This is a genomic window from Aeromonas bivalvium, assembly GCF_046078285.1.
GTDB lineage: Bacteria > Pseudomonadota > Gammaproteobacteria > Enterobacterales > Aeromonadaceae > Aeromonas > Aeromonas bivalvium.
Window position 1 is genome coordinate 1 of record NZ_JBGXBV010000013.1, and the last position, 54,840, is coordinate 54,840.

Annotated in this window: 56 protein-coding genes, 1 tRNA gene and 1 rRNA gene (1 of these 58 only partly in view); 36 read left to right on the forward strand and 22 right to left on the reverse strand. The window is 62.9% G+C overall.

What is annotated here, in order from left to right; translation table 11 throughout:
- From rrf to tcdA, 3 genes are all read left to right on the forward strand, one after another.
- Positions 1–111: ribosomal RNA gene (rrf, locus tag ACEUCR_RS19215) — 5S ribosomal RNA — on the forward strand; the annotation flags it as partial.
- Between the two features lie 95 nt (positions 112–206).
- Positions 207–283 (forward strand) — tRNA-Asp (locus tag ACEUCR_RS19220).
- Between the two features lie 168 nt (positions 284–451).
- Entirely contained in the window at positions 452–1,276 is an 825-nt protein-coding gene (tcdA, locus tag ACEUCR_RS19225; RefSeq protein ID WP_408791897.1) for a tRNA cyclic N6-threonylcarbamoyladenosine(37) synthase TcdA, read from the forward strand.
- A gap of 31 nt (positions 1,277–1,307) precedes the next feature.
- On the opposite strand, the gene ACEUCR_RS19230 is transcribed toward tcdA, so the two are convergent.
- Together ACEUCR_RS19230 and ACEUCR_RS19235 are read right to left on the reverse strand one after the other, a co-directional pair.
- Complete coding sequence (locus tag ACEUCR_RS19230) at positions 1,308–1,745, reverse strand: SufE family protein (protein ID WP_041997601.1); 438 nt, start codon at positions 1,743–1,745, stop codon at positions 1,308–1,310.
- Between the two features lie 13 nt (positions 1,746–1,758).
- A complete protein-coding gene (locus ACEUCR_RS19235; protein ID WP_408791899.1) occupies positions 1,759–2,979 on the reverse strand; it encodes a SufS family cysteine desulfurase in 1,221 nt (406 codons plus the stop codon).
- A gap of 152 nt (positions 2,980–3,131) precedes the next feature.
- On the opposite strand from ACEUCR_RS19235, the gene rep reads away from it, so the two are divergent.
- Positions 3,132–5,144, forward strand: a complete 2,013-nt coding sequence (rep, locus tag ACEUCR_RS19240) for a DNA helicase Rep (RefSeq protein ID WP_408791901.1) — start codon at positions 3,132–3,134, stop codon at positions 5,142–5,144.
- 28 nt (positions 5,145–5,172) lie between these two features.
- On the opposite strand, the gene ACEUCR_RS19245 is transcribed toward rep, so the two are convergent.
- From ACEUCR_RS19245 to ACEUCR_RS19265, 5 genes are all read right to left on the reverse strand, one after another.
- Entirely contained in the window at positions 5,173–7,458 is a 2,286-nt protein-coding gene (locus ACEUCR_RS19245) for a putative bifunctional diguanylate cyclase/phosphodiesterase (RefSeq protein ID WP_408791903.1), read from the reverse strand.
- An 85-nt stretch (positions 7,459–7,543) separates the two neighbouring features.
- Positions 7,544–7,996: a c-type cytochrome gene (locus ACEUCR_RS19250; RefSeq protein ID WP_041997593.1), complete on the reverse strand. Its 453-nt coding sequence runs from the start codon at positions 7,994–7,996 to the stop codon at positions 7,544–7,546.
- 181 nt (positions 7,997–8,177) lie between these two features.
- Complete coding sequence (tdh, locus tag ACEUCR_RS19255) at positions 8,178–9,203, reverse strand: L-threonine 3-dehydrogenase (RefSeq protein ID WP_041997591.1); 1,026 nt, start codon at positions 9,201–9,203, stop codon at positions 8,178–8,180.
- Positions 9,204–9,284: 81 nt separating this feature from the next.
- Entirely contained in the window at positions 9,285–10,478 is a 1,194-nt protein-coding gene (locus ACEUCR_RS19260; protein WP_408791905.1) for a glycine C-acetyltransferase, read from the reverse strand.
- Positions 10,479–10,715: 237 nt separating this feature from the next.
- A complete protein-coding gene (locus tag ACEUCR_RS19265; RefSeq protein ID WP_111874941.1) occupies positions 10,716–11,360 on the reverse strand; it encodes a TetR/AcrR family transcriptional regulator in 645 nt (214 codons plus the stop codon).
- A 148-nt stretch (positions 11,361–11,508) separates the two neighbouring features.
- On the opposite strand from ACEUCR_RS19265, the gene rfaD reads away from it, so the two are divergent.
- Together rfaD and ACEUCR_RS19275 are read left to right on the forward strand one after the other, a co-directional pair.
- Positions 11,509–12,465 (forward strand): ADP-glyceromanno-heptose 6-epimerase, encoded by a 957-nt coding sequence (gene rfaD, locus ACEUCR_RS19270; protein ID WP_408791907.1) that lies wholly within the window; start codon positions 11,509–11,511, stop codon positions 12,463–12,465.
- Between the two features lie 69 nt (positions 12,466–12,534).
- Positions 12,535–13,641: a glycosyltransferase family 4 protein gene (locus tag ACEUCR_RS19275; RefSeq protein WP_408791908.1), complete on the forward strand. Its 1,107-nt coding sequence runs from the start codon at positions 12,535–12,537 to the stop codon at positions 13,639–13,641.
- A 65-nt stretch (positions 13,642–13,706) separates the two neighbouring features.
- On the opposite strand, the gene ACEUCR_RS19280 is transcribed toward ACEUCR_RS19275, so the two are convergent.
- Both ACEUCR_RS19280 and ACEUCR_RS19285 read right to left on the reverse strand, forming a co-directional pair.
- Positions 13,707–15,710 carry an LTA synthase family protein gene (locus tag ACEUCR_RS19280; protein ID WP_408791910.1) on the reverse strand — a complete coding sequence of 668 codons (2,004 nt, stop codon included), beginning with the start codon at positions 15,708–15,710 and terminating at the stop codon, positions 13,707–13,709.
- Between the two features lie 381 nt (positions 15,711–16,091).
- Positions 16,092–16,955: a YicC/YloC family endoribonuclease gene (locus ACEUCR_RS19285; RefSeq protein ID WP_408791912.1), complete on the reverse strand. Its 864-nt coding sequence runs from the start codon at positions 16,953–16,955 to the stop codon at positions 16,092–16,094.
- 147 nt (positions 16,956–17,102) lie between these two features.
- Between ACEUCR_RS19285 and rph the strand changes: the two genes are divergently transcribed.
- Together rph and pyrE are read left to right on the forward strand one after the other, a co-directional pair.
- Complete coding sequence (gene rph, locus ACEUCR_RS19290; RefSeq protein WP_041997563.1) at positions 17,103–17,819, forward strand: ribonuclease PH; 717 nt, start codon at positions 17,103–17,105, stop codon at positions 17,817–17,819.
- An 83-nt stretch (positions 17,820–17,902) separates the two neighbouring features.
- Positions 17,903–18,556, forward strand: coding sequence for an orotate phosphoribosyltransferase (pyrE, locus tag ACEUCR_RS19295; RefSeq protein WP_201968174.1), 654 nt, complete (start codon positions 17,903–17,905; stop codon positions 18,554–18,556).
- 56 nt (positions 18,557–18,612) lie between these two features.
- Here the strand turns inward: pyrE and mscS are convergent, their stop codons facing one another.
- From mscS to coaBC, 4 genes are all read right to left on the reverse strand, one after another.
- Entirely contained in the window at positions 18,613–19,449 is an 837-nt protein-coding gene (gene mscS, locus ACEUCR_RS19300) for a small-conductance mechanosensitive channel MscS (RefSeq protein WP_041997558.1), read from the reverse strand.
- Between the two features lie 141 nt (positions 19,450–19,590).
- Positions 19,591–20,187, reverse strand: coding sequence for a nucleoid occlusion factor SlmA (slmA, locus tag ACEUCR_RS19305; RefSeq protein ID WP_041997555.1), 597 nt, complete (start codon positions 20,185–20,187; stop codon positions 19,591–19,593).
- Positions 20,188–20,260: 73 nt separating this feature from the next.
- The gene (gene dut, locus ACEUCR_RS19310) at positions 20,261–20,719 is read right to left on the reverse strand and encodes a dUTP diphosphatase (RefSeq protein WP_041997552.1); all 459 of its coding nucleotides are present in this window, start codon (positions 20,717–20,719) and stop codon (positions 20,261–20,263) included.
- A gap of 371 nt (positions 20,720–21,090) precedes the next feature.
- Positions 21,091–22,293: a bifunctional phosphopantothenoylcysteine decarboxylase/phosphopantothenate--cysteine ligase CoaBC gene (gene coaBC, locus ACEUCR_RS19315; RefSeq protein WP_408791914.1), complete on the reverse strand. Its 1,203-nt coding sequence runs from the start codon at positions 22,291–22,293 to the stop codon at positions 21,091–21,093.
- Positions 22,294–22,436: 143 nt separating this feature from the next.
- On the opposite strand from coaBC, the gene radC reads away from it, so the two are divergent.
- The 6 genes from radC to ACEUCR_RS19345 all read left to right on the forward strand — a co-directional run bounded on the left by radC (position 22,437) and on the right by ACEUCR_RS19345 (position 26,086).
- Positions 22,437–23,111, forward strand: a complete 675-nt coding sequence (radC, locus tag ACEUCR_RS19320; protein ID WP_041997546.1) for a RadC family protein — start codon at positions 22,437–22,439, stop codon at positions 23,109–23,111.
- Positions 23,112–23,247: 136 nt separating this feature from the next.
- Positions 23,248–23,484 (forward strand): 50S ribosomal protein L28, encoded by a 237-nt coding sequence (gene rpmB / locus ACEUCR_RS19325; RefSeq protein ID WP_005307492.1) that lies wholly within the window; start codon positions 23,248–23,250, stop codon positions 23,482–23,484.
- Positions 23,485–23,495: 11 nt separating this feature from the next.
- A complete protein-coding gene (rpmG, locus tag ACEUCR_RS19330) occupies positions 23,496–23,663 on the forward strand; it encodes a 50S ribosomal protein L33 (protein ID WP_005323752.1) in 168 nt (55 codons plus the stop codon).
- Between the two features lie 90 nt (positions 23,664–23,753).
- On the forward strand, positions 23,754–24,209 hold the full coding sequence (locus tag ACEUCR_RS19335) for a hypothetical protein (protein WP_408791915.1): 456 nt from the start codon (positions 23,754–23,756) through the stop codon (positions 24,207–24,209).
- A gap of 16 nt (positions 24,210–24,225) precedes the next feature.
- Positions 24,226–25,038: a bifunctional DNA-formamidopyrimidine glycosylase/DNA-(apurinic or apyrimidinic site) lyase gene (mutM, locus tag ACEUCR_RS19340; RefSeq protein ID WP_392445608.1), complete on the forward strand. Its 813-nt coding sequence runs from the start codon at positions 24,226–24,228 to the stop codon at positions 25,036–25,038.
- A 172-nt stretch (positions 25,039–25,210) separates the two neighbouring features.
- On the forward strand, positions 25,211–26,086 hold the full coding sequence (locus ACEUCR_RS19345; RefSeq protein ID WP_408791946.1) for a VirK/YbjX family protein: 876 nt from the start codon (positions 25,211–25,213) through the stop codon (positions 26,084–26,086).
- Positions 26,087–26,124: 38 nt separating this feature from the next.
- Here ACEUCR_RS19345 and coaD read toward each other — a convergent pair whose 3' ends face one another.
- Positions 26,125–26,610, reverse strand: coding sequence for a pantetheine-phosphate adenylyltransferase (gene coaD / locus ACEUCR_RS19350; protein ID WP_041997535.1), 486 nt, complete (start codon positions 26,608–26,610; stop codon positions 26,125–26,127).
- Between the two features lie 134 nt (positions 26,611–26,744).
- On the opposite strand from coaD, the gene ACEUCR_RS19355 reads away from it, so the two are divergent.
- Positions 26,745–27,785 (forward strand): glycosyltransferase family 9 protein, encoded by a 1,041-nt coding sequence (locus ACEUCR_RS19355; protein ID WP_408791917.1) that lies wholly within the window; start codon positions 26,745–26,747, stop codon positions 27,783–27,785.
- A 58-nt stretch (positions 27,786–27,843) separates the two neighbouring features.
- Here ACEUCR_RS19355 and ACEUCR_RS19360 read toward each other — a convergent pair whose 3' ends face one another.
- A complete protein-coding gene (locus ACEUCR_RS19360; RefSeq protein ID WP_111874932.1) occupies positions 27,844–28,641 on the reverse strand; it encodes a glycosyltransferase family 2 protein in 798 nt (265 codons plus the stop codon).
- A gap of 307 nt (positions 28,642–28,948) precedes the next feature.
- Here ACEUCR_RS19360 and ACEUCR_RS19365 point away from each other — a divergent pair, with 307 nt between their 5' ends.
- The 8 genes from ACEUCR_RS19365 to ACEUCR_RS19400 all read left to right on the forward strand — a co-directional run bounded on the left by ACEUCR_RS19365 (position 28,949) and on the right by ACEUCR_RS19400 (position 36,783).
- On the forward strand, positions 28,949–30,034 hold the full coding sequence (locus ACEUCR_RS19365; protein WP_041997526.1) for a glycosyltransferase: 1,086 nt from the start codon (positions 28,949–28,951) through the stop codon (positions 30,032–30,034).
- Between the two features lie 27 nt (positions 30,035–30,061).
- On the forward strand, positions 30,062–31,378 hold the full coding sequence (locus ACEUCR_RS19370; RefSeq protein ID WP_408791919.1) for an O-antigen ligase family protein: 1,317 nt from the start codon (positions 30,062–30,064) through the stop codon (positions 31,376–31,378).
- A complete protein-coding gene (locus tag ACEUCR_RS19375; RefSeq protein ID WP_408791921.1) occupies positions 31,375–32,520 on the forward strand; it encodes a glycosyltransferase in 1,146 nt (381 codons plus the stop codon). The genes ACEUCR_RS19370 and ACEUCR_RS19375 overlap by 4 nt, the downstream gene beginning before the upstream one ends.
- Positions 32,521–32,523: 3 nt before the next feature.
- Positions 32,524–33,810, forward strand: coding sequence for a PIG-L deacetylase family protein (locus ACEUCR_RS19380; protein ID WP_408791923.1), 1,287 nt, complete (start codon positions 32,524–32,526; stop codon positions 33,808–33,810).
- Entirely contained in the window at positions 33,807–34,841 is a 1,035-nt protein-coding gene (waaF, locus tag ACEUCR_RS19385) for a lipopolysaccharide heptosyltransferase II (protein WP_408791925.1), read from the forward strand. Before ACEUCR_RS19380 ends, waaF begins: the two co-directional genes overlap by 4 nt.
- Entirely contained in the window at positions 34,841–36,100 is a 1,260-nt protein-coding gene (waaA, locus tag ACEUCR_RS19390; protein WP_408791927.1) for a lipid IV(A) 3-deoxy-D-manno-octulosonic acid transferase, read from the forward strand. The genes waaF and waaA overlap by 1 nt, the downstream gene beginning before the upstream one ends.
- A 94-nt stretch (positions 36,101–36,194) precedes the next feature.
- A complete protein-coding gene (locus tag ACEUCR_RS19395) occupies positions 36,195–36,317 on the forward strand; it encodes a hypothetical protein (protein WP_258955580.1) in 123 nt (40 codons plus the stop codon).
- A 127-nt stretch (positions 36,318–36,444) separates the two neighbouring features.
- Positions 36,445–36,783, forward strand: a complete 339-nt coding sequence (locus tag ACEUCR_RS19400) for a DUF2799 domain-containing protein (protein WP_041997518.1) — start codon at positions 36,445–36,447, stop codon at positions 36,781–36,783.
- Between the two features lie 48 nt (positions 36,784–36,831).
- Here the strand turns inward: ACEUCR_RS19400 and ACEUCR_RS19405 are convergent, their stop codons facing one another.
- Positions 36,832–36,996, reverse strand: a complete 165-nt coding sequence (locus ACEUCR_RS19405) for a hypothetical protein (RefSeq protein ID WP_084205403.1) — start codon at positions 36,994–36,996, stop codon at positions 36,832–36,834.
- 72 nt (positions 36,997–37,068) lie between these two features.
- On the reverse strand, positions 37,069–37,500 hold the full coding sequence (locus ACEUCR_RS19410; protein ID WP_111874926.1) for a flagellar basal body-associated FliL family protein: 432 nt from the start codon (positions 37,498–37,500) through the stop codon (positions 37,069–37,071).
- Positions 37,501–37,645: 145 nt separating this feature from the next.
- Here ACEUCR_RS19410 and ACEUCR_RS19415 point away from each other — a divergent pair, with 145 nt between their 5' ends.
- Together ACEUCR_RS19415 and ubiA are read left to right on the forward strand one after the other, a co-directional pair.
- A complete protein-coding gene (locus ACEUCR_RS19415; protein ID WP_111874925.1) occupies positions 37,646–38,188 on the forward strand; it encodes a chorismate--pyruvate lyase family protein in 543 nt (180 codons plus the stop codon).
- A 79-nt stretch (positions 38,189–38,267) separates the two neighbouring features.
- Complete coding sequence (ubiA, locus tag ACEUCR_RS19420; protein ID WP_041997511.1) at positions 38,268–39,131, forward strand: 4-hydroxybenzoate octaprenyltransferase; 864 nt, start codon at positions 38,268–38,270, stop codon at positions 39,129–39,131.
- A gap of 185 nt (positions 39,132–39,316) precedes the next feature.
- On the opposite strand, the gene plsB is transcribed toward ubiA, so the two are convergent.
- Entirely contained in the window at positions 39,317–41,746 is a 2,430-nt protein-coding gene (gene plsB / locus ACEUCR_RS19425; protein ID WP_111874923.1) for a glycerol-3-phosphate 1-O-acyltransferase PlsB, read from the reverse strand.
- Between the two features lie 203 nt (positions 41,747–41,949).
- Here plsB and lexA point away from each other — a divergent pair, with 203 nt between their 5' ends.
- The 5 genes from lexA (at position 41,950) to ACEUCR_RS19450 (ending at position 46,931) form a co-directional block, all read left to right on the forward strand.
- Positions 41,950–42,579 (forward strand): transcriptional repressor LexA, encoded by a 630-nt coding sequence (lexA, locus tag ACEUCR_RS19430; protein WP_041997504.1) that lies wholly within the window; start codon positions 41,950–41,952, stop codon positions 42,577–42,579.
- A gap of 169 nt (positions 42,580–42,748) precedes the next feature.
- Positions 42,749–43,888: a cytochrome c oxidase subunit II gene (coxB, locus tag ACEUCR_RS19435; RefSeq protein ID WP_408791929.1), complete on the forward strand. Its 1,140-nt coding sequence runs from the start codon at positions 42,749–42,751 to the stop codon at positions 43,886–43,888.
- 11 nt (positions 43,889–43,899) lie between these two features.
- Positions 43,900–45,483 (forward strand): cytochrome c oxidase subunit I, encoded by a 1,584-nt coding sequence (gene ctaD / locus ACEUCR_RS19440; RefSeq protein WP_392445586.1) that lies wholly within the window; start codon positions 43,900–43,902, stop codon positions 45,481–45,483.
- A gap of 1 nt (position 45,484) precedes the next feature.
- A complete protein-coding gene (locus ACEUCR_RS19445) occupies positions 45,485–46,021 on the forward strand; it encodes a cytochrome c oxidase assembly protein (RefSeq protein ID WP_041997497.1) in 537 nt (178 codons plus the stop codon).
- Entirely contained in the window at positions 46,014–46,931 is a 918-nt protein-coding gene (locus ACEUCR_RS19450) for a cytochrome c oxidase subunit 3 (protein ID WP_244463719.1), read from the forward strand. Before ACEUCR_RS19445 ends, ACEUCR_RS19450 begins: the two co-directional genes overlap by 8 nt.
- Before the next feature lie 7 nt (positions 46,932–46,938).
- Here ACEUCR_RS19450 and ACEUCR_RS19455 read toward each other — a convergent pair whose 3' ends face one another.
- The gene (locus ACEUCR_RS19455; RefSeq protein WP_041997493.1) at positions 46,939–47,145 is read right to left on the reverse strand and encodes a DUF2909 family protein; all 207 of its coding nucleotides are present in this window, start codon (positions 47,143–47,145) and stop codon (positions 46,939–46,941) included.
- Between the two features lie 87 nt (positions 47,146–47,232).
- On the opposite strand from ACEUCR_RS19455, the gene ACEUCR_RS19460 reads away from it, so the two are divergent.
- From ACEUCR_RS19460 to ACEUCR_RS19485, 6 genes are all read left to right on the forward strand, one after another.
- Positions 47,233–47,901, forward strand: a complete 669-nt coding sequence (locus ACEUCR_RS19460; RefSeq protein ID WP_408776093.1) for an SURF1 family protein — start codon at positions 47,233–47,235, stop codon at positions 47,899–47,901.
- Positions 47,898–48,368 (forward strand): hypothetical protein, encoded by a 471-nt coding sequence (locus ACEUCR_RS19465; RefSeq protein WP_408791931.1) that lies wholly within the window; start codon positions 47,898–47,900, stop codon positions 48,366–48,368. Before ACEUCR_RS19460 ends, ACEUCR_RS19465 begins: the two co-directional genes overlap by 4 nt.
- Before the next feature lie 41 nt (positions 48,369–48,409).
- A complete protein-coding gene (locus ACEUCR_RS19470; protein ID WP_408791933.1) occupies positions 48,410–49,393 on the forward strand; it encodes a COX15/CtaA family protein in 984 nt (327 codons plus the stop codon).
- Position 49,394: 1 nt separating this feature from the next.
- On the forward strand, positions 49,395–50,291 hold the full coding sequence (gene cyoE / locus ACEUCR_RS19475) for a heme o synthase (RefSeq protein ID WP_408791935.1): 897 nt from the start codon (positions 49,395–49,397) through the stop codon (positions 50,289–50,291).
- Entirely contained in the window at positions 50,284–50,910 is a 627-nt protein-coding gene (locus ACEUCR_RS19480; protein ID WP_392445576.1) for an SCO family protein, read from the forward strand. Before cyoE ends, ACEUCR_RS19480 begins: the two co-directional genes overlap by 8 nt.
- Before the next feature lie 73 nt (positions 50,911–50,983).
- Entirely contained in the window at positions 50,984–52,273 is a 1,290-nt protein-coding gene (locus ACEUCR_RS19485) for an MATE family efflux transporter (protein ID WP_408791948.1), read from the forward strand.
- Positions 52,274–52,342: 69 nt separating this feature from the next.
- Here ACEUCR_RS19485 and trmL read toward each other — a convergent pair whose 3' ends face one another.
- From trmL to ACEUCR_RS19500, 3 genes are all read right to left on the reverse strand, one after another.
- Positions 52,343–52,807 (reverse strand): tRNA (uridine(34)/cytosine(34)/5-carboxymethylaminomethyluridine(34)-2'-O)-methyltransferase TrmL, encoded by a 465-nt coding sequence (trmL, locus tag ACEUCR_RS19490; protein ID WP_111874915.1) that lies wholly within the window; start codon positions 52,805–52,807, stop codon positions 52,343–52,345.
- 67 nt (positions 52,808–52,874) lie between these two features.
- The gene (locus ACEUCR_RS19495) at positions 52,875–54,227 is read right to left on the reverse strand and encodes an ATP-binding protein (protein ID WP_408791938.1); all 1,353 of its coding nucleotides are present in this window, start codon (positions 54,225–54,227) and stop codon (positions 52,875–52,877) included.
- Positions 54,224–54,840, reverse strand: partial view of a response regulator gene (locus ACEUCR_RS19500; RefSeq protein WP_111874913.1) — the 3' portion only. 76 nt of this gene lie beyond the right edge of the window; the window shows 617 of its 693 coding nt (coding positions 77–693); its start codon lies off the right edge, out of view; the stop codon is at positions 54,224–54,226. Before ACEUCR_RS19500 ends, ACEUCR_RS19495 begins: the two co-directional genes overlap by 4 nt.

The window sequence follows — 54,840 nt, forward strand, 5'->3', positions numbered from 1 at the left end:
GCGGCCATAGCGCCGTGGAACCACCTGATCCCATGCCGAACTCAGAAGTGAAACGCGGTAGCGCCGATGGTAGTGTGGCATTCGCCATGCGAGAGTAGGACACTGCCAGGCACCCAATTAAACAGCGCCGTGCACATCACGACGTTGGCCGAGAGGATGACACCTCAGATAAGCGGCACAAGATTTAGCGCAAGCTAACCGAATGCGGAGCGGTAGTTCAGTCGGTTAGAATACCGGCCTGTCACGCCGGGGGTCGCGGGTTCGAGTCCCGTCCGCTCCGCCACTACTTAAGAAGCCCAGTCGAAAGACTGGGCTTTTTTTCGTCTCTGCGATCTCTCTATCTCATCTCAGTTGGCCCGATTTAGTTGCTACATCCCGTTTCATGTTTATCTGAAATTCGCCGCCGCCCATGGTTGTCGCTATAATGGCCGCCCTCAAGCAAGGTGGTGGTATGAAAGCAGAATATCTACAGCGATTCGGGGGCATTGCCCGTCTTTATGGTCAGAGCGCCCTGCGTTCCTTCAGTCAGGCCAAGGTCTGTGTGGTGGGGATCGGCGGCGTCGGCTCCTGGGCGGCAGAGGCGCTGGCCCGTGCCGGCATCAACCAGATCACCCTGATCGACATGGATGATATCTGTATCACCAACACCAACCGCCAGATCCACGCCATGCAAGGGACAGTCGGTCGTCTCAAGACGGAAGTGATGGCCGAGCGCATCCGCGCCATCAACCCCGACTGCGAGGTGATCGAGGTGGATGACTTCGTCACTGTCGACAATCTGGCCGAGCATATCAGGCGGGAGTTTGATTATGTGGTGGATGCCATCGACTCGGTCAAGGCCAAGGTGGCGCTGATTGCCTTCTGCAAGCGCAACAAGATCCCGGTGATCGTCGCGGGCGGCGCCGGCGGGCAGATGGATCCGACCCAAATCACTGTGGCGGATCTGGCCAAGACCATTCAGGATCCGCTGGCGGCCAAGGTGCGCTCCGACCTGCGCCGGCTGCACAATTTCAGCAAGAATCCGGCGCGCAAGTTCGGGGTGGAGTGTGTCTTCTCAACCGAGCAGCTGAGCTACCCGGACGGCAATGGCGGTACCTGTCAGGCCAAGGCGGCCAGCGACGGCAACATGAAGATGGATTGCGCCTCCGGCTTCGGTGCCGTGACGCCGGTGACGGCGACCTTTGGTCTGGTGGCCGCCTCCCGGGTATTGAAGAAGATTGCCGAACGGGGTGCCCGTGCAGAGAAAGAAATCGTAGGGTCGATTAGCGAAGCGTAATCGTCCGCCTCGTCATCAGGAGTTTGCTCGATTACGCCGACGCCAGATCCCGGATCCCCAACACGATAGCTCTGAGCCCGTTGCCCCGCGACGGGCTCAGGTGTTTCTCGAGCCCCAGTTCGCTGAAATAGGCATCCATATCAAAAGCCTGGATAGCATCGGCAGTCTGATGATTGAGTGCCGCCAGCACGATGACGATGAGGCCGCGCACTATGCGGGCGTCGGAGTCGCAGGCAAAGTGCCAGCAGCCATCCTCGCTTTTTTCTCCCTTCAGCCAAGCCTGACTTTCGCACCCTTTCAGGCGGTTCTCTTCCTGTTGCCACCCTGCGGGCAAGGCGGGCAGCAGCTTGCCGAGCTGGATGATGAGCCGGTACTGATTCTCCCAGCCGTTTGCTGCGGCAAACTGCTGACGGATGCTGTCTGCGTCGGGCTCAAGGCCGATCCGGGTATAGGTTGCGAGGCTGTTCATTGGATTGTCTGCCTTAGAAGAAGTCACTGAGTTTGTGCAGGGCGGCCAGCAGGGCGTCCACATCGTCCCGATTGTTGTAGCAGGCCAGGGAGGCGCGCATGGTGCCACCGATGCCAAGGCTCTCCATCAACGGCATGGCGCAGTGATGGCCGACCCGCAGGGCGATCCCCTGCATGTCGAGCAGGGTGGCCGCGTCCTGGGGATGGATGTCATCGAGCAGGAAGGAGACGGCGCCGGCGCGCTGGCCGGGTTCGCCGACCAGCCGCAACCCAGGCACCTGACGCAGGCCGGCAACCAGATAGTCGGTCAGCGCCGCTTCATGGCTGGCCAATGCCCCCCGGTCTTGCGCCATCACAAAATCGATGGCGGCGGCCAGGCCGATGGCCCCGGCAATATGGGGGGTGCCTGCCTCGAACTTGAAGGGCAGGGCGTTGAAGGTGGTGCCGCTGAAGCTGACCCTGTCGATCATCTCGCCGCCGGCCTGCCAGGGCGGCATCCGCTCCAGCAGTTCGGTTCTGCCCCACAACACACCGATGCCGGTCGGACCATAGAGCTTGTGACCGGAGAAGGCGTAGAAGTCGCAGCCGATGGCCTGCACGTCTACTTCTAGGTGAGCCACTGCCTGGGCGCCGTCGATCAGAGTCAGGGCGCCGACGGCCCCGGCGGCCGCCACTATCTGCTCGACCGGATTGACGGTACCGAGGGCATTGGAGACATGGGCCACGCTCACCAGCCGGGTGCGCGACCCCAGCATGGCCAGGTAAGCCTCCATATCCAGATCCCCGCGCTTATCCAGCGGAATGACCCGGATGACGGCGCCGGTGCGCTGGGCGACCAGCTGCCAGGGGACGATATTGGCGTGATGCTCCAGGGTGCTGAGCAGGATCTCGTCCCCGGCCTTGAGCTCGCTCATGCCCCAGCTCTGGGCCACCAGGTTGATCGCCTCCGTGGTGCCGCGGGTCCAGATCACCTCCTGGCTGCGAGGGGCATTGATAAAGCGGGCGACGGCCTCGCGGGCATCTTCGAAGGCGCGGGTGGCGCGGCCGCTCAGGGCATGGGCGGCGCGGTGCACGTTGGCATTGTCGGCCCGATAGTAGTGAGCGATGGCGTCCAGCACCGCCTGCGGTTTCTGGGTGGTGGCGGCGTTGTCCAGATAGATCAGAGGGTGGCCGTTCACCTCCTGCGCCAGGGCCGGAAACTGGCTGCGCAGCCGGTCGTGCTGTTGCTGATTCATGCTCCCCTCATCTCGTCTGGAAAAGTCGGTCATGATCCGGAAAATGGTGGGCAAACACAAGGCGAAGTGGCGGGAGCCCGTGCCCGGTTTCGGCTGCCTGCGGGATCTCTGCTACAATGCCGCCCCTCATCATAAGCCAAGAGATCCGGCCCATGAAGCTCAACCCCAATCAGAACGAAGCGGTCAAGTATGTCTCCGGCCCTTGCCTGGTGCTGGCGGGTGCCGGATCGGGCAAGACCCGCGTCATCACCAACAAGATTGCCTACCTGGTGCAGCAGTGCGGCTACAACGCCCGTAACATCGCCGCCGTCACCTTTACCAACAAGGCGGCACGGGAGATGAAGGAGCGGGTCGGCCAGACCCTGGGCCGCAAGGAAGCGCGGGGGCTCATGGTCTCCACCTTCCATACCCTGGGGCTCGACATCATTCGCCGCGAGCACAAGAGCCTGAATCTGAAGGCGAACTTCTCCCTGTTCGACGACACCGACCAGCTGGCCCTGCTCAAAGAATTGACAGAAGCCGAACTCGACAACGACAAGGACAAGCTCTCGGCCCTCATCAGCCAGATCTCCAACTGGAAGAACGACCTCATCCTGCCGGCCCGGGCCATGCGCATCGCCCGCGGGCCGGAAGAGGTGCTGATGGCTCAGCTCTACGAGCGCTACCACCGCCAGATGGTGGCCTACAACGCGCTGGATTTCGACGATCTCATCGTGATGCCGACCCTGTTGCTCAAGAGCAACCAGGAGGTGCGCGAGCGCTGGCAGAACAAGATCCGCTACCTGCTGGTCGACGAATACCAGGACACCAACACCAGCCAGTACGAGCTGGTGAAGCAGATCGTCGGCGAGCGGGCCCGCTTCACCGTGGTGGGGGACGACGACCAGTCCATCTACTCCTGGCGCGGGGCCAAGCCGCAAAACCTGGTGCTGCTGAACGAAGATTTCCCCAATCTGCGGCTCATCAAGCTGGAGCAGAACTACCGTTCCAAGCGGCGCATCCTCAAGTGCGCCAACATATTGATCGCCAACAACCCCCACGTCTACGACAAGGCGCTCTTCTCCGAGCTGGACGAGGGGGTGAAGCTCAAGGTGCTGTTTGCCAAGAACGAGGAGCACGAGGCGGAGCGCATCGCCGCCGAGCTGATGGGTCACAAGTTCATGAACCGCACCCGCTTCAAGGATTACGCCATCCTCTACCGGGGCAACCATCAGTCGCGCATCTTCGAGAAGGCGCTGATGACCAACCGCATTCCTTACCGTATCTCGGGGGGCACCTCTTTCTTCTCCCGCACCGAGATAAAGGACATCATGGCCTACCTCAAGTTGCTGGTGAATCCAGACGAAGACACAGCCTTCCTGCGGGTGGTCAACCTGCCGCGCCGGGAAATCGGCCCCACCACCCTGGAGAAGCTGGGGCAGTACGCCAACCAGCGTGGCAAGAGCCTGTTTGCCGCCAGCTTCGAGCTGGGGCTCGAACAATCCCTCTCCGGGCGCGGCCTCACCGCGCTGCAGGCTTTTACCAACTGGCTGGTGCGGCTCGGTGATCAGGCGCTGCGCGGCAACCCGGTGGAGGCGGTACGGGACATGATCAAGGAGATCCACTACGAGGAGTGGCTCTACGAGACCTCCCCCAGCCCGAAGGCGGCCGAGATGCGGATGCAGAACGTCTCCACCCTCTATCGCTGGATCAGCGAGATGCTGGAGGGGGACGAGCTGGAGGAGTCGATGACGCTCGCTCAGGTGGTGACTCGCCTCACCCTGCGGGACATGATGGAGCGCAACGAAGGGGAGGACGAAGCGGATCAGGTGCAGCTGATGACATTGCACGCCTCCAAGGGGCTGGAGTTTCCCTATGTCTACATGGTGGGCATGGAGGAGGGTCTGCTGCCACACCAGACCAGCATCGACGAGGACAACGTGGAGGAGGAGCGGCGCCTCGCCTACGTGGGGATCACCCGGGCCCAGGCCGAGCTGACCTTTACCCTTTGCAAGGAGCGGCGCCAGTTTGGTGAGTCAGTGCGGCCTGAGCCGAGCCGCTTCCTGCTGGAGCTGCCGCAGGATGACCTGGAGTGGGAAAACCAGAAGAAGGTGAGTGCGGAGGAGCGCCAGCAGAAGGGGCAGATGGCGGTGGCCAACCTGCGGGCCATGTTCAAGAAGGATTGATGCGGGGGCGATCGCCTCGACGAAGAGGCTAGTCCGGATCCAGCCCAGTTTCAGGCCCCAGCAAGGGGGTGATGTCGCTGCCGGGTAGTGGAGGGGATATGTAACGCCCCTGGCCGAAGGGGCAGCCCAGCTCGATCAGCTGGTGCAGTTGCGCCTGACTCTCTATCCCTTCGACCACCAGGGCGAGATCCAGGTCGCGGCAGATGTCGCGCATGGCGCGGATCAGTGCCAAATCCTTGGGGGAGTGCAGCATGCGGTGGGTGAAGCCATCGTCTACCTTGACGTAGTCCACCGGGTAGTGAAACAGGGAGTTGAGGGAGGAGAAGCCCGAGCCGAAGTCGTCCAGGCTGATCTGTATCCCTCTGGCCCTCAGTTCGTGAAGGCGGGTGATGATGTCGGCATCCTGGCGCGACAGCTCCCGCTCGTTGAATTCGAAGATGAGGTAGCCAGCGTAGACCCCCTCGGCCGCGATGATGTCGAGCAGGGCCTGCACGGCAGGCTCGCTTGCCAGGTGCTGGCCGCACAGGTTGATGGCCAGCTTGAACTTGCGCAGGTCCGCTCTCGGCAGCCAGAGCCTCAGCTGCTGGCAGGCCTGGTGCAGTATCTTGTGATCCAGGGCCTCGATCAGACCGCATTGCTCCGCCAGTGGAATGAAGTCGAAGGCATCCTTGAGCTCCCCTTCCCGGGTGACCCAGCGGGCCATGACTTCCAGTCCCACCAGGCAGTTGTCCTCGAGCCGGATCACCGGCTGGAAGTAGGGTAGGATGCGCCCTTCGGCCAGGGCGTTGGTCAGCTGCTCCTCCGGCGAGGACCAGGCCTGCTCCGCACACTCGGCCGAATAGTGCACCACCCGGGCGCGGCCATTGCGCTTGGCCCGATACATGGCGAGATCCGCCTGATGGAGCAGCTCGCTCACCTCCTGAGTCTGCGCCGACACGCTGGCCACCCCCATGCTGACCGTGATCGTCTGCTCCATGCCCGTCAGCCGGAAGGGGTAGGCCAGGCGAGCCATGATGCGGTTGAGCACAGGTCCGGCCCCCTCCTCCCCCAGGCTGTTGTCCAGATAGATGACGAACTCGTCGCCGCCGAGCCGAGCCACCAGATCGTTCTGGCGCAGGCAGCCCTGCAGACGACGCCCCAGCTCCTTGAGCAGCAGGTCGCCATTGCCATGCCCCAGCTCGTCATTGATCTGCTTGAAGTGGTCTATGTCGAGAAAGATCAGGGTGAAGCCGACGCCGCCATGACGCTGGTAATGGCTCATGGCGTGTTGCAGGTGATCCATCAGCAGGCTGCGGTTCGCCAGGCCGGTGAGGGGGTCGTGCAGGGCATCGAACTGCAGCTTGCGCTCCAGTTCCTGATGCTGGCGCAACTGTTTTTGCAGGCGCAGATTGGCCTGGCGCAGCAGCTGCAACCTGTGGTTGAGCCGCTCCGGCGAATTGAAGTCGTTCAGTTGCTGGCGGATCTGGCCCAGCTCGAGCAGCAGGGTGAGCTGGTTGCGCAGGAAATCGAGAAAGAGGCGATCATCGGCGCCCAGGGGCCGGGTGGTGGCCAGCAGCAAGTGGGCGAAGTAGTGCTGCTGCAACCTAAGCGGCGTGCTGTACCAGTAGAGACCGTCCTGTTCGCGCTCGGTCGGATTGGTCTCATGGCAGAGTCCGCGCAGGAAACCATCCTCCCCCTGGAAGGGGTGGGGATAGAGGTGGCTGGCCTCCTTTGGCCCGAGCCGCATCAGGTGCAGCTGGTGCAGCCCAAGGCTGCTTTGCAGCACACCATCGAGCTGGGCCAGCAGCGCCTGGGTCGGCAGGCTGTTGGCCAGGCGCAGGATGCGATTGATCTGCTCAATCTTGTGCTGCCAGTCGGGGTCTCGGCCGAAGAGGGGCGACGCCGGATCGGTCAGTCTGGCGTGGGTACTGGCCTCCGCCAGTCGCTTGGCCAGGCATTCGAGCAGCAGCCGCAGGCCCGCCTGCTCATGGGGCTCACCCTGCACCAGCAGCCACTGGATCCTGTCATCCTGCACCGGCAGCACGCACCAGCCTTGCTGGCCATCCAGGGCGGCCAGCCCCTCGCTCAGCCCTGGCTCTTCCCGGCCGAGCTGGGCCTTGAGGCCGGGGGCCAGCCCCTCTTCGTAGTGCCAGACAGGGCCATGGGGGCTGAGGCCCAGCAGGCCAATCTGGTGCAGAGGAGTCCATTGCCGCAGATCGGTAAACAGGCGCCGGTAGTGCGCCGGGCTGGCCTGGGCAGCAGGGGGAAAGGCGAGGATGGAGGCGACCAGCGCCAGCAGGGGAGAGGCATCCTGCTCCAGAGAGTAGACAGACATCATGGACTCCCGAGTGACGCTACCCTACAAGGGTAGTCGCAAGCCAAGAGAATAAAAGGGCCGCAATTGCGGCCCTTTCAATGACTTAGAGATTGTCCGTCATGTAGTGGATGGCATTCTCGATCTCTTCATCACTACAGGCCGCGCAGGTACCTCGTGGCGGCATCATGCCAGCCTGGCCGGTGAAGCCTTCGATGGCATGCTTGCGCAGGGTATCGAAGCCCTGGGCAATGCGGGGTTCCCAGGCAGCCTTGTCACCGCGCTTGGGTGCCCCGGCGGCACCGGTATCGTGGCAGGCGAAGCAGGCACCCTTGTAGACGGTCTCACCATCACGGGGGCCGGAGGCGGCCGTGGTGCTGGCCGTGGCCGCCGGGGCTATCCCTTCCAGATCCTTGGCGGTATAGACATCACCCACGGGCTTGATCCGTTCGGCGATGGCTTCCGGCGACATTTCGTCGGCGGCGAACGCGGCGCCGGACAGGCTGGCGACCGCGATACCGGCGACCAGTAAACAGCTCAGTTTTCTCAACACGCTCATGTACTCCCAGCAGGCTCTTATTATCCCTAGAAACGACGGGATTATAACCGAATAGTTACAGGCATTTAAACGCTTGTGTGTGAAGTGTTAAGCAGTCTGTGCGCCGGATCCGGCTCCTGGCAGCGGATGGCAGCAACCCGGCCTGAGCCGGGTTGCTGGGTCATATCCTTCGGTCAGCCGTTCAATCCCAGCTCAGGATCACCTTGCCGGATTGGCCAGAGCCCATGGCATCGAAGCCTTGCTGGAAGTCGTCGATGTGGAAGTGGTGGGTGATGATGGGGGAGAGATCCAGCCCGGACTGGATCAGGCTCGCCATCTTGTACCAGGTCTCGAACATCTCGCGGCCATAGATCCCCTTGATAAACAGCCCCTTGAAGATGACCTGGTTCCAGTCGATCGCCATGGTGGAGGGGGGAATGCCGAGCATGGCGATCTTGCCGCCATGGTTCATCTTGGCCAGCATGTCCTGGAAGGCGGAGGGCACGCCGGACATCTCCAGCCCCACGTCGAAGCCTTCGGTCATGCCGAGATCTGCCATCACGTCGGAGAGCTTCTCCTTGCTGACGTTGACGGCGCGGGTGGCCCCCATCTTGCGGGCCAGTTCGAGGCGGTATTCATTGACGTCGGTGATCACCACGTGGCGGGCGCCCACATGGCGGCAGACGGCGGCGGCCATGATGCCGATGGGGCCTGCCCCCGTGATGAGCACGTCTTCGCCCACCAGATCGAAGGAGAGGGCGGTGTGCACGGCGTTGCCGAACGGATCGAAGATGGCGGCCAGCTCATCCGGGATGTTGTCCGGCAGCTTGAAGGCGTTGAAGGCCGGGATCACCAGGTATTCGGCGAAGCTGCCCGGGCGGTTGACCCCGACTCCGACCGTGTTGCGGCACAGGTGGGTGCGGCCGGCGCGGCAGTTACGGCAATGGCCGCAGGTGATGTGCCCCTCGCCGGAGACGCGATCCCCCACCGCGAAGCCGCGCACCTCCTGACCGATGGCGACCACCTCGCCGACATACTCGTGGCCGACCACCATGGGCACGGGGATGGTCTTCTGGGACCACTCGTCCCAGTTGTAGATGTGCATGTCGGTGCCGCAGATGGCGGTCTTGCGGATCTTGATCAGCAGGTCATTGTGGCCGAGCTCGGGGGCGGGCACATCCGTCATCCAGATGCCGGGTTCGGATTTGAGTTTGGAGAGTGCTTTCATGACGGTTCCTCACGGGTCTGGCCCGGTGCAGAGGTTGAGCTATGGGTCGGTTCAAGAAGGGGCCTGTCGGCCCCTCGCTGTTTATTGAATGATGTTCAGGTCGCGGCCGATGCGGATGAAGGCATCGATGGCCCGGTCCAGCTGTTCGCGGGTGTGGGCGGCGGACATCTGGGTGCGAATGCGCGCCTGACCTTTGGGCACCACGGGGAAGGAGAAGCCCACCACATAGATGCCCTCGGCCAGCATGCGGCTCGCCATCTCCGCGGCCAGCTTGGCGTCCCCCAGCATGACCGGGATGATGGCGTGATCGGCCCCGGCCAGGGTGAAGCCAGCGGCGCTCATGCGGGTGCGGAAGTAGTCGCTGTTCTCTTTCAGGCGGGCGCGCAGGTCGTGACCCTGTTCCAGCAGCTCGAGCACCTTGATGGTGGCCGAGACGATGGAAGGGGCCAGGGAGTTGGAGAACAGGTAGGGGCGGGAGCGTTGACGCAGCCAGTCGATCACCTCTTTTTTGCCACTGGTGTAGCCGCCGGAGGCGCCGCCGAGGGCCTTGCCCAAGGTGCCCGTGATGATGTCGACCCGCTCCAGCACATCGCAGTATTCGTGGGTGCCGCGGCCGTTCTCGCCGATGAAACCGACGGCGTGGGAGTCATCCACCATGACCAGGGCGTCATATTTGTCCGCCAGATCGCAGATGGACTTGAGGTCGGCGATGACACCGTCCATGGAGAAGACGCCGTCGGTGGCGATCAGCTTGAAGCGGGCACCATCGGCTTGGGCCTGCTTGAGCTGGGCTTCCAGTTCGGCCATGTCGTTGTTGGCATAGCGGTAGCGCCTGGCCTTGCACAGCCGCACGCCGTCGATGATGGAGGCGTGGTTGAGGGCATCGGAGATGATGGCGTCCTCGGCGCCGAACAGGGTCTCGAACAGACCGCCGTTGGCATCGAAACAGGAGGAGTAGAGGATGGTGTCCTCGGTGCCGAGGAAGGCGGAGAGCTTCTGCTCCAGCACCTTGTGGCTGTCCTGGGTGCCGCAGATGAAGCGCACCGAGGCCATGCCGAAGCCATGGCTGTCGAGGCCCGCCTTGGCGGCGGCAATCAGCTCGGGGTGGTTGGCCAGGCCGAGATAGTTGTTGGCACAGAAGTTCAGCACCTGCTGCTGGCCGACCTCTATGCTTGCCTGCTGCGCCGAGCTGATGATGCGCTCCTGCTTGTAGAGTCCTTCTGCCTGCACTTGGTCAAGCTGCTCGGTCAGGTGGCGATAGAATCCGTTAGACATCCTCGAACCTCATTGGCTATTACAGCGGTTTATCAACATTGGGCAACATTTTACTGCAACTGCGTCCCATCAATTCAAATTATTATGCTGATATTCAACATGTGTGAAACAGATCACCCGAAGCCTTGTGCCAACTGGCACTGACCGCGCCGCCGATCCTGAGAAAGGGAGCCGTCTGGCCTGCCTCTTTCGCTCCGGATGAGCGGCGCGGCCCGCCATGTCGGGCGAGTTCCGCCCTCAGCCGCCCAGCTGTGCCAGCTGGCGGTAGTGTTGTTCCAGTTGCTGGATCCGGGGAGCGACCTGGGGCTGCACATAGGGGCGCAGCAGGAAGAGCACCCGCATGACCCCCTGATAGAGCAGGGGTTTGGTGATGCGGGTGTGGGGAGCCTGGGCTATCTGGAACGGGATCCAGCAGGTGACCACCATCTTGATGGTCTGGCCCAGATCCGGCAGATCGGCGTCGCTGACCGCTATGATGCCCCCTTCGCGCAGGCTTCTGAGCAGCGCCTCAACGGCGGCACGCAGCTGCTCCTGGGCCTTGAGGTACTTGTGTTGCAGCAGTTCATCGCGACTGAGGATGTCCGGCAGGTTGGCGTAGAAGAAGCGGAACTGCCACATCAGGTAGAAGATGGCGTCCAGGTAGCCCATCAGATCGTCGAGCCGGATCTCGGTGCTGCGGGCCGGGGTGAAGCTCTCGCTGAGATGGCGGGCGTACTGGTCGAAGATGGAGTGGATGATGTCTTCTTTGTTGCGAAAGTGGTAGTAGAGGTTGCCCGGGCTGATGCCGAGGTGGGCGGCGATGTGGTTGGTGGTGATGTTGCGTTCGCCCTGATCGTTGAACAGTTCGATGGCGCTGTGAATGATCCTGTCTCTGGTTTTCATCGCGGTTCCCTCTGCCGGGCCGCCTTGCGTCGAGGTCGTATCCCCTGGCGGCCCGTGATAGACTTTTCGGCAATTTCAAATTGGCTCACTATACACAGCTTTAATCGGCCGTCACACGGTGGGCATCAACGCAGACGAGGCAAACTCCATGATCGTAGTAACGGGCGGTGCAGGCTTTATCGGCAGCAATCTGGTCAAGCAACTCAATGCCATGGGACGAACCGATGTGGTGGTCATCGACGATCTGACCGATGGCACCAAGTTCGTCAACCTGGTGGATCTGACCATTGCCGACTACATGGACAAGGACGAGTTCCAGGCGCGGATCGTCTCCGGTGACGAGTTCGAGGAGTGGGACGGCGGCATCGAGGTGATCTTCCACGAAGGGGCCTGCTCCGCCACCACAGAGTGGAACGGCAAGTTCATCATGGAGGTCAACTACGAGTACTCCAAGGATCTGTTCCACTACTGCATCGAGCGGGAAATCCCCTTCATCTACGCCTCTTCCGCCGCGACCTATGGCGGGCGCAACGACAACTTCATCGAAGATCCCCAGTTCGAGCAGCCCCTCAACGTCTACGGCTACTCCAAGCAGCTGTTCGACCAGTACGTGCGCCGCTGGCTGCCGGAGATCAACTCCCAGGTAGTCGGTCTGAAGTACTTCAACGTCTATGGCCCGCGCGAGCAGCACAAGGGCGCCATGGCTTCGGTTGCCTTCCACCTCAACACCCAGGTGAAGAAGGGGGAGAATCCCAAGCTGTTCGAGGGCTGCGACGGCTTCCCCGACGGCGGCCAGATGCGCGACTTCATCTATGTGGATGACGTCTGCAAGGTCAACCTCTGGTTCTGGCAGAACCCGCAGCAGTCCGGCATCTTCAACTGCGGCACCGGCCGGGCAGAGCCGTTCCAGCACGTGGCCGAGGCGGTGATCAAGCATCATCAGCAAGGGGCCATCGAGTACATCCCCTTCCCGGATCACCTCAAGGGCCGTTACCAGAGCTTCACCCAGGCGGATCTGACCCGCTTGCGCGCCGCCGGCTACCCCGGCGAGTTCAAGACGGTGGCCGAGGGTGTGGCCGATTACATGGCCTGGCTGAACCGTTGAGTCAGGTTTATGTCATGTCAGGGCGCCCTCTCCGGCGCCCTCTCTGTTTGGGCGAAGGCGAGCAAGAACATGAAGGCGAGTGAGATGACGGGGTTGCTGCATATTTGTCTCTCCCAGGGCTGGGGCGGCCTGGAGATGTACCCGCTGCGGGTCGGCAGCGGCATGATGGCGCGCGGCTGGCGGGTCCATGGTCTGGCGCTGCGCGGCAGCAAGGTAGCCGAGGGCATGAAGGCGCAAGGGTTCGAGGTGTTCGAGCTGGACTCCCGCGGCCATGGACTGCGCCAGCTGCTGACCCTGCGCCGCTGGCTCAAGGCGCGGGACATCCGGCTGGTGCACTGCCACAAGTCGGGGGATCTGCTGCTGGCGGCCCTGCTCAAGCGCCTGTGGCCGCTGCGGCTGCTGTTCACCGAGCACATGGGGGCGACCCGGCCCAAGCGGGATCCACTCCATCGCTGGATCTACGGCAAGGTGGATCTGGTGCTCTCCATCAGCGACGAGACCCGCCGCCGCAACCTCAAGGCGCTGCCGCTGCCGGCCTCGCGCATCGAACGGCTCTGGCTTGGCACCGATCTGACCCGGTGTGATGAGCCCGCCGCGGAGATACGCGCCGAACTGGGGATAGCAGAGGATGCCCTGCTGCTCGGGGTGCTGGGCCGGATTGGCCGGGGCAAGGGCCAGCCCGATCTGCTGGAGGCCTTCCTGCTGCTGGCGCAGGCGCACCCCAGGCTGCACCTGCTGATCGTGGGCGGTACTCAGGCCAGCGAAGGGTCGGACGAAAAGGTGGTGGCGGCACTGCGCCAGCGCATCAACGAGGCGGGCATGCAGGAGAGGGTGCTGCTGACCGGCTTTCGCCGCGATACCCAGCGCATGCTGCAAGCCATGGATCTGGTGGCCATCCCCTCCCATAACGAGGCGTTCGGCCTGACGGTGATCGAGGCGATGGCGGCAGGCAAGGCCATCGTCGGTGCCAGCACGGGGGCCGTGCCCGAAGTGCTGGGGGAGGCGGGCCTGCTGGCGACCCCCACCGATCCGGCCGCCCTCGCCGGCCAGATAGCCAGCTTGCTGGTGGATGAGTCGCTGCGCCAGCGGTTGGGGGTGGCGGCCCGGGAGCGGGCGCAGCGGGAGTTCTCCATGAGCCATCATCTGGATGAGCTGGCCCGTCGTTATCAGGGCTGAGACACAGACCCTTCAGGCACAATGAAAAAGGCTTCCCGCGGGAAGCCTTTTTGCTGGGTCGCGCCTCAGTGGGCCGCGGTCTGTGGCTCGCTGAAGCCCTTGATCCGGCTGTTGAGCTGCCAGCGCAGCAGCTCGGGCAGTGCCTGCTGGCGAGCCTGCTGCGCCTCGCTGACGGGCTGTGCCTGCTCCTTCACTTCCAGCTGGCGGTTATCCCGCCAGGGGTAGAAGCTGGGCTTGCCGCTCATGGGGTAGGCGCCCTTGTCATCGATCCAGAGGGTGACGTTGTAGCCGAAGGCGCGCCGCTGGTCGTCGACCGGGGCCAGCATGTTGCGCCCGGCCAGGGTCTGATAGGGGGTATCCGGCAGGCTGAAGCCATACAGGGTGGGGAAGATGTCCTTGTGGGAGCCGACCCGCAGGGGATCGAAGTGCCACCGGCTGTGGGCCAGTATGGTCTTGGGCACATAGAGGTAGAAGGGCACGGCCCGATCCAGCACCTGTTCGCGGGGGTAGAAGGCCTTGAGGCGGCGCATCTGGTGATCGCCGCTGGCGGCGATCAGCGTCTTGTCCCCCAGGGGGGAGCCTTTGATGGCGCTGACGAAACGGCCGAGGGCATCGGCGGCGAACTGATAGGTCCTGAGGATGTTGGCCTGCTCTATGCTGCCATCCTCGGCATGGGCCATGACCCTGGGGGTGGTGGCGATCGGCTGCGGCTGGTAGCGGGGCGGCGTCTCGTAGGGGGGGTGATTGGTGATGGTGAGAATGCTGATGAAGAGCGGCTCGCGGGACTGCTCCAGCAGGGTGCGGGCCAGGCGATAGGCGTAGTCATCGGGCACGCCCCAGGCGGTGACCTCCTTGGCGGCCTCGGGGTAGCGCTTGATCAGGGCATTCTGGTCATAGACCTCGTCGACCCCCTGCACCGGCAGGTAATTGACCAGGTTGCGCCACATCATGTTGCCCGGGGAGATGAAGACCAGCTTGTAGCCCGCCTGTTTGTAGAGGGCAAACGGGGTACCGCTCAGGGTCTGGTGCTGGGCCGAGCTGTGGCTGATGTTCTGCACCGGGCTGTGGAAGAAGAGGGCAGCCAGGGAGGGGGCCGTGCCGTTGTCTTCCGACAGGAAGCGTTTGAAGACGAAGTCTTCTTTGAAGTGGGGGCGCAGACTACCGAGCAGGTCGTTCTTGCCCGGCTCATCGAAGGCCAGCATGTTGCTGCCAAAGCTTTCCATCAGCGCCATCACCACATGGGGCTTGTGGGCGGCGAGCCAGGGATTGACCGGGGTGCGCGCCATCAGGGAGTCGAGCCCGCTGCGCTCAAGCAGAGCCTCTCCCTCGGCCTGGCTGACCGGGGTGAAGACGATGTCCTCCGCCCTGTCCTTGATGGCCCAGTCGATGGCCATCAGGCCGTTCGGGGTCAGCTTGTTGAGGGCGAGCAGATCCGAGACCTGGGCGTTGCCGCGGCGCAGGGGGAAGGTGCCCACGCTGCCACGGCTGATGACAAACAGCAGGGTCAGGGCGATGAGCAGGTAGACGATGAAGACGGGCAGGGGCCAGGGCTTGTGGCCGGCGCGGGCCAGCGTACGCCTGGCCCAGCGGGCCGGCAGCCAGCCCAGCAGCAGCGCCAGGGCCAGCCCCTTGATGATGGGATAGTCCTGCCACATGTTGGCCAGCACGGCCTGGGTGTCGTCTTCGACCAGGCCGAAGGCGAACACGTCTATGTGGGTGTGATAGGTCTGGTAGTAGTAGTAGTTGCCGATGGCGATAGCGCCGATGAGAAAGGCCGTCAGCCCCAGCAGGCGCGGGGCCCAGCGCTGCATGCCCTGCCAGCCGCGTTCGCCCGCCGCCAGCATGAGCCCGACCAGGACGAAGGGGGAAAGCGCCATGCCGGCGATGCGCAGGTCGTAGCGCAATCCGGTCAGCCACATGCGCCGCAGATCGTCGGCCCGATCCTGCAGTTGTGCGGGCTCGACGAAGTGGTCCAGCATCAGATAGCGGGCCGCCATCAGGATCAGTACCAGCCAGAGCAGCTGGTAGCCCAGGGTGCCCAGCAGGGTGCGCAGTCTTGTTTGATACATGCAAGTGTCCATTCACTACCAATAAAACCGGCCCCTGGGGGCCGATCGGAGATCGTGATGCCATGGCCCGTGGCGCCGGGCCGGGATGCGGTCCGCCGCTTGCTGCGGGCACGCCCCAACGGCGGGCGACATCGGCCCCTATGATAAGGAAACTCGCGGCGAGCCGTGAAGGGTTTCTTGCTTGCGTAGGGACGAGGGGCTCAACCGGGGAAGGGATGGGCCTGCCCCCCCAGCTTGACGTACCAGCTCTTGCGATCGTGTTTGACGGTTCAATTAGCCGCATATTCACTACGGGGCGGCTTTGCCATCGAGCCGAAGCGTAAAGAGCCCTTGTGGGTCAAGGGCTCGTCTCTCTGGCATCAGGTGATGTTCAAGCAAGCATCACTCAATGTTCTGGATCTGCTCGCGCATCTGCTCGATGAGGACCTTCAGCTCGACGGCGGACTGGGTCACTTCGGCGTTGATGGATTTCGACCCCAGCGTGTTCGACTCGCGGTTGAACTCCTGCATCATGAAGTCGAGACGACGGCCGCAGGCGCCCCCCTTCTTCATGATCTTGATGGTCTCGCCGATGTGCATCTCCAGACGGTCCAGCTCTTCGGCCACGTCGATCTTCTGGGCCAGCAGCACGATCTCCTGCTCGATGCGGGCGGGATCCAGCTCCACCTTGGCCTCGGCCAGGCGATCGGTGAGCTTCTGGCGCTGCCACTCGATGATCTGCGGCAGGTGCTCGCGCACCTTCTTCACTTCCACCTGGATGCCGTCCAGACGCTGCTGGATCAGTGCCTTGAGGTTGGCCCCTTCGCTGGCGCGGGAGGCGATGAAATCTTCCATGGTCAGATCGAAACCGCCGAGCAGCTCGGTGGCGACCGAGTCCATGTCCTGCTCGGCGGCGGCCATGACACCCGGCCAGCGCAGCACGTCCACCGGGTTGAGCTGGCCCTGGCCCGCCTCTTTCATTACCCAGTTGGCGCTGTCGATGATGAGTTTGGCCAGCTCTTCATTGATATGGAGCTGGCTGGCGGCGGCTTGCGCTGCCTCGAACCTCAGGTTGCACTCCACCTTGCCGCGCTGCAGCTTGGCACGGAAACGCTCACGCAGGACCGGCTCCAGGCTGCGCAGCTGCTCCGGCAGGCGGATATAGGTTTCCAGATAGCGCTGGTTGACCGAACGAATTTCCCAAACGGCTGTGCCCCAGTCGCCCTTGAATTCCTTGCGGGCGTAGGCGGTCATGCTGTGAATCATTGATTGTTCCGGGCTTGATGAAGTGTGCGGCCAGTATACTCAGCCGGGCTTGCCCCGTCAGCCGATGCCGTGGTTTTAGCGGCTGATATTTGGGGCGGGATCACTTATAATCCCCCGCCAATTTGAGCCAGCCCAGAGGTCAGTCCCATGTCCCGTCCCAGCGATCGCAGTGCCGCGCAAGTGCGCCCGGTTACCATCACCCGCAACTTCACCAAGCATGCGGAAGGATCTGTGCTGGTGGAGTTCGGCCACACCCGCGTGCTGTGCACCGCCAGCGTCGACACCAGCGTGCCGCGCTTCCTGAAAGGCAAGGGGCAGGGCTGGGTCACCGCCGAGTACGGCATGCTGCCGCGCTCCACCCACTCCCGGATGAACCGCGAGGCGGCTGCCGGCAAGCAGAGCGGTCGCACCCTGGAGATCTCCCGGCTGATAGCCCGCTCCCTACGCGCCGCCGTGGACCTGACCGCCCTGGGCGAGCACTCCATCACGGTGGACTGTGACGTGCTGCAGGCCGACGGCGGCACCCGCACCGCCGCCATCACGGGCGCCTGCGTGGCCCTGGTGGACGCGCTGAACTGGATGGTGGAGAAGGGCATGCTCAAGCAGAGCCCGCTCAAGCAGATGATCGCCGCCGTCTCCGTCGGCATGTATCAGGGCGAAGCCATCTGCGATCTGGAGTATGTGGAAGACTCCGCCGCCGAGACCGACATGAACGTGGTGATGACCGAAGACGGCCGCATCATAGAGGTGCAGGGCACCGCCGAGGCCGAGCCCTTCACCCACGAGGAGCTGCTGGCGATGCTGGCGTTGGCCAAGGGCGGCATCGACGACATCATAGCGCTGCAGAAGCAGGCGCTCGCTTGAATTTCTGATTTGAAAAACGCGGCATTGACCGCGTTTTTTTATACCCCCACACAAGACAACGACAAGCCAAGCAAGGAGCCAGAATGAAAGCCTACCAGCGTCAATTTATCGAGTTCGCCCTGGAGAAACAGGTTCTCAAATTCGGTGAATTCACCCTGAAATCCGGCCGCAAGAGCCCCTACTTCTTCAACGCCGGCCTGTTCAACAGCGGCCGCGACCTGGCCCGCCTCGGCCGCTTCTATGCCGCCGCCCTGATGGATGCTGGCATCGAATTCGACGTGCTGTTTGGCCCGGCCTACAAGGGGATCCCCATCGCCTCCGCCACCGCGGTGCAATTGGTGGAGCAGCACGACGTGGACGTGCCCTGGTGCTTCAACCGCAAGGAGGCCAAGGATCACGGCGAGGGTGGCAATCTGGTGGGCAGCCCGCTCAAGGGGCGCATCATGCTGGTGGACGACGTCATCACCGCCGGCACCGCCATCCGCGAGTCCATGGATCTGATCCAGGCCAACGGCGCCTCCCTGGCCGGGGTGCTGATCGCCCTGGATCGCCAGGAGAAGGGCAAGGGCGAGCTCTCCGCCATCCAGGAAGTGGAGCGTGACTACGGCGCCCACATCATCGCCATCATCCAGATGAGCGACCTCATCGCCTATCTGGAAGAGAAGCAGGCCGAGCAGCCGGAGCTGGCCGAGCAACTGGCGGCCATGAAGGCCTATCGCGCCCAGTACGGCATCTGACGGCGGTTGGCGCCATCAGCATAAAAAAAGCCGCTCATCGAGCGGCTTTTTTATGGTCAGGCGACCTGCTTTTGCATGTGCAGCGCCATCTGCGGGAAGGGGATCTCGATGCCTTCTGCATCGAAGGCCAGCTTCACCTTCTCGTGGAAATCGAACCAGACACCCCAGTAGTCGGCGGTCTTGACCCAGGGGCGCACCACGATATTGACCGAGGAGTCGGCCAGGGCGCCGACGGCGATGGTGACGGCCTGATCCTTCAGGATACGGGGCTCCTCGCTGATCAGTCGCTCCAGCAGCTGCTTGGCCTTGCGCAGATCAGAGCCATAGCCGATGCCGAAGGTCATGTCGACGCGACGGGTGTCCATGCGCGAGTAGTTGACTATGTTGCCGTTGAGGATGGCGGAGTTGGGCACCACCACCATCTTGTTGTCCGGCGAGGTGAGGGTAGTGGTGAACAGCTGTACCGACTGCACCGATCCTGAGGTGCCAGCCACCTCGATGAACTCACCGGCCTTGATGGGGCGGAAGATGATCAGCAGGAAGCCGGCGGCAAAGTTGGAAAGGGAGCCTTGCAGCGCCAGACCGATGGCCAGGCCGGCGGCACCGATAATGGCGACGAAGGAGGCGGTCTGCACCCCGACCCGGCCCAGGGCGGCAATGACGACGAACACCAGCAGGGCATACTTGAGCACGCTGCCGACGAAGTGGGTCACGGTAGTGTCGAGGTTGCGGGCCTTCATGACGCGCTCGACGCCGTTGCTGATCAGGTTGGCGGCGAGATAACCGATGAGCAGGGTGACCAGGGCGGCGGCGATGTTGACGCCGTACTCGATGAGCAGACCCTGATTGTTGACCAGCCAGGTTTGCGCTTCGGCAATGATTTCGGGTTCCATAGAACTTCCTGTGGGTTAATTCATCAAAACGTCGGACTATAGCAGCATGGTGCGACAACCTGGGTCGCAGGTGGTCGAGACCCGTTCAGTTCTGCCATAAAACAAGGAGGAGGCCAAGGGCCTCCTCTCATATAGGCAGGGTCAGCTCTGCAGCAGCTGGCTGCGGATGAACTGCCACTGATCTTCGAAATCCGCCGTTGGCTTGAGCTTGAACTCGGAGCGCACGAACTGGCTGATCCGGCCCTCGGTATAGGCCAGCAGCAGGTTGGCCAGCATGGTCTCGTCCAGCTGAAAGCCCTGCCCCTCCCGCAACCGCTTCTCCCGCAGCACCTGTTTGAGCTGGGTTTCCAGCTTGTCGAACAGGATGCTGATGCGATCCCGCAGCCTGTCATGCTCCCCCAGCAGGGCATCGCCATTGAGGATGCGGGTGATGCCCGGGTTGCGCTCTGCAAACACCAGCAGCAGCTGCAGTATATGGTGGCAGCGGGCCATAGTGTCTTTCTCGTCGGCCAGGATCATGTTGACCCGTGACAGCAGGGAATCCTCGATGAAGTCGATCAGCCCCTCAAACATCCGTGCCTTGCTGGGAAAGTGACGATAGAGGGCCGCCTCCGAGACACCCACCTCGGCCGCGAGCCGTGCCGTGGTGATGCGCTGACCCGGGCTGGTCTCCAGCATGTGGGCGAGCGCCTGCAGGATCTGGTCGCGTCGACTCTGTTTCTGATTACTGCTTGCCATGGATTCCCCTAAAAAAAAACAATGGCTTGATTCTGTTATTTAGCGCCGCAGCCAGGGGCTGCGCCGGGTCTTGTTATTGGCGACCAGAAGAACCAAAACCGCCTTCACCCCGCTCGCTCTGATTGAACTCATCGACCAATTGGAAGCGAGCCTGAACCACGGGCAGGATCACCAGCTGGGCGATGCGCTCGCCGGGCTGAACGGTGAAGCTGTCGTTGCCCCGGTTCCACACCGAGATCATCAGCTGTCCCTGGTAGTCGGAATCGATGAGACCGACCAGGTTGCCCAGCACGATACCGTGCTTATGGCCGAGGCCGGAGCGGGGCAAGATGGTAGCGCACAGACCCGGATCCTGAATATGGATGGCGAGGCCGGTGGGGATGAGGGTGGTTTCACCCGGTGCCAGCGTGATGGCCTGATCGAGCAGGGCACGCAGATCCATGCCGGCGGAACCCGGTGTGGCATAGGCGGGCAGGGGAAATTCGGTGCCGATGCGGGCATCCAGGATCTTCAGTTCAATTTGTGTCGTCATGAATCATTTTTCAATGGGATCGCCCGGGGGCGATCGGGTGGTTCAGTAGGCGCTTGCGTAAGCGCCCGGGATCTTCGACGCCATCCGTGTCGTCATGAATCATTTTTCAATGGGATCGTCCGGGGGCGATCGGGTGGTTCAGTAGGCGCTTATGTTAGCGCCCGGGATCTTCGACTCCATCCGTGTCGTCATGAACCGTTTTTCAATGGGATCGCCCGGGGGCGATCGGGTGGTTCAGTAGGCGCTTACGTTAGCGCCCGGGATCTTCGACGCCATCCGTGTCGTCATGAATCGTTTTTCAATGGTATCGCCCGGGGGGCGATCGGGTAGTACTGCGGGAGCCTGCGGGGCTCCCGGCATGTTCAATGGGTTCAGGACCGATAATGGTGCGCAATCAGGGCGACAAGATGACGGGCCAGTGTCAGCTTGTCGGCCAGGGGCAGGGTGGCCTGCCCTCCTTGCCAGAAAACGGCGAGGGCGTTGTCATCGGCATTGAAGCCCTGCCCGGCTTGGGAGACATCGTTGGCGGCGATCATGTCCAGCCGCTTTCGTCGCAATTTATCGAGGGCGTATTGTTCCACATCCACGGTTTCGGCGGCAAATCCCACGGTAAACGGCTTGTCGGCCAGGGCGCCCACGGCGGCGATGATGTCGGGATTCTTGACCAGAGCCAGGGTCATCTGATCGCTGTCGCCGTTCTTCTTGATCTTCTGAGGAGCCACCTGCGCCGGACGATAATCCGCCACGGCGGCGCAGCCGATGAAGAGATCGCACGCGCCGACCCGGCTCATCACTGCCTGGTGCATCTGCTCGGCGCTCTCCACGTCGATCCGCTCGACCCCCTGTGGCGTGGCCAGGGCGACGGGTCCGCTCACCAGGGTGACGTCGGCGCCCGCCTCACGGGCGGCGCGAGCGATGGCATAGCCCATCTTGCCGGAGCTGTGGTTGCTGATGTAACGCACCGGATCCAGGGCCTCCCGGGTCGGCCCTGCGGTGAGCAGCAATTTGACCCCCGCCAACAGCGGTTCGGCGGCCAGCTGCTGGCAGCAGCGCTCCACCAGTGCCAGGGGATCCAGCATGCGACCCGGGCCCACGTCGCCGCAGGCCTGGCTGCCGGAATCCGGCCCCCACAGCAGGATGCCGCGGCTGGCCAGGGTCTTGAGGTTGGCCTGGGTGGCGGCGTTGAGATACATCTGCTGGTTCATGGCGGGTGCCAGTGCCACCTGGGCCGGCGTCGCCAGGCAGAGGGTGGTGAGCAGCTCGTCTGCCATACCGGCCGCCATGCGGGCCATCAGGTTGGCACTGGCCGGGGCGATCAGGATCAGATCGGCCCACTTGGCCAGCTCGATGTGGCCCATGCCCGCCTCGGCGGCGGGGTCGAGCAGGCTGTCGGCGACGGGGTGGCCGGAGACCGCCTGCAGGGTCAGCGGGGTGATGAACTCCTTGGCGGAGCGGGTCATCACCACCCGCACCTCGGCGCCCTGATCTTTCAGGCGGCGCACCAGTTCGGCACTCTTGTAGGCGGCGATGCCGCCGCTGATCCCCAACAGGATGCGTTTATCGGCCAATCTCATCTGCTTTGCTTCCGGCTCGTTCTGACTGGTCGGCTAAGATAACACAGCCTGAGGGTGACGACAGAGGCTGACATGGACGACTTGTGGTCAGGCTCTCGCCAAACGTTGCCCGGTTTCGCTCGGCGGCACAGGGAGGGTGACATATGAGCATCAAAGAGTGGCCAGAAGGGGAGCGGCCGCGGGAGAAGTTGTTGCTGCAGGGGGCGGCGGGACTCTCCGACGCCGAGCTGCTGGCGATCTTCCTGCGCACCGGGGTCAGTGGTCTGAGTGCCGTGGATCTTGCGCGCCAGTTGTTGGGGGAGTTTGGTTCGCTGCGGGCATTGCTGGGGGCCGATCAGCAGCTGTTCTGCGCCGCCCATGGCCTGGGGCCCGCCAAATATGCCCAGTTGCAGGCGGTGCTCGAGATGGGCCGACGGCATCTTGCCGAGCAGCTGCAACGGGGGGATGCGCTCACCTCGCCCCAGCTGACCCGGGACTATTTGCAGGCCCAGCTGCGGGACAGGCCGCGGGAGGTGTTTGCCCTGCTGCTGCTCGACAACCAGCACAGGGTGATCAAGTTTGTCGAACTTTTTTACGGCACCCTGGATTCGGCGAGTGTCTGGCCCAGAGAAATCGTGCAGATAGCACTCAAACATAATGCAGCGGCCGTCATTCTGGCGCATAATCACCCGTCTGGCGTGGCCGAGCCCAGTCGGGCCGACCGTCAGATCACAGATCGTATCCTGGCCGCCCTGGCCCTGATCGATATCAGAGTGCTGGATCACTTGGTGATCGGTGACGGCATCACGGTTTCTTTTGCAGAGCGTGGTTGGTTATAACCGGGCTCTGGCTCTGTATTAGTTGATCTTTGATCACGGATGCTGTATAAAATGCCGCCTTCTGTTTGCCCCGCAATCGAAGGCCAGCGGGGCAGATATTTGCTCGAGCAATGAAGTAAGATTTGGAGAGACTGACATGTCTAGAGTATGCCAAGTAACCGGCAAGCGCCCGGCAGTTGGTAACAACCGTTCGCACGCTAACAACGCTACCAAGCGTCGTTTCCTGCCGAACCTGCACACTCACCGTTTCTGGGTTGAGAGTGAAAAACGCTTCGTAAGCCTGCGCGTATCCGCAAAAGGCATGCGTATCATCGACAAGCGCGGCGTTGAAGTGGTTCTGGCTGAACTGCGTGCCAGCGGCGTTAAGGTATAAGGAATTAGATCATGGCTAAAGGTATTCGCGATAAGATTCGCCTGAACTCCAGCGCCGGTACTGGTCACTTCTATACCACTACCAAGAACAAGCGCACCATGCCCGAAAAAATGGAGATCAAGAAATTTGATCCCGTGATTCGTCAGCATGTGATCTACAAAGAAGGCAAAATCAAGTAATCACTTGGTTTCGCTGCAAAAGCCCGGCCTAGTGCCGGGTTTTTTTATGGCCCAAATTCAGTACACTGCCGACTCGAACGGAGGCTTGTCATGGTAAAACTGAGCCGTAAAGGCTGGAACAACGTCATCATAGTGGCGGTATTGGCGGTGATAGTGCTGCTGCATCGCCTCGAGCAGGCCCAGCAGGAAAACAGTGCCCAGCGGCACCATGGCCTGTTGCCTGACAGTGTCGTGGTACTCAGTTGGCAGGGCCCGAGCTGGCGCGTTGAGCGGATTGGGCAGGGCTGGCGCAGCGTGCCGGATCTGGGGCTGGACAGCAGTGCCCTGGCCGGTCGGATCGCGCAGTGGCAAGGCTGGCAGCTGCCGTCGAGTGACCCGCTGCGCGGCGCACCGGTCGAGGTGGCCGTCTGGCTGGCGGGCCAGGGAGAGCCGATGACTCTGGCGCTCTATCAGGACAATGGCCGCTATGCCGTTCATCTGGCGCAAGATCGCTGGCTGGCCCTCTCCGCCGATCAGTATCGTGACCTGCTCAAACCCGCACCCTGACCCCAAAGAGGACGAGATGCCCGAATTACCCGAAGTCGAAGTCAGCCGCCAGGGCATTTCCCCCTGGCTCACCGGCATCCAGGTCACCCGCGTGGTGGTGCGAGACGGCCGCCTGCGCTGGCCGGTGCCAGGTGAAATCCAGGAGTTGGTGAACCTCACCATCCACAGGGTCAGTCGCCGCGCCAAGTACCTGCTGCTGGAGACCGACTTCGGCACCGCCATCCTGCACCTTGGCATGTCCGGCAGCCTGCGGGTGCTGGACATCGGCACCCCGGCCGAGAAGCACGATCACGTGGACATAGAGCTCGCCAACGGCAAGCTGCTGCGGCTCAACGACCCGCGCCGCTTCGGGGCCCTGCTCTGGACCCGTGAGCCGGCCGAGGCCCACGCCCTGCTGGCCAAGCTGGGGCCCGAGCCACTGACCGACGCCTTCAACGCCGACTATCTGCGGGAGCGGGCCAGGGGGCGCAGCACCGCCATCAAGACCTTCCTGATGGATAATCATGTGGTGGTCGGGGTGGGCAACATCTACGCCAACGAGGCGCTCTATGCCGCTGGCATCCATCCCAAACGGGCGGCGGGCGAGGTGAGCGGCGAGCGATTGGCGACCCTGGTGGCCGAGATAAAGCGGGTGCTGGCGGCGGCCATTGTCCAGGGGGGCACCACCCTCAAGGACTTCACCAGCGCCGATGGCAAGCCCGGTTACTTCGTGCAGCAATTGCAGGTCTATGGTCGTGGGGGCCAGCCCTGCCACCAGTGTCAGCAGCCCTTGACCGAGATCCGCATCGGCCAGCGCACCACAGTGTTCTGCAGCCAGTGTCAGCATTGACAAGGGACTTATTTGGAGAAGTTGTAAGCAAGTGTTGCCAGCCGATTGCAGTGAGCGGCCGTCAATCCTAGGATCGCCCCCCATTCAGGTGGCAGGAGATCCGGTTATGACGAGCAAGGCCCTCTTCGGCTGGGAGCAACTCTCCCGCCAACCCCGCTATGGCGCCCTGGCCATGGCCCGTTATCTTTACCCGGACGGTGGCCGCCGCCTGGGCTTCAAGCGCGGCAAGTTCGTGCTGCGCAGCCTGCTCTATCGCCGCGCCATGACCCAGGTGTTCGAGCTGTTTCGCAGCGAGCCGCTCAAGGCGCTGCCTGCCCAGTATCCCGAACTGCTCGACAAACCCCTGCGCCCCTATCGGTTTGCCAGCGCCAGTGCGCGGCAGCGGGCGAGCATGCTGATTGAACACTACCGGCTGTTGCAACAATGCTATCCGGCATTGATTGCCCCCCTCTACCTGGGGGAGGGGGTGACCCTGGGACATTATCCCCTAAGCGGCTGTCGCATCGTGCTGCGCCATGACGGCACCTTTAGGCGGGAGGCCGAGCTGGCCGTCTCCATCGTGGATCCGCAGGGTCGACGTCTCTACAGCTGCGCCTTCTCCCTCGCGGGCCAGGCCGATGCCCTCAGCCTGGTGATCGGCTCGGTACAGGGGCCGGAGCCCGATGTCCCGCAGGCCCAGGAGCGGGTGCGCGAGCTGACCAAGGAGGGCCACGGTCTGCGCCCCAAGTCGCTGGTGGTGATGCTGGTGATGGTGATGGCGGAAGCCATGGGGGTCGTCAGGGTCAATGCGGTGCGCAAGCGGGCCCATGTGTTCCAGGCCAGGCGTTACAGCAGCAAGCAGAAGGCCCATTTGCAGGCTGATTATGATGAGCTGTGGCAGGAGTTTGGCGCCCAGGAGCTGGATGCCAACTTCGTGACCCTGGCCCCGGTGGTGCGCAAGCCGCTGACGGAGATCGCTTCCAAGAAGCGGGCCATGTACCGGCGTCGCTACGAGTGGCTGGATGCCCTGACGCTCGCCTGTCGGGAGCTGTGGCAGCGGGAGGCATGATGCAGAGCGGGCTCGGGCCCGCTCTGCTTTTTAGGGGATCAGGGCTTGGTGAGCTTGGCGGCGATGGCACGGGCGACCCTGGGGTCGACGAACTGGTGGATGTCGCCGCCATGCAGGGCCACCTCCTTCACCAGGCTCGACGAGATGAAGGAGTTCTCCTCGGCCGGGGTGAGGAAGACGCTCTCGAGCTCCGGCATCAGACGGCGATTCATGTTGGCGAGCTGAAATTCGTATTCGAAGTCGGAGACGGCGCGCAGGCCCCGGATCAGCACGTTGGCGTTTTGCTCCCGGGCGAAGTTGACCAGCAGACCTGAAAAGCCTACCACCTTGACGTTGCCAAGATGGGCCGTGACCTCGCTGGCCAGGGCAACCCGCTCGGCCAGATCGAACAGCGGCCGCTTGCTCGGGCTGTTGGCCACCCCGACCACGACTTCATCGAACAGGCTGGCGGCCCGCGCCACCAGATCGGTGTGGCCATTGGTGATGGGGTCGAAGGTCCCCGGATAGATAACCCTGGTGCTCATATGATGACGTCCTGCAACCGGAAAATTGCTGGCATTATAAGGTCGTCGCTTGAGAATAGCAGTGCATCAGGCAAGAATACCCCATCGCGCATTCAGCCTTCCCGCCTTGGGTGTGGGGAGCAAAGGGATCTTTTATGAAACGCATTCTGGTTGTTCGCAATGACAAGATTGGTGACTTCATGCTGGCCTGGCCGAGTTTTGCCATGCTCAAGCGCTCCATGAACTGTCATGTGACTGCCCTGGTGCCCGGCTATACGGCGCCGCTGGCACGGCTCTGCCCCTGGATTGACGAGGTGATCCTGGATCCGGGTGCCCACGCCGACAAGGAGCTGCAGCGCGCTCTGCTGGCCCGCATCAAGGCGGCCGCCTTCGATGCTTCCATCTGCCTGTTCTCCAACACCCGCAACGCCAAGCTGGTGTGGAAGGCCCACATTCCCTACCGGCTCGCCCCGGCCACCAAGCTGGCCCAGGTGCTCTACAACCAGCGCCTGGTGCAGCGCCGCTCCCGCTCCCAGAAGCCGGAATATGAGTACAACCTCGACCTGATCCGTCATTTCCTGGCCGATCAGCAGGCGAGCGTGGTCGAGCCGCAGGCGCCCTATCTGGCGTTCGAACCCCAGCAGCTGGCCAGGGTGCGTGCCGAAACCGCCGGCAAGCTGGGCCTGGATGTGGCGCGTCCCTGGCTGATGGTGCACGCGGGCAGTGGTGGCTCGGCCAACAACCTCTCCATTGCGCAATATGCCCGGCTCATCATCAAGCTCAATCAGGCCTGCCCCGAGTTGCAGTGCGTGCTGACCGCCGGGCCCGGGGAGGAGACCAAGGCCGAGCAGCTGGCGGCCGAGCTGCTGGCCCATGGTGGCAACGGCTGGATTTATCGCTCCGACGAGGGGTTGCCCAAGTTCTGTCAGGTGCTGGCCAATGCCGCCCTGTTCATGGCGGGCAGCACGGGGCCGCTGCACATCGCGGCTGCCCTGGATGTCCCGACCGTGGGCTTCTTCCCGGCGCACCGCTCGGCCCGGCCGCTGCGCTGGCGCCCGCTCAACCAAGAGGGGCGCCACCTGGCATTCAGCCCGCCCGAGGACAGCGATCATCCAGAGGACATGAGTCAGCTCGATCCCAAGACCATGGCCGGTGCCATCGCGCACTGGGGCAAGGCGCTCTGGCAACCCACCTGACGGGGACACAGCAGAAGGGCCCGTGACGGGCCCTGCATGATGCTTGTTTTGAGGTCGTTCAGACCACGGGGTTTTCCCAGTCCTTCTTGGGCGGCTGCAACCGCTGCTGGCAGAAATAGGCCTGACGGATCAGCTTGGAGGCCATGGTGATGCCCAGCATGATGAGGCCGCGCTTGCCATCGAGGAAGGCGCGCTGACGAATGCCGTGGCGCCAGAGCACGTCGATGATGCACCAGATGAAGTCGTACCAGCGACCCCCCTTCATCTCGCGGCCCACGGCACGCTCGGCGTAGCGCTGGGCCCGCAGTACCGCATCCTTGATGTCGGCATAGGAGTCGTGGCGGCAGATGCCCTTGAGTTTGCCGACCTTGCCGTCCGTGACCAGCTTGTCGTGATAGAGGTCCATCTTGCCCTCCATCCGCCACTGATCGCTGCGCACCAGACGCAGGCGCCACTCCGGCTGATACATGTGGTGGAGCCAGCCGCCGAGGAACCAGATCTTGCGCTGGAATTCCCAGGCGCTGATGGCGGGGTCGTCTTCGCGCAGCACCCGCTCCATGTCGCTCCTGAGTTCGGGCTCGAGGGATTCGTCGGAGTCGAGAAGCAGGATCCACCTGGCTGGGGCACACTGTTCCATGGCGAAGACTTTCTGCTTGAGCGGGCCTGGCCAGGGGCGTTCGATGACGATGCAGCCTCGCTCGGCCGCATATTCCCGGGTTCCGTCGGTGGAGCCGGAGTCGACCACCACTATGCGTTGCGCCAGCCCCTGCACGCTATCGAGCACCATGGGCAGGCAGCGCATGCTGTTGAAGGTGGTCAGCGCCACCGCCAGGGTGACAGGTTGTTGTTGTTCCATGGAAATAACCGGCGAAGGAAGGTGAGCCACATTCTATCCTGATTCAAGTTTGGTGGGCAAAGTTTGACTTGCCGCTGGGGGTCACGGAAAATCGCCGATTATCCCTTGCTCGCTTGGCATGGGCTGTACCGCTTTATGGCAGTGCTGGTCGATTTGTTGGCAGCCAAGATGACTTTTTATCCCGATACGGGGGTTTCTCGCCCCCGTCGTGACCCTTCTGTCCGCCAAGGGGCGGGTATTTGCCGCGCCGGGCGGGCCTATCGGTGGCTCACCGAGTGACCGACGTTATTCCTTGATGAGATGATGCATGAACTCCAAGCGTTTCGTTTTTGTGATTGAAGATTTGTATGGTGGTGGCGCGCAAAAGTCTCTCATCAACACGGCGGAAGGGCTGCGTCAGCGTGGTCACAAGGTGACTGTCTTCATACTGCGCGACCTGATCGAACATCGTCTGCCGCCTGAGCTGGAGGTGATCAACCTGGCTCTGGTCAATGGCGTCACCAAGGCCATCTCCAATGTGCTGGTCGAAAAATGGCAAGCCTGGCGTATCGCCAGGGCCATCCGTCGCCTCGCGCCGGATGTGGTGCTCTCCTGCTCCTGTGACAAGATCACCCGCCACCTCGATCACCCCAACCTCTGGTTCTGGGTGAAGAGCAACATGCTTGCCTCCCGCTATACCCCCAAGGCCAAGGCCAAAGCCAAAGCCAAGCTGCAGCGCTTCTATAACGGCCGCAAGGTGATCGGTTGCTCCCAGGGGGTGGTGGAAGGTCTGTTGCAGGATGCCGAACTCACCCCGGAGCGGATCCTCGCCATCTACAACCCCTACGAGCGGGAAGGCTTCGTGCGCATGGCCGCCGAGCCGGCCGATCTGCCCGCCGGGGAGTATCTGATCAATGTGGGCACCTTTGAACATCGCAAGCGCCACGACCGGCTGCTGCGTGCCTACCGGGCCAGCGGAGTGCAGACGCCCCTGCTGCTGCTGGGCAAGGGCAAGCCGGAGGAGGAGGCCAGGGTGCGGGAGCTCATCGGCGAGCTTGGCCTGACATCCAGGGTGATACTGCCTGGCTACCAGACCAATCCCTATCCCTACATCAAGCACGCCAAGGCGTTGATCCTCACCTCGGATGGGGAAGGGTTACCGAGGGTGCTGATTGAATCGCTCTTTCTCGGCACCCCGATCGTGAGTGTCGATTGTCCGTCCGGTCCCAAAGAGATACTGAGTGGCGAGCTGGCGGCCTTCCTGGTGCCGCTGCAAGACGAGGCGGCCCTGGCCGACGCCATCGCCCGCATGGATGCCGCCCCCGTCACCATCACGGCGGATTACTATCAGCCCTTCCTCGCCGAGAGCGTCTTGCCTCAGTTCGAGGCCTTGTCACTGGTTGAGCGAGTATAAAACTTGAATAACAACATAATAAGAAAAATGGATGCAGGGTGGAGCGGGGTCGAGGGGGATGGAATCTCACCCTACCTGAGGGGGCTGGGTGTTGCCTGCCTGCTGACCTATGCCCTTTGCCGGATCTGGTTTGGCGGAGTCGGCAAGGCGATGGAGGTGGGGTTTCTGGCCATGACCCTGCTGCTGATGCTGACCTCCCACAGGCGCATGGCCCTCGATACCTACTTCAAGTTTGTCCTGCTGGCGGTGCTGGTGCAGCTGATCCCCTGGTGTCTGGGGATGCTGGCGCCGACCGTCATCTCCAGCCCGAACCCTCACCTCGATCGCCTGACCAAGATTTTCTTCTTCTTCGCCACCGCCATATTGCTGGCGGGCAGGCTGCGCAACGTCTTCTGGTTGTGGGGCATAGCCGCGCTGGGACTCCTGTTTGCCGTGCTGGGCTCATCGGTTGATTGGATGGTATGGCAGCAGGGCATGTCGGGCTTGCGGGTCGACTTTGGCATCCGCAACGCCCAGCATGTGGCCATGTACTTCGGCACCCTGATGCTCGGCTGTCTCTGCTTCAGTCAGCGCTGGCTGGCGGTCGGTCCGCGGCGGCTCTGGTGGCGACTGCCGCTCTGGCTTGGCGCCCTGGCGGTGGCGGCGCTGGGGATCATGGTGACCCAGACCCGGACTATCTTTCTCGCCATCTTTCTGGCCCTGCTGCTGGCCCTCATGTTCTGGATCTGGCTCAAGCGGCCCCGCTGCTGGCTGCTCGGCCTGCTGCTCGCGGCCGCGGCCCTGCTGTGCGTGACCCTGGGGGAACGTGGCATCGCTCACGTGGAGCAGCGCTACGAGCAGGAGGCCCCTGTCATCCAGCAACTGCTGCGAGGCGACTGGGACGATATCCCCTACACCAGTGTCGGGGTTCGGGCCAACACCTGGAAAGTGGCCGCCGAGAAGATCATGGAACGGCCCTGGTTCGGCTGGGGTTCCCAGGCCCGCAGTCGGGTGATTGCCCACTCCGATGCCCTGCCTGACTGGGTCAAGCAGCAGTTTGGCCATCTGCACAACTATTTCCTCGAGGTGCAGCTCAGCTATGGCCTGGCTGGCACCTTGCTGCTGGTGGCCCTGGCCGGGGTCATTGGTCGGGATTGCTGGCTCACCTGGCGGGCGGGTCTGATGCCGACCGATGTGCTGGTGTTCGGCTTCTGCTTCTTCGTGTTCTGGGTCATCGTCAACAACTTCGAGTCCTACATGTCGTTTGGCACGGGCACCTTCGTGTTCAACATCATAGTCGGGGGTCTGGTGACCCTCTGCTGGCGTCGCCGCTATCCCCGCGGTCTGGCGGATGCTGACAGATGAAGCGCATTCTCATCATATTGCGCCGCCTGCAACAGGGAGGCATAGAGCAGGCCAGCATTACCCTGGCCAATGCCATGGCCGCACAGGGCCACGAGGTGCATATCTGGGTACTGCGCGGGGACGCCAGACTGAGTCCGGATCCTGCCGTGCAACTGCACGCCGGGGGCGACATAGAGCGCGACGCCAGACGTGGCCTGGCCGGGCTGGGTTGGGATCTGTTGGGGCGCGGCTTGCTCAGGTATCTGCTGCCGGGATCCGGGTTCGTCTGGACCGGCTGGCGCACCAGCGCCCTGGCCAGAGAGCGGATCGCCGAGATGGAGGCCCGATTCGGCTCCTTCGATCAGATCCTGATCCGGGGACAGGGGGCGTTCGAACTGTTATGGGATCTGTGCGACCCCCGCTGCTGGCAGCTGGTGGAGGGACCTTCCTCCAAGCTCAGGGGCTATCGCCTCGGTGGCTGGCTCACGGCCAAGCTGTTTCAGGACAAGCAGGTGATCTGTGTCTCCCATGGCATCGCCAAGGTGCTGCAGCAGACCCTGTCCCACTTCTCGGTGCGGCCGGCCCGTCAGACGGTGATCCACAACGGTGTCCCCCTGGCACGGGTGCGCCAGCTGGCGCAGTCTGCTCCCGACCCCATGATCGAGGGCCCCTTCCTGGTGCATGTGGCGCGGCTGGTACCGGTCAAGGACCAGGGCCTGCTGCTGCGGGCATTCAAGCGGGCGCAGCTGGACTGCAAGCTGGTGATCATCGGCGAGGGCAGCGAGCGTGCCGCCCTGGAGCGGCAGGTGTCGTCCCTGGGGCTGGATGGCAGGGTGATCCTGCTGGGTCACAGGGACAACCCCTATCCCTGGGTCGCCCGTGCCGAGGCTTTCGTGCTCAGCTCCCGCACCGAGGGGCTGGGACTGGTGCTGATTGAAGCGCTTGCCTGCGGCACCCAGGTGGTGGCTACCGATGTGCCCGGCGGCATCCGCGAGGTGCTGATCGAGGAGCAGACCCGTTTGCTGGCGCCAGCCGATGAGGCCGCCCTGGCCGCCAAGATGAGCGAGGCGCTGGCCGACCCGGTCCGGATCCAGCCTCACTGGGTCGAGCGCTTCGATGATGGCGAGATAGCCAGGCGTTTCCTCGCCCTCATTCAGGATTAAATCATGACGACACAGGATCATCGCTATCCCCTGGCCCCGAGCTGGGTTTCCCCCGTCAAGCTGTCGCCGGATGGCAGGCTGGATGTGGTCACCCCGGGTGAGCTGACCCATCACACCCTGTTACTGGAATTTGATTATGAGGCGACCCACAAGCGGCGCCAGGGTTGCCTGCGTATCGATGCCGACGGGGTCGGCAGTGAGCAATATTTCGAAGCGAACCAGCGGGGCAGGCGCTTTCTCAACCTGACGGGGTTGGGCGAGCTGGATCGGGTGCGACTGCAGGCCATCGACTGCCGCTGGCAGGAGCAGGCCCGTCTGCTGGCCTTCGCCAATCCGGCGCTGGCGGATGGCCCTGTGCTCATTCTCTCTCCCCATCCGGACGATGCGGAGCTGGCCGCCTTCGGGCTCTACAGCGACCATGCCGAGCGCAGCTGGATAGTGACCCTGAGTGCGGGGGAGAAGCTCGGTCGGCTGGATCGCCAATACATCCCGGGTCTGGACGCGGATCTGCCGAGCGCCTCGGCGCGCAAGGGGGTGATCCGGGCCTGGAACAGCGTGACGACCCCGCTGCTGGCCGGGGTGAGCGCCGCCCGCCTGTACTGCCTCGGCTATTTCAACGACAGCCTGGCAAGGCTGGTGGCCGACCCGGAGGCCAGGGTGGCCCATGGCCAGCTGCCTGCGCTGACCCCGGCGCCATTTCGGCGCTGGAATCCCCGGCCGTTGCCGGGAGATGAGCAGCCTGGCAACCAGGGGGCGCTGCTGTTGGCCGATCTGGCCGCCCTGTTGACTCACATCAGGCCGAGTACAGTGCTGGTGACCCATCCCGAAGTGGATCCCCATGGGGATCATGTGGCCACGGCTCGTGCCCTGGCCCTGGCGATCCGGCGCAGCGGCCAGGTGCCGGCCCGGGTGTTGCTCTATGCCAATCACCTGCGCCGGGTCCATGATTTCCCCTATGGACCCGAGCATGCGGGCACCACGCTGCCTCCCTGGCAGCAGGAGACTTCGCCGCTGGGACCCTGGCGCTGCTACAGCCACCCGTTGTCGCTGGCACGCCAGAAGGAGAAGGTGGTGGCCATGGAGACGATGCACGACCTGCACGCCAAGGACAGGCTGGAGAAACGGTTCAAGCGCTGGTGGGGGCGCACCGTCAGACGGGACGGTTATCATCACTATGGTCTGCACAGCTATTTTCAGACCCATATCAAGGCCCATGAGGTGTTCAGCTGGGTGGCCGGCGAAGACTTCGTCAGGGGCGTGTTGCAAGACGCAGGAACAGAACAAGCATGAAGATATTGGTGATCGGCCCCTCCTGGGTCGGGGACATGGTGATGTCCCAGAGCCTCTACAAGGCGATCAAGACCAACCACCCTGGCTGCGAGCTGCACGTGATGGCGCCGGCCTGGTGCGGCGCCCTGCTCGCGCGCATGCCGGAGGTGGACAAGGCGGTGCCCATGCCCCTCGGCCACGGTGACTTCAAGCTGGGGGAGCGGCGCCGGCTCGGCAAGCAGCTGGCCGCAGAGCATTACGATCAGGCCATCATCCAGCCCAACTCCTTGAAGTCCGCCCTCATCCCCTGGTTTGCCAGGATACCGGTGCGGACCGGCTGGAAGGGGGAGCACCGTTTCGGCCTGCTCAATGACCTGCGCAGCAACAAATCCGCCTTCCCGCTGATGGTGGAGGCCTATCTGGCCCTGGCTTACCCCAAGGCGCAGATGAAGAGCCGGGCCGACATCCCGGCCATTCCCCACCCGGCCCTGAATGTCGATCTCATCAACCAGAGCAAGGCGCTGGAGCGACTCGGGCTGGACATTGCCCGCCCCGTGCTGGTGCTCTGTCCCGGGGCCGAATTCGGCCCCGCCAAGCGCTGGCCGGAGCGCCACTACGCGGCCGTGGCCCAGATCCGGCTCGACGAGGGCTGGCAGGTGTGGATCTTCGGCTCGGGCAAGGATGTGGAGGTGGCCAACCAGATCCGGGCCAGCCTCAACCCCCGCAGCCAGGGTCACTGCCATGTGCTGGCAGGCAAGACCAGCCTGCATGAGGCGATCGACCTGATGGCCCTGGCCCGCCAGGTCATCTCCAACGACTCGGGCCTGATGCACATAGCCGCGGCCCTGAACCGGCCGCTGATCGGCGTCTATGGCTCCACCTCGCCGCTCTATACGCCGCCCCTGGCGGACAGGGTGGAGATAGTGCACACCGACATAGAGTGCCGTCCCTGCTTCAAGCGCACCTGCAAGTTCGGCCATCTGAAATGCCTCAACGATCTGCTGCCCGAGCAGGTGATCGAGGCCGGCAAGCGGCTGGAGCAGGGCGATTGATGGGTTATCGACTGCTCTACAACCTCTTGATCCATCTGGGCCTGCCCCTGGCACTGCTGGCGCTCTACCGACCCAGGCGTGGCAAGCCCGGGTTCGGGGCGCGCTGGCGAGAGCACCTGGGGTGCGCGGCGCCGACCGGGCAGGAGGCGCCGCTCTGGATCCATGCGGTCAGTGTGGGAGAGACTCTCGCCATCAGCCCGCTCATCCGGGCCCTCAAGGCCGAACGCCCCGATCTGCCGATCCTGCTCACCACCACCACCCGCACCGGCGCCGAGCAGGCGGCCAGGCTCGGGGATCTGGTGATGCATCGCTATGCCCCCCTCGACTACCCCTGGGCCGTTTCACGGTTTCTGGCCACCTTCAAGCCTCGCGCGCTCTGGGTGATGGAGACCGAGCTGTGGCCGAACTGGCTGGCGGCCTGCGAGGCACGTCACCTGCCGGTGACCATCATCAATGCCCGGCTATCCGAGCGCTCCTGCGGGCGTTACCGTCGCTTTCAGGGGGCCTTCGATGCCCTGAGTCGCCCCCTTGGTCTGCTGCTCTGCCAGCATCAGGACGACGCGGATCGCTTCCATCGACTCGGCATCGGCCGGGAACGGCTGGCGGTGACCGGTTCCATCAAGTTCGACATCCAGTTCGGCGACGAGGTGCTGAGCAAGGGGCGAGCCCTGCGCCAGGCGCTGGGCCGGGATCGACCGGTCTGGATTGCCGCCAGCACCCATCAGGGCGAGGATGAGCAGGTGCTGGCCGCCTTCGACCGGGTACGGCTCACCCACCCTTCGGCCTTGCTGATCCTGGTGCCCCGCCATCCGGAGCGCTTCGATCGGGTGGCCGAGCTGTGCGCCCCTTACGGCTGTGTGCGGCGCAGCAGCGGCGACCCGATCCGCGAGGAGGACGGCGTCTATCTGGGGGACACCATGGGAGAGCTGCCGTCGATGCTGGCGGCAGCCGACGTGGCCTTCATGGGGGGCAGTCTGGTCGGTGTGGGCGGCCACAACCTGCTGGAGCCCGCGGCGCTGGGCAAGCCTTGCCTGACGGGGCCCCACTATTTCAACTTCAGCGACATCACTCGCCAGCTGGTGGAGCGGGGCGGCGCCAGCGTGGTGGCAAGCCGTGACGAGCTGGGGGAGAAGGTGAGCGCCCTGCTGGCCGATGAACACCAGCGCCGCGAGCGGGGGGAGCAGGCCCGCGCCGTGGTGCTGCGCAATCAGGGGGCGCTGGCTCGTACCCTGTCCCGTTGCCTGGACGGGCTCGACTGAATTTCCCGACCGGGGAGCCGTCCACTGCACACTGGCGAGCCCCATTTTTCTGGATAGACTTTGAGAGCGGGTGCACTGTCCAAGGAGAATAAGCATGGGTGGACACAAGCCGGATTACGAGCTCGACGATGACTGGGAGCCGGAATCCTGGGAGGAGCAGCTGGAAGATCTGGACGACGACAGTTGGCAGTTTGACGACGACTTCGACGACCAGTGATGCCAGCGGTAAACAAATCAGGCGGGCCAAGGGCCCGCCTGATTTGTTGGTGATGGGTGAACACCGGACTTGGTGGCCGGAGACTGGCTCGCTAGAATGAAAGCCCGAATGACGCTCAAGGATCAAGATGCGCCCATTACTCATGCTCTGCGCCGCCGCTCTGCTCGGCGGCTGCGTCTCCAACTCGGACGATCCGTGCGAGCAACCCTGGGATGGGGTGGGAGAGGCCGATGGCAAGCTGGGGTTCACCGCCCAGCGGGTGGAATTTCACCAGACCCGGTGCGGCGACAGGGTCGATGATGCCTTGTGGTCACAGGGTCACCAGAAGGGGCTCGCCTGGTACTGTCGCCCAGAGCACCTCTATCTGGCGGGCCGCACCGGGGAGGAGTATCGCGGCGTCTGCCCCAACGATGCCCAGGCGCGCAAGCTGTTCGCCCAGGGCAGGCAGGGTTGGACGGATCAGTAGCCCGGCCGGATCTGCTCGTCAGGGCAATCCGCCTCTGCGGGAGGCGGGTTACTTCTCCTTGAGCCGCAAGGGCTGGCAGAGGTAAGCCTTGTCGTTGGCGCTGCGGGCGCACTTGCCACAGACGAACTTGGGCTTGCGTACTATCTTGCGCAGTGCCTTGAGATCGAACGGTATCTCGTGGCGGCGCCATTCACACAGGGTCTTGTTGCCCATCCGCGTCGATCACCTTGGCTTATGACTTCGCCGTATTCTAATCAATTTGCATTGCGAATACAGGCGCCGGCCTCACTGATAGAGATACTTGGTGAAGATCAGTTCCTTGACTGCCTTCTTGCCCGTCTCGCGCACCAGCAGCTCATTGACCCTGGCCTCGCACTCCTTGCGCAGCTCTTCACGGCTGGCGAGGGACTTGATCTGCTCCGCAGTCTTGCTGCCCATCAGGCGGATGATGGCATCGCGGATCAGGGGATCGTGCACTTCCAGCAGCTTGAGGTCTCCATGATTGTCGGCCATCAGCTCGACCGTGACCCTCACATAGCCCAGGGTCTTACCCTCGCTCAGATAGTTGGTGATGATGTCGGGCTCCATCGGGTGGTAGGCGACTCCATCCTGTTGAGCGGTGGCGTCGGCGGCGGGATCTGCCGCCCAGACCGGGCTGGCCAGGAGGGCGAGCAGCAAGGGGGCAAGCTGGCGAACGCGTTGCGATACATTGGGCATGGTAGGGACTCAGACTGGTGAGATGCCCCATTTTTGATGTTGGCCGCTGGGGCGTCAAGCACGGATTTCCTTACATTTTTCGATCGATTTACCGATAATAAGCCCGATTTTAACCTGATGACGGAACTCTCTGGATGGTGATGCGGTGAAATCCGAGCTGACTGTTCCCCTCACGCGGACCAGTGACTGGCTGCTGCCTGCGCTGGCCGAGCCGCCGGCGCGACTCGCGCCCTGGCTGCTTGACGCAGGATCCATGACGGCGCGCCTGCGCCGCCACAACCGTCACTTTTCTCTCGAGCTGCTTGGTCACCACCTGCAAGGGCTGGCTGCCGACGAACAGGGCCTGCTGGGGGTCGATGCCGGCTTGCGGCGAGAAGTGGTGCTACATGGCGATAACGGGCCCGCGGTACTGGGATGGACCCTGTTTGCCGAGGCGGCGCTGACGGGGGCCGATCTGGGTCAGCTGGGGGAACAACCCCTGGGAGAACGCATCTTCGGTGCGGCCCCTGCCCAGCGGGATGGCCTGCAACTGGCCCGCTTCACGCTGACGGATGCACAGGGGCAGCTCCTGCCGCTCTGGGGGCGGCGCTCGCGCCTCTATCTCAATGGCTGGCCTCTGCTGGTGCACGAGGTGCTCTTGCCCGGCCTAGTGCTGACCGATCTCCCCTCACCGTCGTGGCTGGATTGAGCCGGGAACCACCTCAGTGGGATCCTGGCGTGCCTATCGCCGTTTCTCTTGATATTCCAGTTTAAAACAAGGAGTTGCTGTGACTGTATTGACCAAGGAGCGTGGGCTGGCCTATGCCCAGCTGGCACGGATAGACAAGCCGATCGGCACCCTGCTGCTGCTCTGGCCCACCCTGTGGGCGCTCTGGCTGGCGGCCGGGGGCGTGCCGGCGCTCGGCACCCTGCTGGTGTTCGTGGTCGGGGTCTTCTCCATGCGCTCGGCAGGGTGTGTCATCAACGACTACGCGGATCGCCATTTCGATGGTCACGTGAAGCGCACCGCGGGGCGGCCCCTGCCCATGGGCAAGGTGAGTCCGAGAGAGGCGCTGGTGCTGTTTGCCGTGCTGGCACTGCTCTCCTTTGCCCTGGTGCTGACCCAGAATGCGTTGACCATAGCCCTGTCGTTCGCGGCCCTGGTGCTGGCGGTCTGCTACCCCTTCATGAAGCGCTTCATCCCCATTCCCCAGTTGGTGCTGGGGCTGGCCTTCTCCTGGTCGATCCCCATGGCCTATGCGGCGGCGGCCAATGCCTTGCCTCCGGCGGCCTGGCTCATCTTCCTGGCCAATGTGCTGTGGACCATCGCCTATGACACCCAGTACGCCATGGTGGACAGGGATGATGATCTCACGCTCGGCATCAAGTCGAGTGCCATCCTGTTTGGCCGTTTCGACAAGCTGATCATCGGCCTGCTGCAGCTGGCGACCCTGCTGATCCTGTTGGGGATAGGTCAGCTGATGGCGCTGGGAGCCAGTTATTACTGGGGGCTGCTCGGTGCCGCCGTCCTGTTCGTTTACCAGCAGCGTCTCATCCGGGAGCGGCAGCGGGAGGCTTGCTTCCAGGCCTTCCTGAACAACAACTATGTGGGCGCCCTGGTGTTCGCCGGGCTGGTTCTGCACTACTGGTAACCGGCCGGTTGTGCCATCTCAATGCCAGGGCCGCAGGATGCGGCCCTGGTCGTTTCTGGCGTATCCCGACGAGGAGGGTGCGCGGATGAATCGCAAGATGCAGGCTGGAGTCTTCCTGGCGGAGGATGGGAGCCACAATAACGACAGGGCCCGGTGCTGGGGCCCTGTTTCATCGGGTGGCGTGATCAGCCTGCCTGCCGGTTGCCCGCCTGTATGGTGCGGCGGATCTTGTTGCTGAGCAGCGGCACTATATTGTCGGCCAGGGCCTGGAAGCGGCCGAGATCCGGCTTGCAGCCCGGATCCAGATAGCCTTCGCTGCGCAGGGTATGGATCAGGGTGCTGAACAGCTTGGGATCGAAGAACTCGGGAGCGTTGATGCCGTGCAGGGTACCGAGGCGCTCCGCCATCATCAGGCCGTCTGCCTCCAGCTGCTCCGCCTCTATGTGGGGCTGGGCCAGCATGCGGGTCAGTACGATGGCGTAGCGTTGCAGTGTCTCCTGGATGCTCTCGGCCAGCAGCAGCAGGCGCATCTGGTTGCCTGGATTGACCCAGTAGCCGCCATCGCGAGCCTCGACCAGTTGCTGGCGTTGCAGCTCGGCCAGCAGGGCGTCGACCAGATCCGGCAGCTCATCCTCTTGGTAACGCAGGAACAGCTCTGTCTTGAGCAGCGGATAGATGTCGACACAGCGAGCGACAATCTCGCCGCGGGAGATCCCCTCGCACCGCTCGATCAGGGCCGCCACCAGGGAGGGCAGGGCGAACAGGTGCAGTATGTTGTTGCGGTAATAGGTCAGCAGGATCGCCTGATAGCGGTCGAGACTGATGATCTGGCCCAGCTTGTCCTCGCTCACCTCGAACTTGTTGAGCTCCATCGCCTGATCCAGCAGATCCTTGGCATTGTCCTGGGGCAGTGTGCTCTGCTCGCTGTAGGGCACCTGCTTGAGCAGATCCAGATAGGTGTTGATCTGTGCCTGCAGCTCGTCCCGGGTCAGGGCATGGCGCTCGGCGGCCAGCAGCGCCAGGGCACTCAGGGTCAGGCCGTTGACGGCGGCGGCATCGTTGATCCGGGTCATCAGCAGCTCGGCCAGCTGGTTGACGGTGGGGGCCATCCACTCGGGGCGTTCCTCCTGACCGATATGGGCCTTCCACTGTGGCACATGCTCATTGAGATAGCCGTTGAGGGTCAATGGCTCGCCGAAGTTGACGAAGCCACGGCCATAGTTGCGCAGCTTGCGCAGGATGCCGAGCACCTGCAGGAAACTCTCCTTCTCCTTGCGACTGCCCTTGAGTTCGTTGTGGTAGGTGTTGACCTCCATCACGTGCTCGTAGCCCAGATAGACGGGCACCAGGGTCACCGGCCTCTCCAGCCCGCGCATCATGGCCTGCAGGGTCATCGCCAGCATGCCGGTCTTGGGGGGGAGCAGGCGGCCGGTGCGTGAGCGGCCTCCTTCGGTGAAGAATTCTACCGAGTAGCCCTTGGCAAACAGCAGGTTGAGGTATTCACGAAATACCGTGCTGTAGAGTGGATTGCCCTTGAAGGTGCGGCGGATGAAGAAGGCGCCGCCGCGCCGGAACAGGGGACCGGCCGGCCAGAAGTTGAGGTTGATGCCCGCCGCGATATGGGGCGGCACCATGCCCTGGTGATAGATGACGTAGGAGAGCAGCAGATAGTCCATGTGGCTGCGATGGCAGGGGACATAGACTATCTCGTGCCCTTCCTGGGCGAGCTGGCGCACCTGCTCGGCACCGTTGACCGAGAGGCCGCGATAGAGCTTGTTCCACAGCCAGCCGAGGAAGCTCTCACCGAGGCGGATCAGCCGGTAGGAGAAGTCGGAGGCGATCTCGTCCATGTAGTCATGGGCGCGCTTCTGGGCCTTCTCCAGGCTGATGCCCTCGCGCCCGGCCTCTTCCTCTATGGCCTGCTGGATCACATTTGAATCCAGCAGTTGCTTGAACAGCAGGTTACGGTTTGGCAGCTTGGGCCCGGTGGCCGCCAGTTGCTGGCGGCTGAAGTGAATGCGGGCCACCCGCGCCAGCTTGTGGGCGATGGCCTGATCCGTGCCGTGCTTGTCCGCCATGTGACGCAGAGAGAGCGGCGGGGAGAAGCGCACCAGGTTTTCGCGCCCTTTGAGGATCACAATCAGCGCCTTCTTGAGCCGGTTCGGAGCCAGGCTGCTGATGATGTTCCAGCCGGAAGCTTCCTCCCCTTCCCGGCCCGGGGCGCGGCCCCAGAACAGGGTGACGGGGACCATCTGCACATCCAGCTCGGCATCCAGTTTGTGCAAATCCAGCAGTTGCTGGAACTCCTGCAGGAAGGGGAGTGGCTTGCTGCGGGATCCGAACAGGGGGGGCGGCCGATCGAGGCAGACGTAGCGTGGCACGACCCTACCCCCCAGCTCAAGCGGGGTGAAGGGGCCCGGCAGGCCGAGATCCTCGCAGCACTGCTGCAGGGTCATCAGGTCGGTGATCGAGCTGGTCTTCAGGGCATAGACGATGGGTCTGGCCGGATCCAGCTTGAGTTCCGTGATGGGGTTTTCCGGCAGGCTCTTGTGATTGACCAAGCCGCTGACCGGCCACTGCAGTATGGCTCTGGAAATACTCTGCCCGAGGGACATGTGCGTCTGCTCTCCAAAAAAATGCGGCGTGAGCATAGCAAATCACGCAGGGCTTGTCGCCGAGAGGTACGATGAGTCCGTTGATGAGGGCCTGAACAGGGTTATTTTGGCTTCGGCTGCGACAATTGTCAGTCGAGCCTTGCCTTGGTCAGCACACTGTATATACTGCCAGTGTGCTGTATAAAAAGACAGGTGCCAATCTTATGAAACCCCTCACTCCCCGCCAGGCTCAGGTGCTTGATCTCATCAAGGTCAACATGAGCGAGACCGGCATGCCGCCGACCCGTGCCGAGATCGCTCAGAAGCTTGGGTTCAAATCCGCGAATGCGGCCGAAGAGCACTTGAAGGCGCTGGCCAAGAAGGGGGCGATCGAGATCCTGCCGGGCACCTCGCGGGGCATCCGCCTGCTGCTCGACGAGGTAGAGGATGCGGCCAACGAAGAACAGGGGCTGCCCCTCATCGGCAAGGTGGCGGCCGGCGAGCCCATCCTGGCCCAGGAGCACATCGAGAGCCACTATCAGGTGGATCCCGCCCTGTTCCATCCGCGGGCTGATTTTCTGCTGCGGGTGCAGGGCATGAGCATGAAGAACATCGGCATCATGGACGGGGACCTGCTGGCGGTGCACAAGACCCAGGAGGTGCGCAACGGTCAGGTGGTGGTGGCACGCCTCGATGAGGATGTCACCGTCAAGCGTTTCCAGCGCAAGGGCAGCCAGGTCTGGCTGTTGCCGGAAAATGAAGAGCTGCAGCCTATCGCCGTCGACCTGGCGAGCCAGCATCTCACCATAGAAGGGCTGGCTGTCGGCGTGATCCGCAACGCCGACTGGATGTGATTGAGGCCCCTCGCGGGGCCTTTTTATTCCCTGCTGTTTTTTCAATTTATTTCTTAACACTTTTTTCACACATTCTCATTTGCTGCTTTACTTAGCCTGTTGATTGGCACGCAAGACCAATCTCGGGGAAGAGACGCCCGGCAGGGCAGCGCTAAAAATGGGGGGCAGAGTGAAAAGAGTCCTGATTACTCTCTCAATCTTTCTGTGTGCCTGGAGCGGCCCATCGCTCGGCAGCAGCATGCGCTTCAACATGACGGAGGGGGTCAGCGCCGTCAGCCGCAACGTGTACGACCTGCACATGACCATACTCATCATCTGTGCCCTGATAGGCTTGCTGGTGTTTGGGGTCATGTTCTGGGCCATCTGGCATCATCGGCAGGACAAGGGGGCGCAGGCTGCCCACTTCCACGAGAGTACCCGGGTCGAGATCCTCTGGACCCTGATCCCTTTCCTCATCCTCATCGGCATGGCCGTACCCGCCACCCGCACCCTGATCGCCATGGAAGATACCAGCGATGCCGACCTGACGGTGCAGATCACCGGCTCCCAATGGAAGTGGCATTACCGCTATTTCGACGACGGTGTCGAGTATTACAGCCTGATGGCCACCCCTCAGGCACAGATAGACAACAAGCGCCGCAAGGGGGAGAACTATCTGCTCGAGGTGGATCGCCCTCTGGTGCTGCCCACCGGCAAGAAGGTGCGCTTTCTCATCACCTCCCAGGATGTGATCCACTCCTGGTGGGTGCCGGCCTTTGCGGTGAAGAAGGATGCCAACCCTGGGTTCATCAACGAGGCCTGGACTCGTATCGATCACCCAGGCCTCTATCGGGGTCAGTGTGCCGAGCTGTGCGGCAAGGGACACGGCTTCATGCCCATAGTGGTGATTGCCAAGCCGGAGGCCGAGTTCAACCAGTGGCTGAGCAAGACGCGGGACGAGCAGCTGGCGGCCAAGGAGCAAGAGCAGAAGCTGCTCTCGATGACCATGGGCCGGGATGAGCTGATGGCGCTCGGCGAGAAGGTCTATCTTGGCCACTGCGCCGCCTGTCACATGGCCAGCGGGGAAGGGGTGCCGGGCGCGTTCCCCGCTCTCAAGGGCAGCCAGATCGCGCTGGGTCCCAAGGCGGGACACCTGGATATTGTGCTCAACGGCAAGGCGGGCACGGCCATGCAGGCCTTCGCCAAGCAACTCAGCCTGCAGGAGCTGGCGGCGGTCATCACCTATGAACGCAACGCCTGGGGCAATGACAAGGGTGATGAGATGCAGGCCAAGGATGTCGATGCCTTCCTCAAGGGCAAATCCATGTAGGAGAGAGCAAGATGAGTGTCGTCACGGATCTCGATCATCAGGCAGAGCATGGCCATCAGCCCAGGGGCTTGTTGCGCTGGTTGCTGACCACCAATCACAAGGACATCGGCACCCTCTATCTCTGGTTCAGCTTCATCATGTTTCTGACCGGCGGCGCCATGGCCATGGTGATCCGTGCCGAGCTGTTCCAGCCCGGCCTGCAGTTGGTCGACCCCGGCTTCTTCAACCAGATGACCACGGTGCATGGCCTGATCATGGTGTTTGGCGCCGTCATGCCCGCCTTTACCGGACTGGCGAACTGGATGATCCCCATGATGATAGGGGCGCCAGACATGGCATTGCCGCGCATGAACAACTGGAGTTTCTGGATCTTGCCGTTCGCCTTCCTGATCCTGCTTAGCACTTTGTTCACCGAAGGGGGCGGCCCCAATTTCGGCTGGACCTTCTACGCCCCTCTCTCCACCCACTATTCCCCGGACAGCACGGCGCTGTTTGTCTTCTCCATCCATATCATGGGGATCAGCTCCATCATGGGGGCCATCAACGTCATCGTCACCATCTGCAACCTGAGGGCGCCAGGCATGACCTGGATGAAATTGCCCCTGTTTGTCTGGACCTGGCTGGTGACCGCCTTCCTGCTGATCGCCGTCATGCCGGTACTGGCGGGGGTGGTGACCATGGTGCTGACCGACAAGTATTTTGGTACCAGCTTCTTTGATGCCGCGGGGGGTGGGGATCCTGTCATGTTCCAGCATATTTTCTGGTTCTTTGGCCACCCCGAGGTCTACATCATGATCCTGCCGAGCTTTGGCATCATCTCGGCCATAGTCCCCACCTTCTCTCGCAAGCCGCTGTTCGGTTACAGCTCCATGGTCTACGCCACCGCCTCGATCGCCGGCTTGAGTTTCCTGGTATGGGCCCACCACATGTTCACCACTGGGATGCCGGTGTTTGCCGAGCTGTTTGTCATGTATTGCACCATGCTGATCTCGGTGCCTACCGGCGTGAAGGTTTTCAACTGGGTAGCCACCATGTGGCGAGGCTCCCTCAGTTTCGAGCTGCCCATGCTGTTTGCCATCGCCTTCATCGTGTTGTTCACCATGGGAGGCTTCTCCGGCCTCATGCTGGCCATCACACCGGCGGATTTTCAGTATCACGACACCTACTTCGTGGTGGCCCACTTTCATTATGTTCTGGTGACGGGAGCCGTCTTCTCCATCATGGCGGCGGCCTACTACTGGCTGCCGAAGTGGACAGGTCATATGTATGACGAACGATTGGGCCAGTGGCACTTCTGGTGCTCCGTCATCTCGGTCAACGTCTTGTTCTTCCCTATGCATTTTCTCGGCTTGGCGGGCATGCCGCGGCGGATCCCTGACTATTCCATCCAGTTCGCCGATGTGAACAGCATCGTCAGCCTGGGCGGGTTCGCGTTTGGTCTGTCCCAGCTCATCTTTCTCTACCTGGTCATCAAGTGCATTCGAGGTGGCAAGTCGGCTGCGGCCAAACCCTGGGATGGGGCCCATGGCCTGGAATGGGAAGTTCCCTCGCCAGCCCCCTATCACACCTTCACCACACCGCCAGAGGTGAAGTGACATGCACACCCGGCTCACCCTCAAACTGGTACTGGCCACCCTGCTGATGTTCGGTTTTGGCTATGCCCTGGTACCCCTGTATGACGTCCTGTGCCGCATTACGGGGATCAATGGCAAGACGGCGTCCGTGGCCGCCACGGCCGCTACGGGCGAGATAGACAGCAGCCGCACGGTGACGCTGGAGCTGGTGGCTTATCCCTTCCCCGGGTTCGAGGGCAGGTTTGCCCCCGTGGTACAGCGCATCAAGGTGCACCCGGGCGAGTTGAGCCGCACGCACTTCAATGTCGAAAACTCGGCCGACAGTGCGCGGGTGTTGCAGGCGGTGCCCTCCGTCACGCCGGGGCTCGGCGCCCGCTATCTGCACAAGACGGAGTGTTTCTGCTTCCAGCAGCAACATCTGGCGATCGGAGAGAAAGCGCAGCTGCCCTTGTACTTCTATGTCGATCAGGCGCTGCCGGCAGAGCTGCATACCCTGACCCTCTCCTACACCTTGTATGACGTGACCAGGGCGGTGGGCCAGGGTGGCCAAAATGGTTGAACCTACCCTGGGCAAGGGGAGCGAGAGTCCGGTATCGGAGGCGAGAATGGCGAACGATTCGAGATACTATGTGCCAGCGCAGAGTCCCTGGCCCATCATGGGGGCGGTTGGCCTGTTCCTGATGGCATCGGGAGCCGGCATGCTGATCAGCCATGGCAACCCCGGGGGCTGGCTCCTGCTGGCGGGAGCCCTGACCATCACGGGCATGCTGTTTGGCTGGTTCGGCCATGTCATCAACGAGTCGATGAGCGGGCTGTACAGCCCACAGATGGACAGATCTTTTCGCCAGGGGATGAGCTGGTTCATCTTCTCCGAGGTCATGTTCTTCGGCGCCTTCTTCGGGGCGCTCTTCTATGCACGTGTACTGTCAGTCCCCTGGCTGGGGGGGGAACATCTGCACCATCTGAGCACTCACCAAGTGCTCTGGCCCGACTTCCAGGCCATCTGGCCACTGGTGACCACGCCAGGGGGGACCCAGACCGAGGCCATGCCCTGGCAAGGGTTACCCCTTGTCAATACCCTGCTGCTGCTCAGCTCTTCGGTGACGCTGCAGTTCGCTCACCAGGCTCTGGAGCGGGGCCATCGCAATCGGGTCAAGCTGTTGCTTGGCTGCACAGTATTGCTCGGTCTCCTCTTCCTGTCATTGCAGGTACTTGAGTATTACCACGCTTATACCGAGATGGGGCTGACCCTCAAATCCGGCATCTATGGCAACACCTTCTTCATGCTGACCGGCTTCCACGGCATGCATGTCTTCCTGGGTTCCCTGATGCTGGCCATCATGTGGCTCAGGGTCATGAAGGGGCACTTCAATGCACATCACCACTTTGCCTTCCTGGCGAGCGCCTGGTACTGGCATTTTGTTGACGTGGTTTGGCTCTGCCTGTTTGTTTTCGTCTATATCCTTTAGAGAGTGATCAGAAAGGTGAGGGATTGAGGGTCAGCAGGCCGCTCATCATGGCCAGCAAAAGCAGTATGACCAGCAGCACGGAGAAGATCACTCTGCGCCCCAGGTAGTGGCTCGCCGGCAGGTGAGTCTGGCCCCTGACGAGTTGATACAGGGCCCTGAACAGGGAAATCAGTACCATGGCGAGCAGCAATACGATAAGGAGTTTGATGATCATGGGCGTCACTCTAAGGGTAATGCCATGATTATAGGCGGTTTTGCAGGGGCAAAAGGCAGGGGTGGCCTGCTGGTGCTGGCCTTGACCATGGGATTGCTCATGGCCTGGCTGGGCTGCTGGCAGCTGACTCGTGCAGCGCAAAAGCGCCAGCTGCTTGAGCTGAATCAGCAGCGTGGTCAGCTTGAACTGAGTCTGCAGGACCTGTTGGTCAAGGAGGACAGGTATGGCTATCAGCTCTCACTGGAAGGGGGATTCGCCCCAGGGCTTACCCTCTTCCTCGATAACCAGGTTTATCAAGGGCAGCCGGGTTACCAGGTTTTACGCCCTCTGGTTACGGCACAGGGGTTATTGTTGGTCGATCTGGGTTGGGTGCCCCAAGGAGAAGATCGTCAGGTTATACCAGCTGTTTCGCAACCGGCAGGAGAGTACCGAATTCGAGGACGGGTGGCGCGCCCCTATCATCCCCCTCTGCGTCTCGGCGGCCCAGAGGAAGAGTGGCCGACGCGAGTCCAGGCGATAGACACTCCCCGGCTGGCCGCACGGTGGCAACGGCCGGTACTCCCCTTTGTCCTGATATTGGAGGAGGGCGGCTCTTGGCCCGAGCTGGTGCGTCACAAGCCGGATAACCCCATGACCCCCGAGCGCCACATCGGCTATGCCGTGCAGTGGTTTGCCATGACCCTGACACTGGCGGGTCTCACGCTCTGGTGGTGGCGCAAGGGGGCCGCCCACGACGATGACAAGGAGGTTGAATGAAGATGATGCCGTTGCTGGGCCTGGTGCTGATCTTTCTGGCCTCTCCTGCGATCGCCTGGCTGGTGCTGAGCCAGCACTGGTTCGAAGGGGGGGTGACGGCGAAAGGGGAGTGGGTTGAGGGACAGGTTCCCCAGCAGGGTCGCTGGCATATGCTCATGCCCACGCAGGCCGTGTGTGACGACCGCTGTGAAGCCGGGCTCTTCCTGCTGCATCAGAGCTGGTTGGCGCTTGGCCAGGAGCGAGAGCGGGTGGTCCCCATGCGCCTGGGGGGCGAAAGCAGCGATCCGTTGATCCAGGCGGCGGAGAACCAGACCGGCCTGGCCCAGGGGTTCATCTATATCGCCGATCCCCAGGGACGGCTGATACTGCGCTACCCCATAGCGCTGGAGGCGGGGTCCCGCCTGTCGGCCGGGGAGGCATTGCTGGCAGACCTTCGCAAGCTGTTGAAGTTATCAAGGATCGGATAATAACAAGAGACCATCTGGCCCACTGGGCCCATGGGGGGAATATGCGCTGGATCAGTCTGTGTGCCCTGTTGCTCGCGGCGGTGGTAGTGGTGCTCGGTGCCTATACTCGGCTGACGGAAGCCGGGCTCGGCTGTCCGGACTGGCCCGGGTGTTACGGCTTTCACCTGGTGCCGAGCCAGAGCCATGAATTGATGCTGGCAGAGCGCCGCTTCCCGGATACCCCGCTGCAACCCCACCTCGCCTGGAACGAGATGATCCACCGCTATTGTGCTGGCCTGCTCGGGCTTGTCATCCTCGCTCAGGCCCTGTTCTCTCTCTACCGACGGCAGGGCCGACGGCTCGCCTGGCTGACGCTGGCACTGGTGGTGGGTCAGGGGTTACTCGGCATGCTGACGGTGACCATGAACCTGTTTCCACTGGTGGTGCTGAGCCATCTGCTGGGCGGTATGACCATATTGGCCTTGCTCTGGCTCGCCGCGCTCAGGCACTGGTCAGCGACACACGCCGCACCATCAGTGCAGGCACCCGGGCGGACGCTGCGGCTGCTGCGGGTAGGCCTGGTGGCACTGGTGATCCAGATAGCCCTTGGCGGCTGGACGTCGGCCAACTATGCGGCGCTCACCTGCCATCAGCTGCCCTGGTGCGAGGGGCCCTGGTGGCATTGGCTCGATTTCATTCGTGCGTTCGATCCCGTGCCACCCCCGAGTGACAGCTATCAGTTCGGCGTGCTGCCCTATGGGGCGCGAATGACCATACAACTGACTCACAGAAGCTGGGCCCTGGTGACGGTACTGACGTTGCTGTGGTTGGCCTGGCAGCTGGGCCGAGAGGGGTGGGCTGTGCTGGGAGGCGTGCTTGCCACCCTGGTGTTGCTGCAAGTGGTACTGGGGGTGAGCAACATAGGGCTGATGCTGCCCTTGCCCGTGGCCCTGGCTCACCATGGGGTGGCCGCCTTGCTGCTGCTCACCATGGTGACCGTCTGGTTTGTACTCGGCCGACGGTCGGCCCACACAGGGGAGCGTTGAGATGGCGCGAACGCATGCACTGCACGCCACGGCGAGATGGCGTTGGCAAGACTATCTGATGCTGACCAAGCCCAAGGTGGTCGCACTCCTGTTGCTCACCGCCCTGGTTGGCATGTACCTCACCGGCCAGCTGCCAGGTCCGGGATTGGTGTTCCTGTCCCTGACGGGTATCGGCCTGGCCGCAGGAGGGGCGGCCGCCATCAATCATGTGCTGGACAGGCACATAGACCTGCGCATGGCGCGTACCCACCACAGGCCGGTCGCCAGGGGGCGCATCGAGACCCGCCAGGCGATGACGTTTGCCCTGGCGCTCTGTGCCGGCGGCATCGCCATCCTCTGGCTGGGCGTCAATGGTCTCACCGCCTGGCTGACTGCTGCGTCCCTGATAGGTTACGCCGTCGTCTACACGGTCTGGCTCAAGCGGGCGACCCCGCAGAACATAGTGATCGGCGGGCTGGCGGGGGCCATGCCCCCTCTGCTTGGCTGGACTTCGATGACCGGGACGCTGGATCCCCACGCCCTGCTGCTGGTGGCCATCATCTTCACCTGGACCCCGCCCCACTTCTGGGCGCTGGCCATCCACAGGCGCGACGATTATGCCAGGGTCAATATTCCCATGCTGCCGGTGACCCATGGCATCGAGTTCACCAAGACCTGTGTGCTGCTCTACACCCTGCTGCTTACCCTGGTGTGCCTGCTGCCCTGGCTGGTTGGCATGGCAGGCCCGGGTTATCTGATCGGCAGCCTCTGTCTCAATCTGAGGTTTGTGCAGTGGGCCTGGCGTCTCAAGTTCTCCCCGGACGAGCAGACTGCGATACAATGCTTCAAATTTTCCATCACCCATCTGATGGTACTCTTCATCGTCCTGTTGGCGGATCACTGGATTGACTATGGCTAAGTGGCGTTTCCCTCTGTTATTGCTGGTATTTATTGCGGGTGTTTCCAGCGCCTGGTTTATCCACAAACCGGAAGAGCCTGAACAGGCCACCTATTATGCCGTTGGGCGAGATCTGGGCCCCTTCTCCCTGGTCGACGCCGATGGCCAGCCCTTCACGCCGGCGAACCTGAAGGGGCACTGGAGTTTCCTGTTCGTCGGCTACACCTTTTGCCCCGACGTCTGTCCCACTACCCTTGCCGATCTGAGGTCCGTCTATCCCGAGTTGCAGAAGCTGGATGCGCGCAGCCAGGTGGTCTTCATCTCGGCGGATCCCCAGCGGGACACACCGGAGCGCCTGAAGAGCTATGTCGCCTTCTTCCAGCCCGACTTCAAGGCGGCGACCGCGCCCCATGGCGCCCTGTTCCCCTTTGTGCGCAATCTGGGGCTCATCTACTCCATCGCCGAGCAGGGTGAGAAGGATTACCTCATCGATCACTCGGCCTCCATCGTGCTGGTCAACCCAGAAGGCCAGCTGCAAGCCATCTTCCGGCCCGAGTCGGTCCCGGGTCAGGTGCCTCATGTGGCGATGAAGGCGCTGGTATCGGATTTTGACCGTATCCTGACCCTGTCCGGCAGCTGAGCCCGTGGCGCGTTTCCCCGACTGGCTGCGGGATCCTGCCCGCCACGGCGCCGTGTTCGCCCTGGCGCTGCCCATGGTGTTTTCCAACATCACCACCCCCCTGCTCGGTCTGGTCGATACCTGGGTCATCGGCCACCTGAGCCAGGCCTGGTTTCTCGGGGGGGTCTCGGTCGGGGCGACCCTGATCAATCTCATCTTCTGGCTGCTTGGCTTCCTGCGCATGTCGACCACAGGGCTGACCGCCCAGGCCCATGGGGCGGCCTGCGGGCGGGAGATGCTAGACACCCTGATGCGTGCCATGGCGCTGGCACTGTTGCTGGGGGTGGGCATCATGCTGCTGGTGTTCCCCCTCCTGCCTCAGATCATTGGGTTGAGCGGAGGCTCGGCCGAGGTGCAGCACTATGCGGGTCAGTATGTGGCTGTGCGGATCTGGAGTGCCCCGGCGGCCCTGTGCAATCTGGTGATCATGGGCTGGTTGCTGGGCTTGCAGGATGCCCGCACGCCCATGGCGTTGCTGATCCTGACCAATCTCGTCAACATGGCCCTCGATGCTCTCTTCGTGCTGGGACTGGGCTGGGAGGTCAAAGGGGTGGCGGCGGCCTCCCTCATCGCCGATCACTGTGCGCTCGGGGTCGGCATCTGGCTGGTGAGCCGTCGTCTGCGAGCGATGGATCCGGCTGTCTGGCAGGGCGCCTTGCATCGCTTTCGGCAGTGGCCTGTCTTCCTGCGTCTGCTGGGGCTTAACCGTGACATCTTCATCCGATCCCTCTGCCTGCAGCTCTGCTTCGCCTTCATGACGTTGCAGGGGGCCAGGCTCGGCGATGTGACGGTGGCCGCCAATGCGGTCTTGCTCAATCTGCTGATGCTGATCTCGTACGGGCTGGATGGATTTGCCTATGGGGCCGAGGCCATGGTCGGGCGCGCCATAGGGCGTCGCGATCGTCAGGGGCTGCGGGAGGTGATAGTGCTCAATCTGGGCTGGGCTCTGTTGATTGCCGCCGGTTTTACCCTGGCGTTCGCCCTGGGGGGGCCAGGCCTTGTCGCCAGCATGACGGGTCTGCCCGAGGTGATCCGGGAGGCGCAACGCAATCTGCCCTGGCTGGTGGCCATGCCCTTGCTGGCGGTCTGGTGTTTCCTGTTCGATGGGGTCTTCATCGGGGCGACCCGGGCCCGCGAGATGCGCAACAGCATGCTGGTGGCGGTATTTGGTGGCTTCTTCCCGGTCTGGTGGCTGGCACAACCCCTAGGCAGTGGTGCGCTCTGGGCGGCGATGGCGGCGCTCATGGTCGGCCGGGGCCTGAGCCTGGGTCTGCTCTGCTGGCGCATGGAGCGGGATGGGCGGCTGCTCGCGTCCCGTGCCTGATCCCGCCTCATGCCGCCGATATCGAGAGGGCCCGCTTGTCAGCAAGCGGGCCCTCTGTGTTGCGGGGCTCTACTGGGCGCCTTGATAGCCGAGCTGGCGCCAGCTCTCGTAGACGAACACAGAGACGGCGTTGGCCAGGTTCATGCTGCGACTCTGGGGCAGCATGGGGATGCGCAGGCGCTGCTCGCCCGGCAGACTCTCGATGATCTCCATGGGCAGGCCACGGCTCTCGGGGCCGAACAGCAAGGCATCCCCCAGGGTGAAGTCAACGGCCGAGTGGGGCCTTGACCCCTTGGTGGTACAGGCGAATACCCGCCTGGGCGCCACGGTCGCGAGGAAGGCCTCATAGCTTGGCCAGCGCTTCACCTCGGCGAATTCGTGATAGTCGAGTCCGGCGCGTTTGACCCGCTTATCATCCCACTCGAATCCCAGAGGCTCTATCAGGTGCAGCCGATAGCCGGTGTTGGCACAGAGTCGGATGATATTGCCCGTGTTGGGGGGGATTTCCGGTTGATAGAGCACGATATCGAGCATGACAAGATCCTGATGGGGGCCGGGAGGGGCGTCAGCATACCCAGCCGCTGAGGCAATGAAAAGAGACTCATGTCAGCGGCAGCGTGATGGTGATGAGCAGGCCGTGGGGGGCATTGTGGGTGGCCGTGATATGGCCGCCATGGCGGTGCACCGCCTCGGCGGCGATGGCCAGTCCGAGGCCGGTCCCGCCGGTCTGGCTGTTGCGGGCATCGTCGACCCGGTAGAAGGGCTGGAACAGCAGCGCCAGCTGTTCGCTGGGCACCCCTGCCCCGTCATCGCGGATGCTCATGGTCCAATGCTGCGCCGTGCTGTGCCACTCCACCTCGATCAGGCTCTCGGCGTACTTGAGGGCGTTGCGCAGCGGATTCTCCAGGGCGCGCGCCAGCAGCTCGGGCCAGATCCGCAGTGAGAGGTTGGGCAGGGGGGGAACGATCAGGCGCTTGCCGCTCTGGTGGGCCTCGAACAGGGCGTCATCCAGTATGGGCTCGAGCAGCTCGGCGAGGGGGTAGTAGATGGGAGCTTCCACCCGCTGCTGTGCGCGGGAGAGGTCGAGCAGGTCGCCGATCAGCTTGTCGAGTCGCCCAATCTCGGACTCGATTCGGGCCAGTTCGTGACTGTCGCCCTGCTTGCGCCGGATCAGCGCCTGGGCCAGCTGGATGCGAGTCAAGGGGCTGCGTAACTCGTGGGAGATGTCAGATAACAGCTGTTTTTGCTTTTGTATCATCAGCTTGAGAGTTTCCACCATGTGGCTGACGTTGTCGGCCAGCTGGCCAATCTCGTCGCGCCGCTCCAGATTGGGGATCCGGGTTTCCAGCTCACCGGCGGCGATCTGGGAGACGGATTGCTGCAACTGCTGAATGGGGCGGGTCAGGCGCATGGCAAGCAACAGACACAGTGGCGTGCTGATCAACATGGCGACCAGCAGGATCAGCACGGGGTGATCCAGGATCTGGATCACCAGAAACAGGTAGGGGTTGTCGACATTGAGGCCGAAGTAGACCTGATAGCTGTGACCATTGTGCTCGAGCAGAAAGGGGCCTGTGACCGCATCGTTGTGGTCGCGCCCCATCATGGGGTTGTCCGGCTGATCCACCTCCAGCATGAACCGCATCACGAACTTGTCCGGCGGCGTGGAGGCCTGCACCTGACCCTCCTGGTCCCGCACATAGATGCTGCCCACCTGCATCAGACCGGCGGCTTGCAACGCCTGTTGCAGATCGAATGCCCGATCGGGCCTGGCACCTTGCAGCAGGGTGCGCACGTGCTGCTGCATGGAGAGCCGCTCCTTGGGGGGCAGGGGTATGGTGTTGCGTGGATCCAGGGAAGGGAGGCTGATCACCACCGCCAGGATCAGCAGCAACATGCTCCAGAACCAGAGAAAGATCTGGCCGGAGAGACCATGAAGGGGGGGGAGCCTCATGTTGCGTCCAGCCAGAGGTAGCCGCGGCCCCGCACCGTCTTGAAGCGGGGCTGGCCATCGGCTCGCTCCGGCAGCTTCTTGCGCAGGTTGCTCAGGTGCATGTCGATGGCGCGATCGAAGGGCTCGAGCTTCTTGCCGAGCACCTGTTCCGAGAGCTGCCTCTTGCTGATGATCTGCCCAGGGCTGCGCAGCAGACATTCCAGCAGGCCAAATTCGGTGGCGGTCAGCTCCAGCTGTCTGCCATCGCAGCAAGCCTGCTGCAGGCCGGGTTGCAGCTGGATATCCATGAACTGCACCTCGTCGGCGCCCATCCTCGATGGGTTGCTGCCCTGGGTGCGACGCAGTATGGCGCGGATCCTGGCGAGCAGCTCCCTGTCGTCGAACGGTTTGGCCAGGTAGTCATCGGCGCCCGCCTCCAGACCATTGACCCTGTCCTGGCTGTCGCCGCGGGCGGTCAGCATCAGTACTGGGGTATCGAGTCGCTCCCTCAGCCTGGCCAGCATGGCGAAGCCGTTGAGCCTGGGCATCATGACGTCCAGCAGGATCAGATCGAAGGCCTGCTGTTCCAGCTGGAGCAGCCCCTGTTCGCCATCATCGGCCACCGTCACCTGGA

Excerpts from the sequence above, each read along its gene's own strand:
- pyrE (WP_201968174.1), top strand. The coding sequence starts at position 17,903 with ATGAAAGCCTACCAGCGTCAATTTATCGAGTTCGCCCTGGAGAAACAG.
- lexA (WP_041997504.1), top strand. The coding sequence starts at position 41,950 with ATGAAACCCCTCACTCCCCGCCAGGCTCAGGTGCTTGATCTCATCAAG.
- ACEUCR_RS19460 (WP_408776093.1), top strand. The coding sequence starts at position 47,233 with ATGGGATTGCTCATGGCCTGGCTGGGCTGCTGGCAGCTGACTCGTGCA.
- ACEUCR_RS19345 (WP_408791946.1), top strand. The coding sequence starts at position 25,211 with ATGGCCCGTTATCTTTACCCGGACGGTGGCCGCCGCCTGGGCTTCAAG.
- ACEUCR_RS19235 (WP_408791899.1), bottom strand. The coding sequence starts at position 2,979 with ATGAATCAGCAACAGCACGACCGGCTGCGCAGCCAGTTTCCGGCCCTG.
- plsB (WP_111874923.1), bottom strand. The coding sequence starts at position 41,746 with ATGTCCCTCGGGCAGAGTATTTCCAGAGCCATACTGCAGTGGCCGGTC.
- ACEUCR_RS19380 (WP_408791923.1), top strand. The coding sequence starts at position 32,524 with ATGACGACACAGGATCATCGCTATCCCCTGGCCCCGAGCTGGGTTTCC.
- ACEUCR_RS19265 (WP_111874941.1), bottom strand. The coding sequence starts at position 11,360 with ATGAAAACCAGAGACAGGATCATTCACAGCGCCATCGAACTGTTCAAC.
- ACEUCR_RS19285 (WP_408791912.1), bottom strand. The coding sequence starts at position 16,955 with ATGATTCACAGCATGACCGCCTACGCCCGCAAGGAATTCAAGGGCGAC.
- slmA (WP_041997555.1), bottom strand. The coding sequence starts at position 20,187 with ATGGCAAGCAGTAATCAGAAACAGAGTCGACGCGACCAGATCCTGCAG.
- ACEUCR_RS19375 (WP_408791921.1), top strand. The coding sequence starts at position 31,375 with ATGAAGCGCATTCTCATCATATTGCGCCGCCTGCAACAGGGAGGCATA.
- ACEUCR_RS19365 (WP_041997526.1), top strand. The coding sequence starts at position 28,949 with ATGAACTCCAAGCGTTTCGTTTTTGTGATTGAAGATTTGTATGGTGGT.
- ACEUCR_RS19355 (WP_408791917.1), top strand. The coding sequence starts at position 26,745 with ATGAAACGCATTCTGGTTGTTCGCAATGACAAGATTGGTGACTTCATG.
- tcdA (WP_408791897.1), top strand. The coding sequence starts at position 452 with ATGAAAGCAGAATATCTACAGCGATTCGGGGGCATTGCCCGTCTTTAT.
- ACEUCR_RS19280 (WP_408791910.1), bottom strand. The coding sequence starts at position 15,710 with ATGTATCAAACAAGACTGCGCACCCTGCTGGGCACCCTGGGCTACCAG.
- rph (WP_041997563.1), top strand. The coding sequence starts at position 17,103 with ATGTCCCGTCCCAGCGATCGCAGTGCCGCGCAAGTGCGCCCGGTTACC.
- ACEUCR_RS19445 (WP_041997497.1), top strand. The coding sequence starts at position 45,485 with ATGCACACCCGGCTCACCCTCAAACTGGTACTGGCCACCCTGCTGATG.
- ACEUCR_RS19450 (WP_244463719.1), top strand. The coding sequence starts at position 46,014 with ATGGTTGAACCTACCCTGGGCAAGGGGAGCGAGAGTCCGGTATCGGAG.
- ACEUCR_RS19480 (WP_392445576.1), top strand. The coding sequence starts at position 50,284 with ATGGCTAAGTGGCGTTTCCCTCTGTTATTGCTGGTATTTATTGCGGGT.
- coaD (WP_041997535.1), bottom strand. The coding sequence starts at position 26,610 with ATGAGCACCAGGGTTATCTATCCGGGGACCTTCGACCCCATCACCAAT.
- ACEUCR_RS19260 (WP_408791905.1), bottom strand. The coding sequence starts at position 10,478 with ATGTCTAACGGATTCTATCGCCACCTGACCGAGCAGCTTGACCAAGTG.
- ACEUCR_RS19495 (WP_408791938.1), bottom strand. The coding sequence starts at position 54,227 with ATGAGGCTCCCCCCCCTTCATGGTCTCTCCGGCCAGATCTTTCTCTGG.
- rpmB (WP_005307492.1), top strand. The coding sequence starts at position 23,248 with ATGTCTAGAGTATGCCAAGTAACCGGCAAGCGCCCGGCAGTTGGTAAC.
- dut (WP_041997552.1), bottom strand. The coding sequence starts at position 20,719 with ATGACGACACAAATTGAACTGAAGATCCTGGATGCCCGCATCGGCACC.
- ACEUCR_RS19405 (WP_084205403.1), bottom strand. The coding sequence starts at position 36,996 with ATGGGCAACAAGACCCTGTGTGAATGGCGCCGCCACGAGATACCGTTC.
- ACEUCR_RS19400 (WP_041997518.1), top strand. The coding sequence starts at position 36,445 with ATGCGCCCATTACTCATGCTCTGCGCCGCCGCTCTGCTCGGCGGCTGC.
- trmL (WP_111874915.1), bottom strand. The coding sequence starts at position 52,807 with ATGCTCGATATCGTGCTCTATCAACCGGAAATCCCCCCCAACACGGGC.
- ACEUCR_RS19470 (WP_408791933.1), top strand. The coding sequence starts at position 48,410 with ATGCGCTGGATCAGTCTGTGTGCCCTGTTGCTCGCGGCGGTGGTAGTG.
- ACEUCR_RS19250 (WP_041997593.1), bottom strand. The coding sequence starts at position 7,996 with ATGAGCGTGTTGAGAAAACTGAGCTGTTTACTGGTCGCCGGTATCGCG.
- ACEUCR_RS19455 (WP_041997493.1), bottom strand. The coding sequence starts at position 47,145 with ATGATCATCAAACTCCTTATCGTATTGCTGCTCGCCATGGTACTGATT.
- ACEUCR_RS19395 (WP_258955580.1), top strand. The coding sequence starts at position 36,195 with ATGGGTGGACACAAGCCGGATTACGAGCTCGACGATGACTGGGAGCCG.
- ACEUCR_RS19465 (WP_408791931.1), top strand. The coding sequence starts at position 47,898 with ATGAAGATGATGCCGTTGCTGGGCCTGGTGCTGATCTTTCTGGCCTCT.
- mutM (WP_392445608.1), top strand. The coding sequence starts at position 24,226 with ATGCCCGAATTACCCGAAGTCGAAGTCAGCCGCCAGGGCATTTCCCCC.
- ctaD (WP_392445586.1), top strand. The coding sequence starts at position 43,900 with ATGAGTGTCGTCACGGATCTCGATCATCAGGCAGAGCATGGCCATCAG.
- waaF (WP_408791925.1), top strand. The coding sequence starts at position 33,807 with ATGAAGATATTGGTGATCGGCCCCTCCTGGGTCGGGGACATGGTGATG.
- rfaD (WP_408791907.1), top strand. The coding sequence starts at position 11,509 with ATGATCGTAGTAACGGGCGGTGCAGGCTTTATCGGCAGCAATCTGGTC.
- waaA (WP_408791927.1), top strand. The coding sequence starts at position 34,841 with ATGGGTTATCGACTGCTCTACAACCTCTTGATCCATCTGGGCCTGCCC.
- ACEUCR_RS19245 (WP_408791903.1), bottom strand. The coding sequence starts at position 7,458 with ATGTCTGTCTACTCTCTGGAGCAGGATGCCTCTCCCCTGCTGGCGCTG.
- ACEUCR_RS19360 (WP_111874932.1), bottom strand. The coding sequence starts at position 28,641 with ATGGAACAACAACAACCTGTCACCCTGGCGGTGGCGCTGACCACCTTC.
- ACEUCR_RS19410 (WP_111874926.1), bottom strand. The coding sequence starts at position 37,500 with ATGCCCAATGTATCGCAACGCGTTCGCCAGCTTGCCCCCTTGCTGCTC.
- mscS (WP_041997558.1), bottom strand. The coding sequence starts at position 19,449 with ATGGAACCCGAAATCATTGCCGAAGCGCAAACCTGGCTGGTCAACAAT.
- rpmG (WP_005323752.1), top strand. The coding sequence starts at position 23,496 with ATGGCTAAAGGTATTCGCGATAAGATTCGCCTGAACTCCAGCGCCGGT.
- radC (WP_041997546.1), top strand. The coding sequence starts at position 22,437 with ATGAGCATCAAAGAGTGGCCAGAAGGGGAGCGGCCGCGGGAGAAGTTG.
- ACEUCR_RS19230 (WP_041997601.1), bottom strand. The coding sequence starts at position 1,745 with ATGAACAGCCTCGCAACCTATACCCGGATCGGCCTTGAGCCCGACGCA.
- tdh (WP_041997591.1), bottom strand. The coding sequence starts at position 9,203 with ATGAAAGCACTCTCCAAACTCAAATCCGAACCCGGCATCTGGATGACG.
- ACEUCR_RS19370 (WP_408791919.1), top strand. The coding sequence starts at position 30,062 with ATGGATGCAGGGTGGAGCGGGGTCGAGGGGGATGGAATCTCACCCTAC.
- rep (WP_408791901.1), top strand. The coding sequence starts at position 3,132 with ATGAAGCTCAACCCCAATCAGAACGAAGCGGTCAAGTATGTCTCCGGC.
- ACEUCR_RS19485 (WP_408791948.1), top strand. The coding sequence starts at position 50,984 with ATGGTGTTTTCCAACATCACCACCCCCCTGCTCGGTCTGGTCGATACC.
- coaBC (WP_408791914.1), bottom strand. The coding sequence starts at position 22,293 with ATGAGATTGGCCGATAAACGCATCCTGTTGGGGATCAGCGGCGGCATC.
- ACEUCR_RS19335 (WP_408791915.1), top strand. The coding sequence starts at position 23,754 with ATGGTAAAACTGAGCCGTAAAGGCTGGAACAACGTCATCATAGTGGCG.
- cyoE (WP_408791935.1), top strand. The coding sequence starts at position 49,395 with ATGGCGCGAACGCATGCACTGCACGCCACGGCGAGATGGCGTTGGCAA.
- ACEUCR_RS19275 (WP_408791908.1), top strand. The coding sequence starts at position 12,535 with ATGAAGGCGAGTGAGATGACGGGGTTGCTGCATATTTGTCTCTCCCAG.